This is a genomic window from Siccirubricoccus soli, from assembly GCF_024178315.1.
Taxonomy (GTDB): domain Bacteria; phylum Pseudomonadota; class Alphaproteobacteria; order Acetobacterales; family Acetobacteraceae; genus Siccirubricoccus; species Siccirubricoccus soli.
Genome location: NZ_JAMZIK010000111.1, coordinates 1 through 54703, shown reverse-complemented (window position 1 = coordinate 54703; position 54703 = coordinate 1). Strand labels below are relative to the sequence as shown.

The window sequence follows — 54703 nt, the reverse complement described above, 5'->3', positions numbered from 1 at the left end:
GCCTGCCAACCAAGGCTTTCGGCCAAATTCTTCGTCGGCTGCGTAGCAGAGCGCCCGAGCCCTCGGCAAGCAAGGTACTTAATCAAAAGGTGAAGCATCGGAGGCGACCATCTCGGGACTTTGGTAAAGCGCGAAGGATACGCCGGCGATCAGGCTTGCGTTGAAATTCGACCGGAACAGCGGGCTGCCGGCATTCGTGGCACCCGAGAAATTCTCCAGCCTGCCGCCCGCGGTCAATGTGATGGATTTTGTCACAGGGACGCGGTAGGAGAATTGCAGCCGCATCCCCAGATAGCCGCCCTCGGCGTCATAGGCCGGGCGCCCGGGCCGGGCATCGGATGGCTTCACCCGGTACCAGTAATCCATCAGCCCGCCCGAGGCGAAGACCGGCCCGATGCCGATCCGGGCGCGGGAGCCGGCCAGGCCCCAGCCCAACCCCTCATAGGCAAGCTCCGGCGCGAGGACGATTCCGCGATAGCGGATGCGGCTGAAATCCGTGGAGAAGGCGGCCCGCACCGGCACCTCCAGCACCAGCCGGCCGGTATTCGCCGCCCCTCGCCACGCCACCCAGCGCAGGGCGGGGCCGATCTCGCCGAGCGGGTCGATATCGGGCATGCCGCGGCGGGCGCTGCTGTCATTGGCCCGGCTGCCGAGCGCGCCATTGGCGTTCACCGTCAGCTCCAGGTCGCCCGAGCGGAAGAAGCGCCCGCGCAGGCCGCGGTCATCGGCGCGCAGCACCTCGCCGCGATAGATGAACCAGGGCAGCGCCAGGCCGCGCCACTCTGCATGGCTGGCGGCCGGGTAGTCCGGCAGCAGCCCGCCACCCAGGAAGACCCCGGCTTCCAGCAGCGGCCGCTGGGGATCGCGCGTCTGCTGCTGGGCCCAGGCCGGGCCGGCGAGCGGGAGGAGCAGGGCGGAGACGGCGGCCAGCCGCCTCATGGCGCGCGCTCCGCCACCAGCATGACATTGGGCAGCGGCGTCCAGCCCCAGCAGGGCGAGACCGTCACGGCGAAGCCCGCCACCCGCAGCGGCCCGGCGAGCTCGGCGAGCGGCAGGGGCGCGAAGGACGAGCCGTCACGCCGGACCAGGCACCCCAGCCTTTCCATGACGACGCCGACGCCGCTCCGCCAGCCGCGCTCCGGGTCGAAGGCGCGGATCACGATGCGGCGCCGCGCCGCCGCCGCCATCCGCGCCAGCAGGCTGCGCTGCGCCGCGACGGGAAGCTGCAGCAGCACGTCGAAGATGACCACCGTATCGGCGGCCGGCACCGCGGCTTGGCAGAGATCGGCGACAGCAAAGCCGGCAGGCAGCCCGGCGGCGGCGCGCGCGGCATCGGCGACCTTGCCGGGGTCGAGGTCGAGGCCCTGGACCCGCGTCGCCAGCCCGGCGGTGAGCAGGGACAGCCCGATCTGGCCGCGCCCGCAGCCGAGATCCGTCACCTCGCCGAAGCCGCCGCTGGCCGCGGCCAGCCGCAGGACGAAAGGCGTCGCGGGGTCGGTCAGCAGCTTGCCGCGCACGAAGTGCCGCGAGAACTTCGACGCGTCCCGGTAGCGGGCGACGACCTTCCTCGTCAGCCCGGGAAGGTCGGGGGGCGGAAGCGCCGTGGCGGTTGCGGACAAGGACAGGCTCCGGGGCGGCGGGCAGCGCGAGGCTTACGCCTCTGTTTGGAGAGCAGATTCGCGCCTTCGGGCGGCGATGCCGCCCTACGGCGATCTGCTCTAGGAGAGCGGACGCTGTGCCGAATAGGCGCGCATGATGCCTATTTCAACGCTGCAATGAACGTTGATCAGGCCGGCTTGCTGCAAGTGCCACAGGATGTCGCGCGGCGGCACGCAGCCCTCGATGGTGTCCCAGCAATAGCGCATCAGGGTGTCGCTGCCGCTTCCGGCCAGGCGGCTCAGCAGCGGCACGACGCCGCCCAGATAGGCCTTCGCCAGCTTCTGGCCCAGCCGGCTCGCGGGCGGCGCGATCTCGAGCAGCAGCAGCCGACCGCCGGGCCGCAGCACGCGCCGCTGCTGGGCGAACAGCCGCCCCAAATCGTTCACATGGCGCAGGGCATAGCCCATGCTGATGAAGTCGAAGCTGGCATCGGCGAAGGGAAGTTCCTCCGCCCGGGCCTGCACCATGGGGATCGGCAGCGACTGCCGGGCCACCGCCATCATGCCCTCGCTCAGGTCGAGCCCCGTCATGCCGGAGGTATCGCCGAGGATGGCGGCGGCTTCCCGTGCAACCATGCCAGTGCCAATGGCCATGTCCAGGTAGCGCGCCCCTGGCCGCAACCCGCCGCGTTGCAGCGCCCGCCGCCGGTACCAGCGCCCGGAGCCGAGCGCGAAGACCGCATTGATGCGGTCATAGGATTTGGCGGTGCGGTTGAAGGTGGCGCGAACGAAGCCGGAATGCTCCTCCGGCGTCGCGTAGTAGTCCAGCAGCGGTGCGTGCGGCGGAGCGGGAGCGCGTGGGTCGGTCACCTCCGCCGTGGCGGAACGCCCTGATGTCGACATGCCTGTCCCCTCCCCCCATGAAGGCTGGACCGACCCACTACCATCCGATAGCCTTCCTGCCCAAGGACGGCAGCGTGATGCTGACATGGTCGAACCCCAGGGAATGGCGGACCCGCAGGCAGCACACCGGCCCATCTCACGGCTAAGGTCGGCCTATTTCTGCTTTGCCTTCTACCTGTGCCTGCTGACCTGGGGCGTGAGCTGCTTCGGATGGAGCCTGGTGGCGGCGCTGTTGTACCGCCTCATGCCGCGGCGGCTGGGCGAGCCGCTCGGCCGCTTCGTCATCATGCTCGGCTTCCGCTGGCTCATCGGGGTGATGCGCTTCACCGGCGTATTGCATGTCGATTTGCGTGAGCTGGACCGGCTGCGCGGCGATGCCGGGATCGTGCTCGTGCCCAATCACCCGACCATGCTCGATGCCGTGCTCATCCTGTCGCGGCTGCCGGGCATCGTCTGCATCACCAAGGCGGCGCTCTGGGACAATTGGGCGCTGGGCGGCGGCATCCGGCTGGCCGGCTACATGCCGAACGATGCGCCGCTGCCGATGATGCGCCGGGCGGCGCAGGCCGTGCAGGCCGGCAACCAGCTGCTGATCTTCCCCGAAGGCTCGCGCACCACGACGCCGCCGGTCGGCCATCTCCACCGCAGCTTCGCCGTCATGGCCAAGGCCGCCGGCGCGCCGGTCCAGGCGGTGCTCATCGAGGCCGACAGCCCCTACCTCGCGAAGGGCTGGCCGCTGCTCCGCCGCCCGGTGCTGCCGCTGGTGTTCCGGGTGCGGCTGGGCGAGCGGTTCACCGTCGGCGCCTCGACCGACGATTGCGTCGCCCGGCTGGAGCAGCACTACCGCGCCGAATTGCCCGGCTGCTGGCCGCCGGCCTGGCGGGCCATCCAGCCCGCCGCGGCGCCGCGACGGCAGGCCGCCTGATGGCAGCCGCCGAGATCCGCGGCCTGGTGCTGATCCCCAGCTACAACACCGGCGCCATCCTGCTGGAGACGGTACGCGGCGCGCGCCGCGCCTGGGCGCCGGTCTGGGTGGTGATCGATGGCAGCACCGATGGGAGCGACGCGCTGCTCGCCGAGGCGATGCGGGACGATCCTGAGTTCCGCCTGATCCGCCTGCCGGCCAATGGCGGCAAGGGCGCCGCCGTGCTGGCCGGGCTGCGCGAGGCCGCGGCGGCCGGCTTCACCCATGCGCTGGTCATGGATGCGGACGGCCAGCACCCGGCCGAGGCGATCGGCAGCTTCATGGCCGCCGCGGCCGCCGAGCCGGCGGCGCTCATCCTCGGCCGGCCGGTCTTCGGCCCGGAGGCGCCGCAGCTGCGGGTGCGCGGCCGCCGCATCTCCAATTGGTGGGCCAATCTCGAGACGCTCGGCGCCGGCATCGGGGATTCGCTGTTCGGCTTCCGCGTCTATCCGATCGCCCCGCTGCTGCGGGTCATGCAGCGCGGCCACTGGATGCGCCGCTTCGATTTCGACCCCGAGGCGGCGGTCCGGCTCGCCTGGGCCGGCCTGAAGCTGGTCAACCTTCCCGCGCCTGTCCGCTACCTGCGCGCCGAGGAGGGCGGCGTCTCGCATTTCAACTACGGGCGGGACAACCTCCTGCTGACCTGGATGCATACCCGCCTGGTCCTCGGCATGGTGGCCCGGCTGCCCATGCTCCTGGCTCGGCGGCTCAGGCGCGGGCCGCGGATGCGGGCGGGATCGCGGCTAGGGACTCAACCCTGAGGCCCTCGGCGGCGCAGCGGTCGAGCAGCCTCGGCAGGACCTGCAGGACCGCCGCATCGCGGGACGGCAGGCCCGGCGGCGCGCTGTCATGCAGCAGGAGGATGTCCCCGCCGGCCAGGCGGCGCGTCAGCCTTTCCAGGACCTTGTGCGGGGGATCCGGGCGCCCGTCATAGCCACGCCGCGTCCATGACACCAAGCGCAGGCCTTCCATCGCCAGGACCGGGTCGAGCAGCGGGCTGCGCAGGCCCATCGGCGCCCGGAAGAAGCGGGGCGCGATGCCGATTGCGTCGGCGATGACCTGCTGGGCCCGGCGGATCTCCCGCCGCAGCGCCCATGGGCCAAGGCAGGCGAAGCTGTTCCGATGACCGTAGGTGTGGTTCTCGATGCTGTGCCCGCGCCGCTGCATCTCGCGCAGCAACGCCCCGTGGCGGGCGGCTTTCGCGCCGATGACGAAGAAGCTTGCCGTCGCCCCCTGGGCCTCCAGCATGTCGAGGACGCGCGGCGTGACCTCCGGGTCCGGGCCATCATCGAAGGTGATGGCGACGGACCGGGCCATCGCGGGAGGCAGCCGCACGAGGTTCGGGCCGAGCTGCGCGCTGCAAGGGTGCATGAAGGCCGCGAGCAGCGCATGGTTGCCGGCGAGCAGAGCCAGCCCGAAGGGCCAGAGGTGCGGCTGCACGGCGACGCCGAGCGCGGCCGTGCCATGCAGCCAGAGCGACGCGCGCATGACCGGCGATGGCGACCAGGCTTTCAGGGCCGCGAAGGAGGCGGCCTCCGGCTGCCGATCTTGGTTGCTGCCTCCTGGCATCCTTCCCGTTCCGTCAGCCCAGGCGGCCCGATGCCGGAGGCACCATCGGCACCTGGGACCACCTATCCAGCTTGCTGCCTCAGCGGCCGCGTGACCGCAGGTGGCTTAATCTGCCGCTCGCCTCAAGTCATATCTGTGGCGGTTGGATTGGCAGCGTGGCTCAGTCGCCGCCTTGCCGCAGCCATTCCAGGCCAGCCTGCTCGGCGCCGGATGGCAGTGGGCGATCCGGCGAGAATATCCATTCCACGATGTCGTTGGCCACCACGCTCCGCTGCCGATCGCGCAGCAGGAGGTGATAGCCGGAAGGATAAAATCCAAAGCGCCTGATGCGCGTCGCCGGCAATACCCGCAGGAAGCTGCGCACGGCGGAGGCCGGGACGATCCGGTCATGGCCGCCATACAGGACCAGCACGCGGCCGCGGAAATTGCGCGCCGCTGCGAGCGCGGCATCCATCAGGTTGACCAGCCCATAGACGGCATCGACCCGGAACTCCTTGGTCGTCAGGGGATCCGACGACCATCGGCGCATCGCGTCTTCATTGTCGGTGGGGGAGAAGCCGGGGGCCGAGCCGCGGAAACCGACGATCGGGATGCTGTGGGCGACGACTTCCAGCAGCCACTTGGCAAAGCCGCTCATGGTGGCGCGGCCCCGGATCCCGGGGGCCATCAATATGTAGCCCTGGACGAGCGACGCCCCTGGCTGTTCGGCAGCAAGCAGCGCCACGGCCGCCCCCATGCTTTCGCCCAACAGGAAAATCGGCGTACTGGGGTGGCTTTCCTTGATTATTCTTACGACGTTGATCGCGTCACCCGCAATCGTCTTGCTGTCGTGCCAATACCCACGGTCGGGGCCGGCGCCAAATCCTCTCTGGTCATACGCATAAATCGCAACATCCCTGGACAGGAACAGAGGGGAAGGAATCTCGAAGGCATTCTTCGAATAATCCCCGAATCCGTGAATGGCGACTATGACGGCCTTCGCCTGCTCTTCCGGTATCCACGCCTTGAATGGCAGCCTGGCTCCGTCCGGCATGATGAAGGAGCTGCCATTCAGTTCCGGTATTGCTATATCTGGTCCGGCGGAGATCAATACCGGAGAGCACCCTGAGAGAAAGAGCAACGCGGCGGATAATGCACTTCGCCGGGTCGGCGCCGCCCTGTTCATTGCTGTCTGGTCTCGGAAGGCAGAGGATCTGAACCGCCCGATGCGGCTGGTACTGCGCACGTCATGAATATGGCTTTCATGGGGTGGCGCAACCTGCAGCGATTGCTCTTTCCCATTCCTTGCTTCGTGAGCCCGGAGGAGAGGAGGGGGCCTGGATCAAGGCGGCTCTTCAGGGGTTGGCGGAGGCTCTGGCGGACAATCCTTCTGCATTACCGGGACAGCCGCAAGGCTCGGGCCGACGCCTCCCGCGCGCTCCCGGCCACGGTTGCCTCATGGCAGGGTCAGGCAAGGGCCGCTTCCCCGCACACGGGGGGCAGCGCCGCCCCGATACCCGAGGGGCGGCCGCGGCGCGTCCTTGCCCACGCCCAGCTCCCGCCCCGGGCGGTCCTTGGCGTTATCCTTCTACGGGACCGGGGGCCCGGCCCCTGACGCCTTGCAGGCGGGCTGCCGCCGATGGCGCGTGACGGCATGGTGCGCATCGCGGAGGCCTCATTTCGGCAATGCGGCAATGACCGCCGCGGCCTCGCGCAGCGCACCGTCGGGCAGCACCAGCGTGCCGTGCGGCGCGGCCGCAGCTTCCTCCACCGAGTCCGTCAGCAGGATGCACGTGGCCACGCCGGCGGCCTGCGCGGCCTGCATGTCCGACGCCTTGTCCCCCACCATGACGGAGCGCGCGGGATCGAGGCCATGCGCCGCGCTGGCATCCAGGATCATGCCCGGCCCCGGCTTGCGGCGGGCGCATTCCCGGCGGTAGGCGCCGATGCCGTGCGTCGGGTGATGCGGACAGTGCTCGACGCCCGCGATGTCGATGCCGTGCTCCGCAAACCGGGCGAGCATCCAGGCCGTCAGCTCGCGGAAATCGGCCTCGGTGTAGTAGCCGCGGCCGATGCCGGCCTGGTTGGTCACGACGACCAACGCCATGCCGCGGGCCTGCGCGGTGGCGCAGAGATCGAAGATGCCGTCGCGGAAGACGAAATTGGCGATGCTGTGGGTGTAGCCGGAGTCGTGGTTGACCACCCCGTCACGGTCGAGGAACAGGGCGGGCCTTCCGCTCATAAGGCTGCCCAGGCCGGGATGAGCGCCTGCGCGCGGCCGAAATCCTCAGGCGTGCCGATGTCGAGAAAGGTCGCCTCCGTCCGCTCCGCTCCACGGAGCGAACGATCCGTGCTGCTTTGTCGCGATCTTATCATCGGTACGGCCGGCATGTTGCATCCAGGGCAAGACCTTATGGCAGGCTTTCCCGGAGGTGCAGGGGCCAATAGCCACTCAGGCAGGAACCGGGCCGGCTACTTCGGGGGCAGCCTGGACCGGCCCGCGCCGATGACCTGCCCAGCCTTCGCCTGGCTGCGGCACCGCCATCCCGCCGGCCAGCGCCCGAGGGGGGCGGGGAACAGGCAGGTTGCGACTGAAGCAGCCGCCAGGGATCACGGTGCTGCTTGCCGCCGCAGCCGGGCTTTGTGGTCGTGCCCGGGGCAGGGCACCTCTTCCCGCCTGAAGCGGCTCGGGCCGAGCCGGAGAGTTTCCCGCCCCGGCGTCCGCCCGTGCCGCAACCCCCGGGCGCCCGCCGCGCTTGCTGCTGTCCCGGCCCAGGATATCCGATGCCCCTCCCCCTCGCATGACTCTCGACCAGGCCCTCGCCTTCGGCATCCTGGGCGCCACCGTTGCGCTGTTCCTGTGGGGCCGCCTGCCCTACGACCTGGTGGCCATGCTGGCGCTGCTGGCCGGGCTCCTGGCCGGCATCGTGCCGATGCAGAAGGCCTTCACCGGCTTCAGCGACGACATCGTCGTCATCGTCACCGCCGCGCTGGTGGTCAGCGCCGCCGTCGCCCGTTCCGGCGCGGTGGAGACGGCGATGCGCCCGCTGCTGCCGCATCTCCGCTCGCGCCGCACCCAGGTGCCGGTGCTGGTGGCGGCGGTGATGCTCGCCTCGGTCTTCACGAAGAATATCGGCGCGCTGGCGATCTTCCTGCCGGTGGCGCTGCAGCTCGCCCGCCGCACCGGCACGCCGCCGGGCGTGCTGCTGATGCCGATGGCCTTCGCCTCCCTGCTCGGCGGGCTGGTGACGATGATCGGCACCTCGCCCAACATCATCGTCTCCCGCGTGCGGGAACAGGTCACGGGTCAGCCCTTCGGCATGTTCGACTACACGCCGGTCGGCGCGGCGGTCGCGCTGGCGGGGCTGCTCTTCCTCGGCTTCGGCTGGCGTCTGCTGGCCGCCGGGCGGCGGGGCAAATCCGCCCCGCAGGGCGCCATCGCCATCGAGGCCTATATGACCGAGGCGCGCATCGCCCCGGACAGCCCGCTGGCCGGGGCGACGGTCGGCGCGCTGCAGGCGCTGTGCGAGGACCGGGTCACCGTCGCCACCCTCCTGCGCGAGGGGCTGCGCCGCGACGCGCCGCCCGATGACTGGGCGCTGCGCGAGGGCGACCTGCTGATCCTGGAAGGCGAGCCGGAGGATCTGGAATCCCTGCTGGCCCGCGCCAGGCTCACCCTGGTGGGGGAGAAATCCACGGCCGAGGACGTGCCGGAAGACGAGAAGACGGTGGTCGAGGGCGTGATCACCGCGGAATCGCCGCTGGCCGGCGCCACGCCCTCCGGCGCCGCGCTGGCGGCGCGCTTCGGGATCAGCCTGCTGGCGGTCAGCCGCCGCGGCAAGCGGATACGCGAGCGGCTGAAGGAGTTGCGGCTGCGGCGCGGCGACGTCGTCATCCTGAAGGGCGAGGCCTCCCGGCTGCCGGATACGCTGGCGGCGCTGCGCATCCTGCCCCTGACGGAGCGCGGCATCCCGCTCGGCCGCAGCCGGCGGAGTTGGCTGCCGGCGATCGTGCTCGGCCTGGCGATGGCGGCGGTGGCGCTGCATCTGGCCCCGGTAGGGGTCGTCTTCTTCGCCGCCGCGGTGGCGATGCTGCTGCTGCGCACCCTGACGCCGCAGGAGGCCTACCAGGCCGTGGACTGGCCGGTCGTCATCCTGCTCGGCGCGCTGATCCCGGTCTCGGAAGCGATCCACACCACCGGCGGCACGGAGCTGATCGCCGGCTGGCTGTCCGGCGCGATGGATCACCTGCCGCCGCTCGGGGCGCTCGGCCTGATCATGGTGGTGGCGATGGCGGTGACGCCCTTCCTCAACAACGCCGCCACGGTCCTGATGCTGGGGCCGATCGCCGGCAGCCTGGCGCAGCGGCTGGACCTCAGCCCCGATGCCTTCCTGATGGCGGTGGCGGTAGGGGCGGCCTGCGACTTCCTCACCCCGATCGGGCACCAGTGCAACACCCTGGTGATGGGGCCGGGTGGCTACCGCTTCGGCGATTACTGGCGGCTCGGCCTGCCGCTCTCGGCCATCGTGCTGGCGGTCGGCGTGCCGATGATCGCGCTGGTCTGGCCCCTGGCGAAGTAGGCCGGCCCCGCCGGCATCACGCCGCCCGCTGCCGCCGCGCCGGCGCCAGCGCCGCCAGCAGCGCCTCCGCCGCCGCCAGGCGCTCCGCCGCATCGGCGCTCTCCCGCCGCAGCAGCAGGCGGCCGTTGCGGAGCTCGAGCCCCGGCGGCGGCTCGGCCCATGCCGCATGCGGCGTCGCCGCCGCGGCGCTCGGGCCGACCTCGATCCGGGCGATGCCGAGGCGGCGGCAGCGCGCCGCGATCCGCGCCAGGGCGAGGAGGTTGCGCAGCGGCTCCGGTGCCGGGCCGAAGCGGTCCTCCAGCTCATCCTCCAGCGCCTCCACCCCGGCGAGGTCCCGCGCCCGCAGCAGCGCGCCGAGCCGGGCATGCACCTCCACCCGCTGCGCCTCCTCCGGCACATGCCCGGGCGGGACGAAGGCATCCACGCCCAGGGCAAGGCTCGTGCCGCTGGCCTCGGGCGGGGGCTCGCCGCGCGCCATGGCAAGGGCGCGCTCCATCAGATGACGATAGAGCTCGATGCCGACCAGCTTCAGATGGCCCGCCTGCTCCTCCCCCAGCAGGTCGCCGGCGCCGCGCAGGTCGAGGTCGCGGGCGCTGATGGCGAAGCCGGCGCCGACCCGGTCCAGCGTCTCCAGCGTGCGCAGCCGCCGCTCGGTCGCGGCCGGCAGCCGCACCGCCGGGTCGGTCAGCAGGTAGATCGCGCCGCGCAGCCTGCCGCGCCCGACCCGGCCGCGAAGCTGGTGGAGCTGCGCCAGGCCGAAGCGGTCGGCACGCCAGACCAGCATGGTGTTGGCGCGCGGCACGTCGAGGCCGGATTCGACGATATTGGTCGAAACCAGCACATCGGCCTCGCCCTCGGCGAAGCGCAGCATCGCCTCATCCACCTCCGTGGGCGGCAGGCCGCCATGCGCCTCGATCAGCGAAAGCTCCGGCACCAGGGCGGCGATGCGGTCGCGCATCGGGGCGATGTCCTCGATGCGCGGGCAGACCACGAAGCTCTGCCCGCCGCGCCGCGCCTCCCGCCGCAGGGCCTGGGCCAGCAGCGCATCCTCCAGCGGCGCGCGCATGGTCCGCACCGGCTGGCGCCGCGCCGGCGGGGTGGCGATGACGCTGAGCTCCCGCAGCCCGACCAGCGCCGCCTGCAGGGTGCGCGGGATGGGGGTGGCGGTCAGGGTCAGGACATGCAGCCCCCCACCCGCCCGCAGCCCCTGCAGCTGCGCCTTCTGCCGCGCCCCGAAGCGCTGCTCCTCGTCGATGATGAGCAGGGCGAGGTCCTTGAAGCGCACGGATTTGGCCGCCAGCGCCTGGGTGCCGATGGCGATCCGCACCTCGCCTCTGGCGATCGCGGCGCGGATGGCGCGTGCCTCGGCCGGCGGTGTCAGCCGCGACAGCGCCTCGATGCGGATGCCGAGGCCCTCGAAGCGGCGGCGGAAGCTTTCCAGATGCTGGCGTACCAGCACGGTGGTCGGCGCCAGCAGCGCCACCTGATGCCCGGCCAGCGCCGCCGCGGCGGCGGCGCGCAGCGCCACCTCGGTCTTGCCGAAGCCGACATCGCCGCAGACCAGCCGGTCCATCGGCCGCCCGCTGGCGAGGTCCTGCAGCACCGCGGCGGCGGTTGCCTGATCGTCGGTCAGCTCATGGGGGAAGCGGGCGGCGAAACGGGCGAAGGGACCGGGCGGCGGGATCAGGGCAGGAGCCTGCGCCGCCTCCCGGGCCCGAACCATCTCCAGCAGGGCGCGGGCGCTCTCGGCGACGGCCGCCTCGGCCGCTGCGCGGCGCTTCGGCCAGGCCTCGCCGCCCAGCCGGTCCAGGCTGAGCCCCGCCGCTTCCGCGCCGTAGCGCCACAGCCGGTCCAGCTCGTCGAAGGGGACGAATTGCGTGGCATCGGCATAGCCCAGCCGCAGGCAGTCGAGCTGCCCCGTGCCGGTATCCACCGGCTCCACCCCCCGCAGCGCGCCGAGCCCGTGCTCCTCATGGATCACGGCGTCGCCCGGCTGCAGGATGGCGGCGGCCAGCGGCGTCGCGGCGCCACCCCCGACCGGGCGCGGCAGGCCGCCCGGGCGGATGGCCAAGAGCGGGACCAGCACGGCCTCCGGCGCGGCGAAGCCGGGCAGGTCGGCCGGCGCCTCCAGCCAGGCGAGGCTGCCCGGCGGCAGGCCGCGCAGCGCCGGCCAATCCGCCACCTGCTGCGGCGTATGGCCCAGCGCCGTGCCGAGGCGCCGGACCAGCCGCCGCAGGCCGGGTCCGGCCGGGCCGGCGATGGCCAGCCGGCGCCCCTGGCCAAGCTGCGCCTCGGCATAGTCGCGCAGCGCCGCCTCCGGCTCCTCCAGCGTCGCGAAGCGCGGGGGCGGCGCGACCGCCGCCTCGGCCGCCGCCGCCACCTGCTGCTTCTGCCGCCCGCCGAGCGCGGCCGCCCAGGCCTCGGGGGAGAGGTAGAGGGCCTCCGGCGGCAGGATGGGCAGCGCCTCCGGTGCCGGGGCGGGCGTCTCCGTCTCCTCTGGCGCGGGGCCGGCCTCCGGCGGGGCCGGGCGCAGGGCGAGGCGGGTGCGGAAGGCCTCGCCCAGCTCCGCCCAGCGCCGCTCCAGCGCGGCCTCGGCGCCATCGTCGAGGATCACCGCCGCCTCCGGCATCAGCTCCGGCAGCGTGATCAATGCCTGGTCGAAGGCGGGCAGCGCGTGTTCCAGGCCGGGCGGCCAGGCCGCCACCCGCGCATCCTCCGCCGGCAGCACCAGCTCCGAGGCAGGGCCGACGACCAGCGCCGCAACCTCCTCCTCCAGGCTGCGCTGGCTGCGCGGGTCGAAGCGATGGATGCCGAGGAGGCGGCCTTCCTCATGCCGCAGGCGCCAGGCGGGATCGCCCTCGGTGCCCGGCGGGATGATGTCGATGACGCTGCCATGGAATGCCGCCTCGCCCGGCTCGTCCACCTGGTCGTCCAGCGCGTAGCCGCGGCGGAGCAGTTCGCGGCGCAGCGCCTCCGGGTCCAGCGCGCCGCCAGCCTCGAGCCGCAGCGCGGCCGCGGCATCGGGACGCGGCAGGCGCTGCGCCAGCGCCTCGGCCGAGCCGATCAGCAGGCGCGGCCCGGCGCTGCCGGCGCGCGCCGCCGCCCTCCTGCGCGCGCCCATCGCGGCGCGGGAGGGCGAGACGCGGTCATAGGGCAGGCAGTCCCAGCCGGGCAGCAGCAGCACCTCCAGCCCGGCCGGCGCCAGGGCACGAATGGCGCGGTGCAGGCGCGCGGCACGCCCCTCGCTGCGAGCGACGAACAGCGTGCCGGCCGCGCCCTGGGCCAGGGCGCATTCGACGAGGCGGGCGGCCAGCAGCCCTTCCGGCTCGGCCTCCAGCTTCGGGCGGGGCGCCGCGGAGCGGCCCCGCGCCGGCTCAGCCGAGGCCACGGGCGAGGCCGGCCGGCTGGTGGGCAGGATGGGAGGACGCGATGCCTGGTTGCGACAGCGTCACGCCCGCGGGGCGTCTGGGTCGCGCCTGTCGGGCGATGCCTTGCGGAGCAATTCCGGAAGTGCAGTGGCAGGCAGTGGCGGCGGTGTTGCTGGACATCTGGCTCCGCGCTGGCCGGGGTGGTGACCGAAGCGCCGGGACGCCCCGGCGGTTCAGCGCCGCCGCGACAATGAGAGCCCGGATTGGCGCGGAGATGATACAGCTTGCAGCCGCTGCGCCTGGTGCCCTCGGTTCGTCGGCGCCGGCAACCTCGCGGAAGCTTCCTGGTTGCAGCGCCCTTGCCGCCGGGGGCGTCGCCGCGGGCGCAGGCCCTGCGCGTCCGGTGGCCATGCGGCCAGGATCCCGTCCGCGCTGGCCGGGCGAACGCCGCAGGCATGGCCGCAGGTGGCAACGTGGCCCGGGCGACGGCGTTCGATCGCGCAGCGGCGCCACTGTCTGCCGCAGTCAGCGAGGTCGTTCTAGATGTCACCTTCCGACGACGCCAGGCCCGACACCCCCACCATCGCCATCCATGGCCATCAGATGGATGTCGGCGATGCGCTGCGGCAGCACGTGACCGAAAAGCTGCTTGCCACCACCGCCAAGTATCTGGGTGCGGAGGACATGACCGCCCGCTTTGCCCGCACCGGCCAGGGCGGCTTCTCCTGCTCGGTACGGGTGCATGCCGGGCGCGACCTGTTCTTCGAAGGGTCCGCCGCGGCATCCGAGGCGCCGATCGCCTTCAACCAGGCCTTGGAACATGTCAGCAAGCAGCTTCGCCGGCGCAAGCGTGCGCTGCGCGAGGACAAGCCGGTGAACCCCGACAAGGAGGACCCGCAGTAGCCAGCCCCGCCCCCGGCCGTGCCGTGCCGATGGGGAGGAGCGAGGCGCGCGTCATTCCATCCGCATCCGCGGCGTGAGCGGCGGCCTGACGGGCCTGTTGCCGGTGGCCGCGCCCTGGCTGCTGGGCTTTGCCGATGCCGGCGCATCTGGCGGCGCGAGGGGCTGAAGGTGCCACGACGGCAGCCGAAGCGGGGCCGTCCGTGGCTGGAGGGCGGCTCCTGCCTCCGGGCGGCCGGCCTCGCAGCCGCCCGCAGCCTCTCACAGCGGCCGCGCGAAATGCGGACCGATGCCGGTCTACGGGCGCGCGGCCGGTATGCCCTCGATTTTGGCGCGCAGCCGCCACACCAACCCTGCACGCGATATCCAGCCCGGAAAGTGAGGATTTTCCGAGCCGGCTATCAGTCCGGCTGGATGTTGTTGCGGCGGATGACTTCGCCCCACTTCTCCAATTCGCTGCGCATGAAGGCGCCGAATTCCTCGGGGCTGTTGCCGCCGGGGATGGCGCCCTGCTCATGCAGGCGCCGGCGCACCTCCTCGTCCTGCAGGGCGGCGATGGCGGCCCGGCGGAGGGCGGCGAGCGGCCCGGCGGGCATGCGCGCCGAGGCGACGAGCCCATGCCAATTGCTGGCATCCACCGCCGGCAGGCCGAGCTCGGCGAAGGTCGGCACATCCGGGATCCAGGACAGCCGCTCCTTCGTCCCCACCGCCAGCGCCCGCATGGCGCCGGCCTGGATCTGCGGGATCAGCACCGGCAGGTCGGCGAAGCCGAGCTGCACCTCGTTGCGCAGGATGGCGGTGGCGAGCTGGCCGCCGGAATTGTAGGCGATCTGCACGAGGTCCAGCCCGGCCGCGGCGCGGAACTGCTCGCCCGCCAGATGCGGCATGGAGCCGTTGCCGGTGGTGCCGAAATTCAGCGCCCCGGGCCGCGCCTTCGCATCCGCGATCAGCGCCTGCAGCGTGCGGTAGGGGGAGGTGGCGGGCACCACCAGCGGCTCCGGCACCAGCACGCCGAGGGTGACGGGCACCAGGTCCCGGAGCGGATCATAGGGCGTGCCGCGACCGAGCTTCGGCGCGATGGCCAGCGCCCCGGCGCTGCCGATGCCGAAGGTGTAGCCATCCGGCGCGGCCTTCGCCACCACGTCCACCCCGGTCATGCCACCGCCGCCGGCGCGGTTCTCGATGACCACCGGCTGGCCGAGCGTTGCGCTCATATGCGGGGCCAGGATGCGGGCGACGATGTCGCTCGGCCCGCCGGCGGCGAAGGGCACCACGAAGCGCAGCGGGCGGGTCGGGAAGGCTTCATCGGCACGGGCCGGCAGGATGAAGGGCGCGCCCAGCAGCGCGGTCAGGAATTGGCGCTTTTTCATCGGCATGTTCTCAAGGCTCTTGGGGGTGCAGCTCAGGCGAGGCCGGGCAGGCGGTAGAAACGGGCGGCGCTGCGCCAGAACAGGTCGGTCTTCTCCTCGGCGCTGGCCGAGGCGGCGATGCGCTTCATGGCGTTCCAGCCGACGGCGTAGGCGTAGCCGCCCTTGTCCACCGGGAAGTTGCTCTCGAACATGCAGCGGGCCGCGCCGAAGGTTTCGATGCAGCGCTCCATCCAGGGGCGCCAGGCCTCCGCCAGTTCGAGCGAGGAGGGCGCGCGGTCGCGCGCCTCGAAGCCGAAGCCCGGCAGCCGCATGCCGAGGCCGCCGAGCTTGACCATCACGTTCGGGCAGCCGGCCAATTCCTGCATATTGGCCGACCAGGCGGCGAAGACCTCGTCCCGCTTCCCGGCATAGCGACCGATGCCGAGGATGCCGCCGCAATGGTCGAGCACGATCGGCACCTGCGGGAAGGCGCGGGCCAGCGCCACCAGGCGCGGGATCTGGTGGAAGTAGAGCCAGGCGTCGTAGCTGAGGCCGAGCTCGGCGAGATGGGCGAAGCCGGCGCGGAAGCCCGGGCTGTCCAGCATATCCTCGGCCGGCTGGTAGGCCGGGTTCAGCATCGCCGGGTCGGGGTCCCAGGTGGCGATGTGGCGGATGCCGCGGAAGCGGTCGCCGCCGGCCCGGAGATGCGCCTCCAGCACCGGGCGCACCGCATCCCCCAGCCGGAGGTCGGCGGCGCCGACGATGCCGGCGCAGGCCTGCACCTTGCCGTATTGGCCGCTGGCGCACATCGCCGCGACACCATTGGCGAATTCGGTCTCGCCCACGGCCCGCATCGCCGCCGGCCCCTCGGCGCGCAGCATGGAGCGCGAGGACTGGATGTAGACGGTGGCCCGCACGTCATGGCCGCTGCGCAGATCGGCCAGCAGCTCGTCGAGCAGGTAGCGCCAGCCCGGCTGGTCCCACAGGTGATGATGCGGGTCGATGATCGGCTGGCCCGGCTCCAGCACCTCTTCCCGCGTGGTGGCCAGCCAGTCCTCGCGCACCGGGATCTGGTGCTGATGCGCCGGGGTGCTCATGCGCCGGCCTCCGGATCCTCGAGTTCCGGGGCGAGGCTGCCGGGCAGGCCGAGCTCGAAGGCGTTCAGCGTCAGCGCGACCAGGCAGTAATAGCCGAGGATGCCCACCAGCTCGACCATGCCGCGCTCGCCCAGCGCGGCGAGGCCCTGCTCGTAGAGCGGCCGCTGCACGCGGCCGCTGGCCAGCAGGGTGCTGGCGACGTCGTACACCGCCTGCTCCCGCGCATCGCCCAGCGCCGGCCTCCGGCGCGCGGCGATGGCGGCGATGATCTCGGGATCGAGGCCGGCCTTCAGCGCCTCGCGCTTGTGCGCCGTCCATTCATGGTGCGAGGTCCAGTGCCGGGCGCAGACCAGGATGGCGAGTTCCGACAGGCGCGGCTCCAGCGAGGTCTGGTAGCGCAGCAACTCACCCAGCTTCTGCGCCCGGGTGGCCAGCTCGGGGTTCCGGATCCAGGCGATCATCGGCGCCGGCACGCGGCCCCGGATGCCGGCGACCGCCTCGGCGCAGGCGGCCCGCTGCTCCGGCGTCATCGCCGCCTCGGGCGGCAGGTCAAGGCGAGGCATGGGGAGGTCCTCCTCGGTTCAGGCCAGGGCCAGGATCGGGCTGGGGTCGCCGCCAAGGGCGCGGGTCAGGGCGGCGGCCTCGCGCAGGACGAGCGGCAGGCAGCGCGCCTCGGCCGCCGGGTCGAAGCGATAGCGCGGCATGGTGATGCCGATGGCTCCCGCGACGGCGCCGCGCCCGTTCAGCACCGGGGCGGCGATGGCCACGACTTCCGGCAGGCGCTCGCCATGGCTGACGATGGGCAGGCGCGGGCGCGGCTCGGCCTCCAGAGCGACCAGCGCGCGGCCATAGGCGCCGATGCCGAGCGGCGCCACATCCCCCACCTGCGCCACGGTGCGCACCGGCTGCGGGCTTTCCTGGCGGAACAGGCAGCGGCGCTGCTCGCCCTCGCGCACGAAGAAGGCGGCGCTTTCCCGGCTCTCGCTGCGCAGCCGGTCCAGCGCCGGCATCACCTGGTCCTCCAGCCGCAGGCTGCGGCGGAAACGCTCGCCCAGTGCCAGCAATTGCGGCCCGAGAGCATAGCCGCCGGCCGCGCCGCGCTGCACGAAGCCGTGGCTTTCCAGCGTGCCGAGCAGCCGGAGCGCGGTGGTCAGGTGCAGCCCGGCGCGACGGGCGATCTCGACCAGCGGCAGGGCCGCGTCGCCCTCCTCGAAGGACTGCAGGATGGCCAACGCCCGATCCACGGCGCGCACATTGCCCTCGGCGTCCGCGGCCTCGCGCCGCGGGCCGGCTGCCGGCCTCGTCGGATCGGTCGGTTTCCTCGTCACGCCGCCGTTATAGCCTTCTCTTCCGTAGGATGGAAGTCACTTGCACAGGATGGATATCGGGTGATACCCGCTGACTGGGCAGAAGGGCCGGGAGCGTCGTCATGCATCACGTCACGCGTCGCCATGCGCTGGGCCTGGCGGCCGGGTTCGGGCTGGCCGCGCCGGCCCTGGCGCAGCCGGCTTGGCCCGCTCGCCCGGTGACGCTGCTGGTCCCCTTCGCGCCCGGCGGTGCCTCGGACATCGCGGCGCGGGCCTTCAGCACCAGGCTGTCGGAACGCAGCGGGCAGCCCGTGGTGGTGGAGAACGGCCCCGGCGCGAACGGGCAGCTCGCGGCGCGGCTGCTGGCGCGCGCCACGCCCGACGGCCATACGATGCTGGTCGGCTCGATCGGCGTCTTCGCGCTGAATCCCGTGCTGTACCGCAACCCGGGCTACGACCCGCTGACCGACTTCGCGCCGGTGACGCTGGCCGTCACCACGCCGAACGTCCTGGTGGTGAACCCGGGGGTCGCGCCGGTGCGCGACCTGGCGGAACTGGTCGCCTGGATGAAGGCGCGGCCGCGCGGCGTCTTCCACGCCACCAGCGGCATCGGCTCCTCGCCGCATCTGACGATGGAGCTTTTCACCCAGATGACGGGAACCGAGGCGACGCATCTGCCCTCGCGCGGCGGCGCCACGGCGGTGATGGACCAGTTGGCCGGAACGGTGCAGATCTCCTTCCAGGGGCTCGGCTCCGTCATCGGCCCGGTGCGCGATGGCCGGCTGCGCGCGCTGCTGGTGACCGCTGCCCACCGCAGCCCGCTGCTGCCGGAGGTGCCGACGGCGGCCGAGGCCGGACTGCCCAACTTCGAGGTGAGTTCCTGGCAGGCGGTGATGGCGCCAGCCGCAACCCCGCCCGCGCTCTGCGAGCGGATCGCCGCCGAGATCACCGCCATCCTGCGCGAACCCGCCGTGGCCGATTCCCTCCAGGCGGGCGGCTACACCATCGCCGGCGGCACACCTGAGGAGTACGCCGCCTTCCAGCGGGCCGAGATCGCGCGCTGGCGGCGCGTGGCGCAGGCCGCGGGCATCGTCCTCGACTGACGGCGCGGCCGAGCGCCAGGCATCGACATCCATGGAGAGCAGAAGCATGCCGCAGCGCTTTGCAGGCAGGATCGCCATCGTCAGCGGCGCCGGTTGCGTCGGCCCCGGCTGGGGCAATGGCCGCGCCATCGCCGTCGGGCTGGCGCGCGAAGGGGCGACGGTGATCGGCGTGGACCGCGTGCCGGAAAGCATGGCGGAGACGGCCGAGCGGATCGCCGCCGAGGGCGGCCGCTTCGAGACGGCGGTGCTCGACGTGACCGACAGCGCCGCCATCGCCCGGCTGGTCGCCGACGTCGTCGCACGCCATGGCCGGATCGACGTGCTGGTGAACAATGTCGGCGGCTCGGCCGCCGGCGGTCCGGTGGAAATGGCCGAGGAGGTCTGGGACCTGCAGATCGACACCAACCTCAAGAGCGTCTTCCTCGCCCTCAAGCACGTGTTGCCGGTGATGGAGAGGCAGGGGAGCGGCGCAGTGGTGAACCTCGCCTCGACCTCCGGCATCCGCGGGACCGGCGCGGCGCAGGTGGCCTATGCGGCGTCCAAGGCCGGGGTGATCCAGCTCTCGCGCGTCGTCGCGGTGCAATACGCGCCGAAGGGCATCCGGGTGAACCCGGTGGTGCCAGGGCAGATGCACACCCCGATGGTCGAGGTCCGCCTGGCCGGCCAGCGCGCCGGCGGCGATGTGGAAGCGCTGGTGAAGCAGCGCCTGTCGCGCATTCCGCTGGGCTTCGCGGGCGACGGGCGAGACACCGCCAATGCCGTGCTGTTCCTCGCCTCCGACGAGGCGCGCTTCGTCACCGGCACGGAGCTGGTGGTGGATGGCGGCATGTCCGTCCGCTGCGGGTAGGCCGCCACGGCGTAGGGGCAGATCAGCGCGGTTGGCCCTGGCTGCACCTGGCGCATACCCGCGCGCCGAGAGCGACGGCATCCTGGCCTATCTGTTCGAGCACATGGCGAACCCGCCCTTCCAGAGCCGCTCCCGCTGGCGCGAGACCTCCATCGCCTTCCGGGACGATCGCTGCGTCCAGCACCGCGCCATGTGGGATTGCTGGCCGCACACCCGCTACGGCAACCGCGTCACCGGCAAGGGCGACCGGCTCGCCGGTCTAGAGCGTTTTCGGTTCACATGCGTTCACCGAAAACGCTCTACGCCTTTGTTTGCAGACCAGATTCACGCCTTCGGGCGATGCCGCCCTACGGCGCTCTGCTCTAGGGCAGCCTCCGACTTGACGGATCACGGCGTGAGCCATCAAGTGATCGGGTATTGCTCTAGCCGGGCATGGCGCCGGGCCATGGCGCACTGCCCCATCCTCCGGCGCGGCCCGATCGGCCGCGTCCCCACGGAGCAGGGAGGCAGGCATGCGGAGCGCGCCGGGCGTACTGGCCGCCGCCTTGTCCAGACCGGCCGTGACCGCCGCGGCCGACCGCCTGCGCAGCCTTGCGCCGGGCTTGGCCGCCGCCTGCGCCATCGCCCTGGCCTCGGTCATGCTGCGCAAGGCCACCGGGATCGCCGCCCTCAACCCGGTGGTGCTGGCGCTGGTCATCGGGATCGGCGTCCGCACGGCGATGGGGGCGCCGGCGGCCCTCAAGCCCGGCCTTGCCTTCGCCGTCCGGCCGCTCCTGCGCGCGGCCATCGTGCTGCTCGGCCTCGGCGTGACGCTGGGGCAGCTTCTCGGGCTCGGCCCCGGGGCCCTGGTGCTGGCCGTCATCGTGGTGGCGGCGACGCTGCCCTTCACGGTCTGGCTCGGCGGGCGCCTCGGCGTCGAGCGATCGCTGGCCCGGCTGATCGGCGCCGGCACGGCGATCTGCGGCGCCTCCGCCATCGTCGCGGCCAACCAGGTCGCCCAGGGCCGGGACGAGGATGTGAGCTACGCCCTGGCCGTCATCACGCTCTGCGGGACGGCGGCGATGCTGGTCTGTCCCGCGCTCGCGGAACCGCTCGGCCTCGAGGCGCGCACCTATGGGCTGTGGGCCGGGGCCTCGGTGCATGAGGTGGTGCAGGCGGTGGGCGCCGCGGCCGCGGGGGGGCCGGAGGCGGCGCAGTCGGGCACGGTGATGAAGCTCGCGCGCGTGTTCCTGCTGGCGCCCGCCGTGGCCGCGCTTGGTCTTCTGGCCGGCAGGGGGGACAAGGCCAGGGCGCCGGTGCCCTGGTTCGCCCTGGGCTTCCTCGGCCTGGTGGCGCTCGGCAGCACCGGGCTCGTGCCGGGCCCGCTGGTGGAGGCGTCCCGCGCGCTGGTGCCACTGCTGCTGGCGACTGCGGTCGCGGCGCTCGGCCTTTCCACCGACCTCAGGGCGCTGCGCGCGCGCGGCGGCGCGCCCCTGCTCCTTGGGGCCGCCAGCAGCCTTTTCATCGCCCTGCTCGGGCTGGCCGGCGTCGCCCTGCTGGAGGTGATCTGACGCCGGCCCCGGCCATGGCGGGGCAGACGGATACGGGAGGAACAGCCATGAACATGATGCCAGCGCCGGCCGAGCTCCGGCCCGTCTCGGGGCCCTTCGTCTGGTACGGCCCGGAGATGGCGAGACGGACGGACTGGATCCGCCCCCTGTCGCCCGCCGAGGTCGATGAGCTGGAGACCGCGGTGCGGCGGCTCGACGCCACCGGCATCGACATCGCCGCGATCGGCCCGGAGGATCTGCGGGTGCCTGGCCTTGCCCCGCTGGTCGAGCACATCAGGCGGGCCGTGCTGCACGGGACCGGCTTCATCCTGGTGCGCGGCGTGCCGGTGGACCGCTGGAGCGTGCGGCAATGCGCCATCGCCTATTTCGGTCTCGGCACCATGCTCGGGGAGCCGGTGTCGCAGAACGCCAAGGGCCACATCCTCGGCCATGTGAAGGATATCGGCGCGGATTACGCGCAGCCGACCGCCCGCGGCTACCAGACAGCGGCGCGCCTGCCCTACCACACCGACAGCTCCGACATCGTCGCGCTGCTTTGCCTGAAGCCGTCCAAGGCGGGCGGGCTGTCCAGCATCGCCAGCTCGGCCGCGATCTACAACGAGATGCTGAAGCAGCGCCCCGACCTGGCAGCCGAACTCGCGAAGCCCCTCTACCGCGACCGCCGGGGCGAGGTGCCGGAGGGCGGGGAGGAGTGGTACGCGGTGCCGGCCTTCAACCCGATGCCGGGCGGCGGGCTGATCACCACCTATGTCCGCAGCGCGATGCGAAAGGCGCAGCGCTTCCCCGCGGTGCCGCGCATCACGCCCCAGCTCGACGCCGCCTGCGACCTCTTCGACCAGCTCGCCGAGAGTCCCGGGATCCATCTCGACATGGAGTTCCGCCCGGGCGACATCCAATTCCTGAACAACCATTGGATCGCCCACTCGCGCACCGCCTATGAGGACTTCCCGGAGCCCGGGCGGCGCCGGCACCTGCTGCGGCTCTGGCTCGCCTGCGAGGACGGCCCGCCGCTGCCGGAGGTCTATCTGCGCACCTGGCAGGGCGCGACGAGGAAGGGGCGGCCAGCCGGCATCCGCGTGCCTGGCGTGAGGCTCAACGCCCCGCTCGATGCCGAGTAGGGCGGTATCCTCAACCGCCCGCCGGGCAACCCTTGCCCGGCGGGCCGAGGCGGCCGGCGCCGATGCAGGGGCCGAGGGTGGCGCTGAAGCGAGCGGCAAAGGCCGAGCGCGGCTGGCCTCTACCGAAAATCCCTAGCGCGCCAGCAATCGGTCCAGCACTCCGCGCAATTCCGCAGCGGCATTTGCCGAGCCGCCAGGGCTTCGCCACCCGACATAGCCGTCTGGCCTGACCAGGACGGCGCCGTCTGCGCTCACGCCAAAGCCCTGCTGCCAGGCGCCCTCGGGATCGAGGATCTCCCGGCCCACGATATGGGCCTCCACTTCTGGGCGCAGTCCTTGCGCTGCCTCGGCCCAAGGGCCACCGTCCGGACCGGCCAGCAGCACGAAGCGGTTGCCGAACAGGTCGATGGTTGAAATCCGCGCGCCATTCCGTTGCAGCCATACATGTGGCGCGCGGGATCCGGGCCGGGCATTCGGCAGGTATTCCGTCACCGGGTCGGCCGCCTGGATGGGCGGGGTTCCATCCGGCAGCACCGCCCCGCTCTCATAGGGCACGCCGAAGATCAGGCCCTGCTCGTTCAGGAATTCCCGGCGCGGCAATACCGCGCTGCTCTGCCGTGCCGTCCGCCCCATGGAAAGGGCGTTGGCGAGGCTGGTCCGCGTCGTCAGCTCCGCCAGCGGCCGACGCTCGGCGTCATAGCTGTCGAGCAGCGCCTCCCCCGCCTCGCCCTTCAGGACGGCGGCCAGCTTCCAGCACAGGTTCAGCGCATCCTGCACGCCGGTGTTCATCCCGAAGCCGCCGGTCGGCGGCATTTCATGCGCGGCGTCGCCGGCCAGGAAGATGCGCCCCACCCGGTAGCGCTCGGCCACCGTCGCCGAGGCTTCCCAGGCGCTGGTCCCCAGCACCTCCACCGGAAGCTCCGGCAGGCCGGCCGCCTGGCGGACCAGCGCAACGCAGAGCTCCGGCGTGAAGTCCGCGGGGCGGAAGCCGTAATGGCTGAGGCTGTGGATCAGGAAGCCCCAACGATCCGTGGCGTTGATGGTCAGGAAGGTGCCGCGCAGGCTGGGCTGCTCCACGAAGTAGAGCGCCGCCGGCCGGTCCTTCACCCAGGGCGAGAGATCGGCGCGGAACAGGATGTTGACGCTGTCATAGACCTTCTCCTCGCCGAGCATCTTCAGGCCGAGCTGGCGGCGCACCGGGCTTTGCGCGCCATCCGCGGCGATCAGCCAGCCTGCCCGCACCTCGGTGGCGGCCCCGCTGGCGCGGTCGAGGATCGTGGCGCCGATGCCATCCGCATCCGGGCGCAGCGCGGTCAGCTCGGTCGAGAAGCGGAGCTCGCCGGGACCGGCCGCCTCGGCATGGCGCCGCAGCACCGGCTCCAGATCGTCCTGGGCGCAGAGGCAATTGCTGGTCGGCGTCATCGCCAAGTTCTTCGCCAGCGCCCGGCCCGGGACGCGGCGCTCGATCTCACGGCCGGCCAGGCTCTCGGTCCAGACGATCAGCCCGGTGCTCTGCGCCGAGAGGCCGGCGGCACGGATATCCGCCTCGATGCCGAGCTGGCGGTACATCTCCATGGTGCGGGCGTTGATGCCGCGGGCCTTCGGCACCCGGGCCGTGCCGGCATGCCGCTCCACCAGCAGGGAGCGGATGCCGTAGCGTGACAGCAGCAGCGAGGCGGTGAGACCGACCGGGCCGCCGCCGACGATGAGGACGGGCGTTTCGAGCATCGGTCGGTCCCCTATTGCCGGCCCATGCCGATGCGCCGGGCGATCCCGCGCTGCATGGCCAATTCCTTCGACAGGTGCATGGCGAATTCCTCCGGCGTGGCGCCGGAGGGCTCGGCCTCGCTCTCCCGCATCAGCCGTTGCAGCAGGGGCGTCTGCAGCGCCTCGGCGGCGGCACGCTGCACCGCGAGGATGCGTTCGCGCGGCACGCCGGCGGTGGTCCAGATGCCGGCCATGCCGATCAGCTCCCAATCCTTGTAGCCGGCCTCCTGCATGGTCGGCACCTCGGGGAAGGAATAGGCGCGGTGGGTGGCGGTATAGCCGAAGGCGCGCAGCCGCCCGGCGCGCAGATGCGGGTCGGCCGGCGGCAGGGTGGAGAAGGTGAGGTCCACCTGGTCCGCCAGCATGGCGGTGATGGAGGGGCCGGTGCCCTGCAGCACCAGGGTCAGCAGCTCCGCCCCGGTGTATTCGCGGAATTGCTCGGCGCCGAGATGGGTGATGTTGCCGATGCCGGTCATGGCGCAGGTCAGCCCGCCAGGCTTGCTCTTCGCCAGCGCCACCAGCTCCGCCATGTTCTGCGCCGGCAGGGTGGCGCGGCCCACCAGCATCATCCCATTCCCCTTGTTCACCAGGGTGACGGGCGCCAGGTCGCGCTCCGGGTCGTAGGGCAGCGGCACCGTGCTGAACACGATGTTCCCGATGAAGCTGCCGGTGGTGTAGAGCAGCGTGTAGCCATCCGGCCGTGCCGTCGCCACCGCCTGGGCGGCGACGATGCCGTTCGCCCCCGGCCGGTTCTCGAACACCACCGTCTGGCCGAGGATGCGGGACATCTCCTCGGCCAGCGGCCTGCCGTTCAGGTCCAGCGGGCCGCCCGGCGCGAAGGGCACCAGCAGGCGGAGAGGACGGTCGGGGAAGCGCTCCGCTTGCGCCAGGGCCGGCGTGGCAAGGGTGGAGAGCAGGAAGGCACGGCGCTTCATCCGGTTGACTCCCGGCTTGTGTCCAGCAGGAAGGGGGTGATGGCGGTGGCGATGCGCTCCGGTGCCTGGATGGTGCCGACATGGCCGAGCCCCTCCAGCAGCAGGGTGCGCGCGCCCGGGATTTCCCGCGCGATCGCCAGCGTGTGCGCGGGCGGCACCAGCCGATCCTCCGCCTGCGCCAGCACCAGGGTGGGCGCGGTGATGCCGCCGAGTGCAAGGCGCGGCGCCTCCGGGATCAGCGCGTTGCGCCGGGCCCGCTGTGCCGGGGTGCGGGTGCCGCCGGCGAAGCGGCGGGCCAGCTCGGGATGGGCGGCGAGATGCGCCTCCGGGTAGAAGAAGCGTGCGATCTCCGCCGCATTCGCCGCCGGGTCCGTGCGCAGCCGGCCGAGCGTCGCGGCCGCTTCCGGGTTGATCTCGGCGATGCCCTGGCCGATGCGGATGGCTGCCGAGAGCACCAGCCTGTCGACCCTCTCCGGATGCCGCACCGCCAGCGCCTGGGCGATGACGCTGCCGAGGGAGCTGCCGAAGACATGCGCCCGCCGGTGGCCGAGTGCCGCGACCAGCGCCGCTGCGTCATCCGCCAGCGCCTCGATGCCGTAGGGCGCCTCGGGGTTGCTGGTCCGGCCGGAATCCCGCTGGTCATAGGCGATGCAGGTGAAGCGGCCGGCGAGATGGGCGGTCAGCGCGGCATACTGCGTATGGTCCGCCTCCGCGCCATGCAGCAGGAGGAGCGGCGGCCCCTCGCCGGTGACGGCGCAGGCGATCTCCACGCCGCCGCCGATCGGGATGCGGCGGATCCTGCCAGGGGCCGCTTCGGGGAGGGCCATCTCAGCCGACCTCCACCGGCGCGACCTCACGCAACCGCGGCAGCACCTCCTTGCTGAAGAGGCGGATGCCCTTCTTCGACTCCTCATGGGTCATGTAGCCGCTGCGGCCGATCAGGCAGAGATGCCCGAAGCCGCCGACCTTGTCGTAGAACTCCATGATCTGGCGGTGGACGCTGTCCGGCGTGCCGGCGAACAGGATGCCCTGCTGCATCGCCTCCTGCGCCGTCAGCCCCATCAGCTTCTGCGCATTCTGGCTGGCCGGGGCGACGCCCTTCTCGGCATCCGTCAGGGCAAGGCCGGCCTCGGCGCGCGGCATCGTCCGGTAGAGGCCGGGCGCCGCCTGGGGCGGCGCCGCGCCGGGCAGGAATTTGTTGTATTGCGGCGCGGATTTCAGGCTGGTGTTGAGGAACCAGAGCAGCTTGGTCCCGCCCTCGATCCCCTCCTCCTCCGTCTCGCCGACATAGACCATGGCGGCATAGGCGAAATTGTCGGTCGTCACCTTCGGCAGCCCGGCCTCGCGCCGCGCCGTGCGATGCGCCTCGTAGGCCTTCTTCGTGCCCTCCGGCCCGCGCAGCACCAGCACATGCGTCATGCCGCGGCGGCCGACCTCGGCGGCGCTGCGCGGGTCGCCGGTCGCCGCCCACATGCGCGGATGCGGCTGCTGGTAGGGGCCGGGCCAGATGTTCACATGCCGGTGGGTGTAGTGCTTGCCCTCCCAGCTGAAGGGGCCGTCATGGCTGGTCAGGGTCTTCTTGATGAGGTCGATCGCCTCCCAGAACCGCTCCTCGTTGTTCACCGGCTGCATGTTGGAGCTGGCGACCTCGGTCCCGCCCGATTTGACGAAGCCGATCTCGAACCGGCCGCGCAGCAGGCAATCCGCGGTCGCGTATTCCTCCGCCACCCGCACCGGGTCCGGCCGCAGCGAGATCAGCGTGCCGAGGCTGAGGACGCGGACATTCCTCGTCTGCCGCGCCAGGATGCCGGTGATCATCGGGTTGGAGCCGATGAGGGAGTTGATCCCGGCATGGTGCTCGATGCAGAGGACATTCATGCCGAGCTCGTCGCACAGCGCGAATTCGTCCAGCACCTCATGGAACAGATTGGCCGCGATCCTCGGGTCGCAGAGCCGGTTGGGCAGGCTGGCGCGGACCGAATCCGCGGCATCGGTGATGCGCTTGTCCACATAGGGATAGGGGATTTCGCATTGCCACCAGGCGTCCATGGTCGTCTCTCCGGAAGCGTTGCTCAGCGGGCCAGGAAGCCGATGACGTGGTCGGCGAAGGCGTCGGGCTGCTCGATTTCGGGGTGGTGGCCGGCGGCGGCGATCTCGGCGTAGCGGGCGCCGAGGATCAGCCGCGCCATGGCCTGGCCGTAGCCGGGCTTCACGATGCCGTCGGAGGCGCCCCACAGCACCTGGGTCGGCGCCTTGATGGCCGGCAGCCAGTAGGCCAGGCGCGGATGGTGCATGTAGGGGTGCCAGCCATAGAGCGAGAGCGCTTCCCGGCTGCGGTGCAGCGCGATCAGCTCGGCATCCTCCATGGCGTCGTAATCCGGCGCGTTCCGCGGATCATGCCAGGTGGCGGCGCGGACCGTGTCGGGATGGACATTGAAGATGTCGAGGATGTCCGGCGTTTCCCGGTCGCTCACCTTGATGCCGAGGGCATCGACCAGCACCAGCCGCCCGATGCGCGACGGCATCCGCAGCGCCAGCTCGGCGGCGAGCCAGCCGCCGAAGGAAGCGCCGATGAGCGAGATCCTGGGGTGGCCCAGCGCCTCGATGAGCTGGGTATAGAGGTGCAGCAGGTCGTAGACGCTCTCGAAATCCTTCGGCCGGGGCGTGTTGCCGAAGCCGGGATGGGAAGGGGCGATGACCTGCAGCCGCCGCCCCAGCAGCTCGAGGAACCGGGCATCGGGCGCCGCCGGCTGGAAGCCGTGCAGGAACAGCACCGGCGCGCCGGCGCCGCAGCGCAGCACCTCCACCTCGATGCCATGGACGGCGATGCGGTCGGGGGTCGTCTCGGTCGGCATGGCGCCTCGCTTCGCTCGGGGGTTCGGGGGATCAGCGCGGCAGCGCCTCATCACGGGTTTCTCGCCCCAGCAGCATGGCGAGGATGCTGAGCACGGCGAGGCAGGTCATGACCGCCGCCGCCTTGTTGAAGCTGCCGCCGAAGGGCACCACCAGCAGGCCGGCGACCAGCGGGCCGAAGCTGGTGATGATGCGGGCGGTGCCGTTGCAGAAGGAGATGGCGGTCGCCCGCGCATGGGTCGGGAACAGCTCCGGCAGATAGACCGCATGGCCGGAGAACACGCCGATGACCAGGAAGCCGAAGACCGGCAGCAGCACCGGGTAGTACTGCCAGCCCTCCAGGCCGAGATAGAGGGTGAGGCCGGAGGCGATGGCGCCGAGATTGTAGAAGATGACGGTCGGCCGCCGGCCGAACCAGTCGGCGAGGAAGCCGAAGGCGGCGTAGCCGGCGATGCCGCCAAGGCCGAACAGCATCATGCCGTTGCCGATGTGGTGAATCGCCGCGGTGCCGGTGATGCCGTCCTTTTCCAGCATCAGGCCCTGGATGGTCGGCAGCCAGATCTGGGTGGTCCAGATCGAGAGCAGCGTGCCGAGGCAGAACAGCATCCCGATGAAGGTGCTGAAGCGCAGGCCCGGGCTGAGGAGCTGGCGCAGCGGCGCCTGCATGAAGGCTTGGTCCTCGGCGCTCGCTGCCTCGCCACGGGCGCGGATGCTGGCGCGCCGCGCCTGGACGGCGGCGAAATGCGTCGGCTCCTGCGTGCTGCGGCGGAGCAGCAGCAGCAGGATGGCGGGCAGGATGCCGGCGAAGAAGACGTAGCGCCAGCCATAGGGGCCGAGCAGGTTGTACACCTGCCCGCCGATCAGCGGGCCGAAGGCGCCGCCGGTCATCATGATGCCGAGCACCTTGGCGCGGTGCGCGCCGTGGAAGGCCTCGGCCACCAGCGCGATGCCCACCACCGCCTCCGCCCCGGTGCCGAGGCCGGCGAGGAAACGGAAGAGGCCGAGCTGGAAGGGCGTCTGCGCCACGCCCTGCAGCGCGGTGCAGAGGCTGAACAGGATGATGCTGATGGCCAGCGTCCGAACCCGGCCGAGATAGTCCGCGACCATGCCGAAGAGCATGCCGCCGATCGCCCAGCCGAGCAGCCCGACCATGGCCAGGGTGCCGCCGACGCGGCCGATCTCCGCCGTGCTCGGGGCGCCGCCCAGCAGCTCGGTCAGCGCCGGCCGCAGGACGATGGCGAAGAGGCCGAAATCGGCGGAATCGAGCGCCCAGCCGAGCCAGGTGACCCAGAAGATGCGCCATTGGTAGCGGGTGAAGCCGGCGAAGCCGGTGGCCCGGCCCGCTTCCAGCCCTGCGATGCTCATGGGGTTTCCTCCCGGGGTGCGTTCGTCGCGCCCTCTCCGTGCCGGCACGCTGCCTGTGCCCGTGTCATGGCGCCGCCGGCCGGGTGAGCGGGCGGGAGGGGTTCAGCCCTGGCGGGACGATCCGCGCCGGCGGCAAGGCAAGCGCCGGCCATCAGCACCCGGTACGGGGTCTGCATGGACACTCCTCCCTCGGGCCAAGTGCGGTTTGTCCGCCTTCGCCTCTTGCCGCCGGGTGCCGTCCATCCGCGTGACGCGGGGTGGCGCTCGGGTCCTCTGATCTGCCGGCAGGCCGCGTGTCCGGTGATCGCTCCAAGGAGTGTCACGCCGAACGGCTTTGTCGTGGTCGAACGATTGTTTTATACGATCGTCACAGAGTCAAGCACGCCGGGACGGGCCATGGACCACAGCTTTGCCGAGGCGGACCGGCGGGACGCCGCTCCGGATATGCCGGCCCGCACCATCGACCGGATCCTGAGCGCCGCGGCTCGGCTCTTTGCCGCCCGCGGCATGGCCGGCGTCGGCCTGCGGGAGATCACCGCCGAGGCCGGGGTCAACCTGGCCGCGGTGAACTATCATTTCGGCTCCAAGGAGAAGCTGCTGGAGGCGCTGTTCCTGCGCCGGGCGCAGCCGATCACCGCGGAACGCATGCGGCTGCTCGCGCTCTGCGCCGAAGGGCCCGGCCGGCCGCCGATGCTGGAGCAATTGCTGGAGGCCTTCCTGCGCCCCGCCTTCTCGCTCGGCCTCGAGGCCGGCGTGGACGGCGCCACCTTCGGCCGGCTGCGGGCGCGGCTTGCGGTGGAAAGCGAGGAACTCTACCGCCGCATCCTGGCGCAGGCCTTCAACCCCAGCACCCGCGCCTTCCTGGAGGCCATCGTGCAGACCCTGCCGGAGGTGCCGCGGGCCGAAGTGGAATGGCGCTTCCACTTCATGCTGGGCACCATGATCTACACCATGGCCGATAGCGGCCGGATCCAGTCCATCACCGATGGCCGCTTCGGCACCTGCGATGTCGAGACCGCGCTGGCCAAGCTCCTGCGCTTCCTCGGCGCCGGCTTCCGGGCGGCGACGCCGGACGGCTGAACCCCGACCAGCCGCCGGAGCATCCTCCCAAGAGGCAGCGCAATCAATCGAGCCGCCCGCGCCCGGCAGAGGCTGCGTTAGAGCGTTTTCGGTTTACATGCGTTCACCGAAAGCGCTCTACGCCTTTGTTTGCAGAGCAGATTCGCGCCTTCGGGCGATGCCGCCCTACGGCGATCTGCTCTAGAGCAGCCTCCGACCTGATGGATCACCGCGTGATCCATCAGGTCGGAGATAAGCTGCTCTAGATGTCGTACTTTCTAGAGCAAGAGATCCGATCAGGTGATTCCACCTGATCGGATATTGCTCTAGGCGCTTTGAAGCGCGATAGCAGTGGTGGCGCGGCCGCGGCCGAGCAGGCGCGCTGGCAAACCCTTGTCCTGACCTTGAGACGGGCCAGGGCAGCCGGGCCAGCGCCCCGGCCGCCCCTGCCCCGCCGATTCAGGCGCCGAAGCCGCCGTCGATCGTGTGCATCGCCCCGGTCACGAAGCTGGCCTCCGGCCCTGCCAGCCAGGCCACCATCCCCGCCACCTCCTCCGGCCGGCCGTGACGCTTGATGGCCATGACGGCGTGCATGGTGTCCTTCATCGGCCCGTCCGCCGGATTCAGGTCGGTGTCGATGGGCCCGGGCTGCACGACGTTCACCGTGATCCCGCGCGGCCCGAAATCCCGCGCCAGCCCGCGCGCCATGCCCTGCAGCGCCGACTTGCTCATCGCGTAGGCCGACAGGCCCGGGAAGGGAATCCGGTCGCCGTTGACGGAGCCGATGACGATGATCCGCCCCCCCTCCGGCATCCGCCGTGCCGCCTCGACCGAAGCGTGGTAGGGCGCGGCCACGTTGATGCGGATCATCCGGTCCACCGCGTCCGGATCCTGCTCCAGCGGGTCGCCGAAGGCGCCAACCCCCGCATTCACCACCAGCACGTCCAGCGGCCCGCTCTCCCGCACCCGGGCGATCACCGCATCCCGATCCGCGCTGTCCGTCATCACCGCCGTGGCGCCCGTCTCCGCTGCCAGCCGCTCCGCCGCCTCACGCGAGCCGGCATAGGTGAAGGTCACCGCCGCGCCTTCGCCTGCGAAGCGCCGGACGATCGCTGCCCCGATCCCCCGGCTGCCGCCGAGCACGAGAACGGATTTACCCTGGAAACCGGCCATCGGGCCCTCCTTGAGGATTAACCTAGTGGTCGCTACATAAAATCTCGGATGCTCCCGTCAAGGCATTTTGTAGGAATGACTACAGATAAACCGCGCCCCCGTGGCCGCCCCCGCCGCTTCGACCCGGAACAGGCCATCGCCACCGCCCAGCGCCTCTTCCATGCCCGCGGCTACGACGCCGTCAGCGTCGCCGACCTCACCGAGGCGCTGGGCATCAACCCGCCCAGCTTCTACGCCGCCTTCGGCAGCAAGGCTGGCCTCTATGCCTGCACCCTCGGCCGCTACACCGCCGCCGAGGGCGTCCCCCTGGCCGAGATCCTCCGCCCCGGGCGCCCCGTTGCCGAAGCCCTCGCCGAGGTGCTCGAGGACTCCGCCCGCCGCTACGCCGCCGATCCTGCCGCCGCCGGCTGCCTCGCCATCGAAGGCGCCCGCTGCAACGATCCCGAGGCGCGGCAGGCTGCCCGTGCCCTGGCCGCCGCCGCCGAGGACACCATCCGCCGCTTCGTCGCCGCCACCCACCCGGAGGCGGCCGGGCGCCTCACCGACTATGTGGTTACCGTCATGACCGGCCTCTCTGGCATGGCCCGCCAGGGCTACGGCCAGGACCGCCTCCTCGCCACCGCCCGCCTTGCCGGCCTGGCCCTTGCGCAGGTGCTCCGCGCCTGAGCGGCGCCCTGTCTGTCGTATTACGGTGGATGCCGGGCTGCTCCGCTTCGCGGCGGGCGAGGTGGAGGAGGCGGAGACGGCGCCACCCGCCGCGCCCGGACGGCTGGAGGAAGCCATTGCGGCGCTGGAGGCGCGGATGCTGCGCGAGGCGCTGGCCGAGACCGGCGGCAACCAGTCGGAGGCGGCGCGGCGTCTTGGCATCTCCCGCCCCGGCCTGATCAAGAAGATGGCGCGGCTCGGCTTGCGGTGAGCGGCTGCCGAAGCCGGTGGACCAGCGAATGCGTACCGCTGCCGTCGGTGCGTGACCTTCGAGGCGGCCGAGCGCCAGCCTCCCCGTGACAGCAAAGGAAAGGTGGGCTGCAGGCTGCGACCTCAGCGTTCCTGAGCCCCCGCAACGACGGCGTCCGGGGGGTGAAGGCGTAGCGGCCGCCCCACCGGCGCCGCCGCTGATCCGTTACAGCAACCATCGGTTCCCGCCTCCGTTGACCGGCCAGGCGCCTATGCCGGGCAGGCGCGCACCTGCTTGGAGGAGGACCGCCACCGATGTCGATCTCGAAAGCATTCACGGCGTGCGCGAACGCTGTCGCCCATGCCACCGGTCGGCCGCTGACCTTCGTAATCTGCGTCCTGGTGGTTTTGGCCTGGGCCATCACCGGCCCCCTCTTTGGCTTCTCCGACACGTGGCAGCTCATCATCAACACCGGCACTACCATCGTGACCTTCCTGATGGTGTTCCTGATCCAGAACACCCAGAACCGCGACAGCGCCGCCATCCAGGCCAAGCTGGACGAGCTGATCCGCACGAGCGCAGCGCAGAACGCCTTCATCGGCATTGAACGCCTGACGGAAGAGGAGCTGGCCGAGATCAGGGAGAAGTGCGAGGCGCGCGCAAAGGTCGCCGCTGCAGCCGACAGGGCGGAGGACAAGGCGAACCGCCGAGCCGCCCAGGCGGCGGAGCGGGCGATAAGCTAGAGCAGAGCGCTGTAGGACGGCATCGCCCGAGGGCGTGAATCCGCTCTGCAAACAAGGGCCTAGAGCGTTTTCGGTGCACGCATGTGAACCGAAAATGCTCTATTGTCCTGAGAACGAGGTCCGCAGGACTTCGGAACCAGCCAGCCGAAGACCGCGCCAACATCAACGCGCTGTTGTAGATGTGGAGGATCCAGCAGGGCATCATCCAGGGCTCGGCCAAGCGGTTGGCGACCGTGCCGGAACGGCCGGAGCGGTTCTCAAGCCCGGCCGCGCCCTCGGCCGCCAGCGGACCGGCCACGTCCGCACCGTCCGTTCGCTGCTGCCAAAGGCCTCGGCTATCCGTGCGACCGTTCAGCCCTCTGGCTCAATGTGCCGCACCATCAGGGCTCGCCCATGCGGCGTCATGCGTGCCCGCTTGTGCGCGTTGTTCATCCGGGCTCCGGGCCATGGGGTCGGTAGGGTGCCACCAACCAGCCTCCCAGACCCGTACCCGAAAGAACAACGCCTTGGAAAGCGACAGCTCAATGGGCTTCGTGCACGCCCCGCGCATTGGCCCGAGCCGCTTGGGCCTTCAGAAAGACCTCTGACCTCGCCCTCGGCATAAATCGTCATCCGCGGTAGGGCGATGTTCGGCTGCAGCGAACCCAAGCCACAATGTGATCCCGTCAATTGCCGGCCGCGATGAGCAAACCCGCAGCTGGCACAGGCGTTCGCTGCTCCGCAGGCCTGCGGGAGTGGAGCGGATGAGCGGTGCGCGATGACCTCGACGCCTCTGCACCCAAGGACGCGGTCGCCGCACAACTCTTCCCGCCCTGGGCGACGCTGGCGGCGCGCATCGCCCTGGTCTCGCTGGTCGTCCTGCCGCTCGGCCTGCTGGGCCTGCTGATGACGCTGCAATACACACCCTACATCACCGGCCAGAGCATCACCCCCGACCAGCCGGTGCCCTTCAGCCACGAGCACCATGTCGGCGGCCTCGGCATCGAATGCCGCTACTGCCACAGCTCGGTCGAGACCTCGCGCTTCGCCGGCCTGCCGCCGACCCATACCTGCATGACCTGCCACTCCCAGCTCTGGACCAATGCGGCGATGCTGGAGCCGGTGCGGCGCAGCCTGGCCGAAGGCAGGCCGATCCGCTGGCGCCGGGTGAACGAGCTGCCCGACTACGCGTATTTCGACCACAGCGTGCATGTGCGGAACGGCGTCGGCTGCACCAGCTGCCACGGGCCGGTGGACACCATGCCGCTCATGCGCCAGGCGGCGCCGCTGACCATGGGCTGGTGCCTGGACTGCCATCGCAACCCCGCGCCGCATCTGCGGCCGGAAAGCGAGATCTTCGCGGGCCACTGGGCGCCGCCGCCGGGCCAGGAGGCACGCGGTGCCGAGCTGGTCCGCCACTACGGCATCCGGACGGAGCATCTCGCCGATTGCTCGGTCTGCCATCGATGAGCGGCGCGGCGCTCAGCCGCCGGCAGGCGGCCCTCGGATTGCTCGCCGCCGCGATGTCCGGCTCGCTCGTCGCCTGCTCGGAGCCGGAGGAGGAGATCCTCCCCTATGTGAACCAGCCCGAGGGCCTCATCCCCGGCGTGCCGCAGCGCTACGCCACCGCCCTGCCGCTGAACGGCTATGGCCGCGGCGTGGTCTGCACCGCCTTCGAGGGACGGCCGGTGAAGATCGAGGGCAATGCGCTGCACCCGGCGAGCCTTGGCGCGACCGATGCCTTCGCCGAGGCCGAGCTGATGCAGCTCTATGACCCGGACCGCCTGCGCAGCCCGCGGCGCGACGGCCGCCCCGCAAGCTGGGAGGTGTTCCTGGCCGAGCTGCTGCCGCGGCTCGACCCCGCACGCGGGGGGGAAGGGCTGCGCCTGCTGACCGGCCCCCTCACCTCCCCGACGCTGCTGCGCCTGATCGGCGCGCTGCGGGAGCGCTTCCCGCGCATGGGCTGGCACACCCATGCGCCGATCGATGAGGAGAATGCCCGGCGAGGCGCCGAGCTCGCCTTCGGCCGGCCGCTGGATCTGCTGCCCGTCCTCGACCGAGCCGAAGTGGTGCTGTGCCTCGACGCCGATCCGCTCGGGCCCGGCCCGGACCAGATCCGCCACGGCCGCGGCTTCGCGGCGCAGCGCCAGGCCCGGGCGGGGGCGGCCCGCTTCGGCCGGCTTTATGCGCTGGAGCCCGCGATCAGCCTCACCGGCGCCAATGCGGATCACCACCTGCTGGCCCGGCCGGAGGAGTTCCGCGACCTCGCCGCCTGGCTGGCGGCGGAGCTGGGCGCCCCGCTGCCGCGGCCGGAGCTGCCGGAGGACCGCCGGCGCATCCTGCGCGCCGTCGCCGCGGACCTCGCCGCCCATGCGGGCGCCGCGCTGGTGCTGGCCGGCGAGGCGCTGGCACCGGAGCTGCACGCCCTGGCGCATTGGCTGAACGCCCGCCTGGCGGCGCCGGTGGAGGCGGTGGCGCCGGTGCAGGGCGCGGCGGCGCCGCTGCGCGAGCTGGTGGCGGCGATGCGCGCCGGCCAGGTGGAGACGCTGCTGATCCTCGGCGCCAATCCGGCCTATGACGCGCCGGCCGATCTCGGCTTCGCCGAGGCGCTGCGCCAGGTGCCCTTCGCCGCCTGCCATGGCCTGCACCTGGACGAGACCGCGGCGGCCTGTCGTTGGGCCCTGCCGGCGCCGCACGCGCTGGAGGAATGGGGCGATCTCCGGGCGCGGGACGGCAGCGCCGCCATCGTGCAGCCGCTGATCCGGCCGCTCTACGGCACGCGGTCGGCACCGGCGCTGCTCGGGCTGCTGCTCGGGCAGCTCGACCTTTCGGCCCATGAGGCGGTGCGTGCCACCTGGCGCGGCGACCGGACGCCGGAGGAATTCGAAGCCTGGTGGCGCCGCGCCGTGCATGACGGGCTGGTGCCGGAGAGCGCCGCGCCACGCCTTGCCCTGCCCGTGCCGCGCCTGCCGGAGCTGCCGCCCGCCCCGCGGCAGGAGGGCATGGTGCTGCTGCTGCGGCCGGATGCCTCGACCTGGGATGGCAGCTTCGCCAACAATGCCTGGCTGCAGGAATGCCCGCAGCCGCTGACCCGGCAGGTCTGGGGCCATGCCGCCCGCCTGGCGCCGGAGGAAGCGGCGCGGCACGGCCTGACGGCCGGCCAGGTGGTGCGGCTGGAGATCGATGGGCGCAGCCTGGAGGTGACCACCCTCCTCGATCCCGGCGTCGCGCCGGGGGTGGTCGCCCTCACCCTCGGCCACGGGCGGTCACGCGCCGGGGCACTGGGCACCGGGCTCGGCGCGGATGCCTATCGCCTGCGCCGCTCGGACGCGCTGTGGGTGCTGCCGGGGCTGCGCCTGGCACCCACCGGCCGCCACGAACCGCCCATCCTGGCGCAGCAGGAGCAGCAGCTGGAGGGTGAGGCGCGGGACCTCCTGCCGCTGGTGACGCTGGACGCGGCGCTGCGCGACCACGAGCCTTCGCCGCAGCACAGGATCGATCAGCCGAGCCTCTACCCCGATTTCCGCTACGACGCGCAGGCCTGGGCGATGGTGATCGACACCACGCTGTGCATCGGCTGCAACGCCTGCGTCATCGCCTGCCAGGCGGAGAACAACATCCCGGTCATCGGCCCGGAGGAAGTGGCGCGCGGCCGCGACATGCACTGGCTGCGCATCGACACCTATGTGCAGGAGGCGGGCGGTACGCTGCGGCCCGGCTTCCAGCCGGTGCCCTGCATGCATTGCGAGCAGGCGCCCTGCGAGCCGGTCTGCCCCGTCGCCGCCTCGGTCCACGACCATGAGGGGCTGAACGTCCAGGTGTACAACCGCTGCATCGGCACGCGCTTCTGCCAGAGCAACTGCCCCTACAAGGTGCGGCGCTTCAACTTCTACGGCTACGCCGATGGGCAGGAATACGGGAACCGCGGCGCACCGGTGGTCGCCGCGCAGCACAATCCGGAGGTGACGGTCCGCGCCCGCGGCGTGATGGAGAAATGCACCTACTGCGTGCAGCGCATCAGCGCCGCGCGCCGGCAGGCGGAGAAGGAGGACCGCCCGATCGGGCCAGAGGAGGTGGTGACCGCCTGCCAGGCCGCCTGCCCGACCCGGGCCATCCGCTTCGGCGACCTCAGTCGACCGGAATCGGACCCCGCGCGCCTGCGGCGCGAGCCGCACCACTACGCCCTGCTCGGTGAGCTCGGGACACGGCCGCGCACCACCTATCTGCAGCGCGTCCGCAACCCGAATCCGGCGCTGGAAGGCGGCGGCGCATGAGCGCGGCGGCGCCCCCTTCGCTCCCGCCGCAGGCAAGCTATGCCGAGATGGTCGGCCTGGTGGCCGACCCGGTTCTGGAACGCCGCCCCGGGCGTCTCTGGTGGATCGCCTTCGGCGTCACGCTGCTGCTCACCCTCGGCTTCGCCGCCTGCCTTGCCTGGCTGTTCATCCAGGGGGTGGGGATCTGGGGGGTCAACACCCCTGTCGTCTGGGGCTTCGCCATCGCCAATTTCGTCTGGTGGCTCGGCATCGGCCATGCCGGCACGCTCATCTCGGCGCTGCTGCTGCTCACCCGGCAGGGCTGGCGCGCCTCCATCAACCGCTTCGCCGAGGCGATGACGCTGTTCGCCGCGACCATCGCCGGCCTCTTCCCCATCATGCATCTGGGGCGGCCCTACCGCTTCTACTGGCTGCTGCCCTACCCGAACACCATGGAGCTCTGGCCGCAATGGCGCAGCGCCCTGGTCTGGGATTTCGCGGCCATCTCCACCTACATCATCTTCTCCATCCTGTTCTGGTACTGGGGGCTGATCCCGGACCTCGCCACCATGCGCGACCGGGCGCACAGCCGGCTGGCACGGCGGCTCTACGGCATCTTCGCCCTTGGCTGGCGCGGCTCCGCCCGGCACTGGCACCGGCATGACGTCCTCTACCGCGCCATGGCCGCGCTCGCCGTGCCGCTGGTCGTCTCGGTCCACAGCGTCGTCGGGATGGATTTCGCCGCCAGCCTGATGCCGGGCTGGCAGGAGACGATCTTCCCGCCCTATTTCGTCGTCGGCGCCATGTTCTCCGGCTTCGCCATGGTATTGACCCTGGCCGTGCTGCTGCGCTGGGGCCTCGGGCTGCAGGAGATCATCACCGCACGGCATTTCGATGCCATGGGGAAGATCGTCCTCGCCGGCTCCGTCGCCATGGGCCTGTCCTATCTGACGGAGTGGTTCAACGCCTGGTATGGCGGCGCCTGGATCGAGCGCGGCCATCTGCGCTTCCTGTTCACGGGCGACTACGCGCCGCTCTACTTCGCCATGCTGGTCTGCAACGTGCTGGTGCCCCAGCTTCTCTGGTCGGGCCGGTTGCGGCGGAACCTCGTTGTCGCCTTCACCGTCAGCATCGTCGTCAATATCGGCATGTGGCTGGAGCGGATCCTGATCATCTGGAACACCCTCTCCCACACCCACCTGCCGGCCATGCGGCACCTGTTCCACCCGACCTTCTGGGACTGGGCGACGCTCGGCTGCTCCATCGGCGTCTTCGGCTGCCTGTTCCTCTGCTTCGCGCGCCTGCTCCCCGCCGTCGCCATGCACGACCTCAACAAGCAGTTGCATGGGGAGAAGGAGGCGCGGGCATGAGCGGGGGCCGGGTGCTGCTCGCGGAGTTCGCCGACCCCGAGACGCTGCTCGACGCGGCGCGGCGGGCGCGGGAGGCGGGCTGGCGCGGGCTCGACGCCCATGTCCCCTTCGCCATCGAGGGGCTGGCGGACGCGCTCGGCCTCGGCGGCACCCGCATCCGCCCGGCCATGCTCCTCGGCGGCGCACTGAGCGGCGCCTTCGTCTACGCATTGCAATGGTACAGCGCCGTGCTGGACTACCCGGTCAATTCCGGCGGGCGGCCATTGCACAGTTGGCCGGTCTTCCTCATCCCGGCCTTCGAAGCGGTGATCCTCGGCGCGACCCTCACTGGCATCCTCGCCTTCCTGGTCTCCACCGGCCTGCCGCGGCTGCATCACCCGGCCTTCGCCGCGCATGGCTTCGCGCGGGCCAGCCAGGACCGCTTCTTCCTCGCCGTCGCCGATCCGGCGGTGGATGCGGCGCGGCTCGCCGCGGCGCTGGACGGGCTGGCGCCGCTCTCGATCCGGGAGGTGGGCTGATGCGCGCCGCCCTGCTGCTCCTGCCGCTGGTCCTCACTGCCTGCAAGCAGGAGATGGCGCAGCAGCGGAAGCTTGGCACCCATGCCGCCGCGCCGTTCTGGCCGGATGGCACATCGGCCCGGCCGCTGCCCGTGGGCGTCGTCGCCCGCGGGGCGCTGGAGCATGACCGGGCGCTGGCCGAACCGCCCCCGGTGACGCCGGCGCTGCTGCAGCGCGGGCAGGAGCGCTACGGCATCTACTGCGCGCCCTGCCACGGGCTGGTCGGGGATGGCGATGGCATGATCCCGCGCCGCGGCTTCCCGCGGCCGCCGAGCTACCACACGCCCCGTCTGCGCGCCGCGCCGGCCAGCCATTTCCTCGAGGTCATCACCCATGGCTATGGCGTGATGTATGGCTATGCGGCGCGGGTGGAGCCGGCGGATCGCTGGGCCATCATCGCCTATATCCGGGCGCTGCAGCTCTCCCAGGGCGCGGAGCTGGCGGCGGTGCCGGAAGCCCGCGAGAAGCTGCCATGAGCAGCCCCCCTGCCCTGCCCGGCGCGGCCGCCTGGCTGCGGGCCCATGCCGCCTGGCTATGCCTTGGCGGGATCGCGGCGGCGGGGCTGCTGGTCCTCTGGGGGCTGGCGGCGCCGCGCGTCGCGCTCGGCGGGCTGCTGGCGGGGCTGCTGTTCTGGCTTGGCATTGCGCTCGGCGCCTATGCGCTGCTGGCGGTGCATGCGCTGACCGGCGGGCGCTGGCTCGCCGCCTTCTTCCCGGTGCTGGCGGCGGCGGTGGTGACCTTGCCGGTCTTCGCCCTGTTCGCCCTGCCGCTGCTGCTGCAGGCCGACGCCGTCTGGCCCTGGGTCGGGGATCCCGGCGCCGCCCGTCACCCGGATGTGGCGCGCTGGTACCTCAACCTGCCCGGCTTCCTCACCCGCGGCGCGGTGGCCCTGGCGGGGTGGAGCCTGCTCGGGCTGCTGCTGGTCGGCAGCGGGGCCAGGCGGCCCGGCCTGGGCGCGGCGGCACTCGTCTTCCATGCGGTCGCGCTTTCCGCCCTCGGGCTAGACTGGGTGCTCTCGCTGGAGCCGGCATTCCACTCCACGGCCTTCGGCATGTGGCTCGGCGTGCTGCAATTGCTCGCGGCGCTGGCCTGGTGCGCGTTGCTGGAGACGGAGCCGGCCGGCACCCGGGGAAAGGCAGGCGACCTGGCGCAGATGCTCATGGCCGCGGCGCTCGGCGCGGCCTATCTCGGTTTCGTCCAGTACCTCGTCGTCTGGTACGGCAATCTGCCGCACAAGACCGAATGGTACCTTGAGCGCATGGCGCTGCCATGGTTGCCGATGGAAGTCGCCTCCCTCGGCCTCGCGGCCATCCTGCCGGTCCTGGCCCTGCTGCCGGCCGTGACGCGACGCAGCCCGCGTGCCCTCGCCTGGGTCGGTGCCGGCGTGCTCGTTGGAGTGCTGCTGCGCCTGCTCTGGCTGGTGGGTCCCGGTTTCGGGCCGCTTGCAGTGCTCTCCGGCCTGCTCGGCACCGTGGCGGTGGGCGGCATCTGGCTCGGCCTTGCCGGCGGGCCCATCGCCGCCCGGCTGACGCAGGAGATGCGCCATGGCACGTGACACGGCGCTGGCGGAGCGCCGGCAGGGGGAGGATCTGAACCCCCGCGCCATCCTCCTCGTCGCCCTCGGTACGCTGGGGCTGCTCTTCGCCGCCGTCACGCTGTGCTGGCTGTTCGAGCGGCTCTCTGGCCTCCACGGGCCGAGCGGTCACACGCCCGGCAGCTTCGTGCCCCCCCGGTTGCAGAGCGACCCGGCCGGCGAGCTGCGCGACTACCAGGCCGCCGGGCGCGCCCGGCTGGCGGGCTATGGCTGGGCCGACCGCGAACGGGGGCTGGTGCGCATCCCCATCGCGCGGGCGATGGATCTGGTCGCGGCCCGCGGCGCCGAGGCCTATGCGCCCCTCGACCCGCCGCGCGTGCCGGATCCGCGCCGATGACACGCCGCTTCCTGCTCGCCCTCGCGGCTGCCTTTCCCGCCCTGTCGGCATGGGCGGCAGCGCCGGGCGTTGCGCCGCCGCCCCAAGCGGCGCTGCCACTGGACCTGGCGCTGCGCGACGCGACGGGCCAGCCACTCCGCCTTGGCGAAGCGCTGGATGGCCAGCCCGCGATCTTCGCCTTCGCCGATTACGATTGCGTCACGCTCTGCGGCACCGCGCTCGGCCTTGCGGCGGCAACGCTGCCGGGGACCGGCCTCCGGCCCGGCCGGGACTACCGGCTGCTTGTCCTCGGCCTGGATCCCGCCGATGGCCCGGCCAAGGCCGCGGCCATGCAGCGCGCCTGGCTGGGAGAGGGCACCGCGCTGGCCGGGGCCGCCCGCTTCCTGGTCGGCACGGCCCCGGCCTTGGCCTCGGCGCAAGCGGCGCTGGGCTACTCGGCGGCACGGCAGGGGGAAGGCTTCCTCCACCCGCTCGCCCTCTTCGCCCTGCGCCCCGATGGCAGGCTGGCGGCGGTCCTGCCCGCGCTCGGCGCGGCGCCGGAGGAGCTGCGGGACGCGCTGCGGGAGGCGGCGCGGCCGGAAGCGCCCGGCCTCTTCGCCAGCATCCGGCTGGTCTGCCAGGGCAGCGGCTCCGGCCGCAGCGCCGCGCTGCTCGGCGTTCTGGCGGCAGCCGCGGCGGCCACGGTCGCGGCGCTCGGCGGCAGCCTGATGCTGCTGCGGCGGCGGGAGCGGCGGGTATGAGCCTCGCCCTCTGGCCGGCGACGGCATCCGAACAGGCGGCGCACATCGATGGGCTCTTCACGGGGCTGCTCGTCGTCACCGGGCTGATCCTGCTGCTGGTCGCCGGCCTGCTGCTGCTGTTCTGCATCCGCTACCGCCGCGGAACCCAGGCGAAGCGCGGCGACCTGCCCGAATTCCTGCGCCGTGACGTCGAACTCGGCTGGACCGCGGCAACGCTCTTCCTCGCGCTCTTCCTCTTCTGGTGGGCCGGCACCCTGGAGCTACGCGCCAGCATGGCGCCGCCCGAGGCGCTGGAGATCCATGTCGTTGCCAAGCAATGGATGTGGAAGGCCCGGCATCCGAACGGGGCGCGGGAGATCGATGCACTGCATGTGCCGCGCGGAGAGGCGGTGCGGCTGGTGATGACCTCGCAGGACGTGATCCACAGCTTCTACGTGCCCGCCTTCCGGGTGAAGCAGGACGTGCTGCCCGGCCGCTTTACGGAGATGTGGTTCCGCCCGACCCGGACCGGCGAGTACCGCCTGTTCTGCGCCGAATTCTGCGGCACCCAGCATTCCCGGATGGGCGGCATGGTGACGGTGATGGAGCCGGAGGACTATGCAAGCTGGGCGGCCGCCCAGCCGCAGGAGCAGGACCTGCCCGGCGAGGGCGAGGCGCTCTTCACCGCGCTCGGCTGCGCCGGCTGCCATGCCCCGGCCTCCGCGGTGCATGCGCCGGTGCTGCAGGGCGTCTATGGCCGCATGGTGCATCTCGCGGATGGCCGCACGGTGCGGGCCGATCAGGCCTATCTGCGCGATTCGATCCTGCAGCCGCAGCGCGACGTGGTGGCGGGCTATGCGCCCATCATGCCCTCCTTCGCCGGGCTGGTGGACGAGGCCGATCTGCAGCGCCTGGTGGCCTATCTCCAATCCCTGCGCGGGGAGGCAGCGCGATGAGCGATGTCACGGCGGAACGCGCCATCCCCGACACGCCGCCGGCGGAGGAGAATTACCTGACCGCCGGCACCAGCCTCGCCTCCTGGCTGCTGACCACGGACCACAAGCGCGTCGCCCTGCTCTACATGGCGACGATCACGGTCTTCTTCTTCCTCGGCGGCGCCGCCGCGGTGATGATGCGGATCGAGCTCGTCACGCCGCAAGGCGACCTGCTCTCGGACGATGCCTATAACCGCGCCTTCACCTTCCATGGCGTGGTGATGGTGTGGTTCTTCCTCATCCCCTCCATCCCCAACATCCTCGGCAACTTCCTGCTGCCGCTGATGATCGGCGCGAAGGACCTCGCCTTTCCCCGCCTCAACCTGCTGAGTTGGTACATCTTCGTCATCGCCGGCATCCTGGCCATCTACACGCTGCTGGCGGGCGGGGTGGACACCGGCTGGACCTTCTACACCCCGCTCTCCACCGCCTTCGCCAACGGCCAGGTACTCGCCGCGGCGGCCGCGGTGTTCGTCGCCGGCTTCTCGACCATCGCCACCTCGGTGAATTTCATCGCCACCGTGCACCTGCTGCGCGCGCCGGGGCTGACCTGGCTCCGCCTGCCGCTCTTCGTCTGGGCGATCTACGCCACCAGCATCGTCATGGTGCTGGCGACGCCCGTGCTGGCCATGGTGCTGCTGCTGATCTTCGCCGAGCGCGCCTTCGGCATTCCCATCTTCGACCCGCTGCGCGGCGGCGACCCCATCCTCTTCCAGCACCTCTTCTGGTTCTACAGCCACCCGGCCGTGTACATCATGATCCTGCCCTCCTTCGGCGTGATCTCGGAGCTGGTCACCTGCTTCGCGCGGCGGCGGGTCTTCGGCTATAATTTCATGGTCTATGCGATCCTCTGGATCGCACTGGTCGGCTTCCTGGTCTGGGGCCACCACATGTTCGTCTCCGGCCAATCCATGCTGGCCAATCTCGTCTTCTCCTTCCTCTCCTTCGTCGTCGCCGTGCCCTCGGCCATCAAGGTCTTCAACTGGACCTCGACGCTCTATCGCGGTCAGATCGTCTTCGACGCGGCCATGATCTACGCCCTCGGCTTCATCGGGCTCTTCACCATCGGGGGGCTGACCGGGCTGTTCCTCGCCTCCGTCCCGGTGGATGTGCACGTGACCGACACCTACTTCGTCGTCGCGCATTTCCACTACATCATGGTGGGCGGGGCGGTCTCCGCGCTCTATGGCGGGCTGACCTTCTGGTGGCCGAAGATCACCGGCCGGATGCACCCGGAAAGCTGGGCGCGCTTCGCCGCCATCCTGATGTTCTTCGGCTTCGGTTTCACCTTCTTCCCCATGTTCATCATGGGCTTCCTCGGCATGCCGCGGCGCTACCATATCTATGCGCCGGAGTACCAGATCTGGCACGTCCTCGCCTCGGCCGGTGCGGTCCTCCTCGCCGTCGCCTACCTGTTGCCCATGGGATATTTCGGCTGGTCGCTGTTCCGGGGCAGGCGCGCCACGGCGAATCCCTGGGGCGCCACCGGCCTCGAATGGCAGACCTCCTCCCCGCCGCCGAAGGAGAATTTCTTCGCGCCGCCGGTCGTCCTGCAGGGACCGTACAATTACCACCCCGAGCATGCCGGCCCGCCCTCGCTCGAGCGCGAGCCTCATGAGCCGCAAGGTGGACCGACGGAGCGTGCGCCATGAGCGGCGCCGCCGCGCTGCGCAAGCCCTATCGCAGCCTGCGCCGGCAGCGTGAGGCGGCAGAGTTCGGCCTTTGGGTGTTCCTCGGCAGCGAGGTCATGTTCTTCGCCGGCGCGCTGACCGCCTACGCCGTCTATCGCGCGCTCTGGGCGGAGGCCTTCACCGCCGCCGCGCGGGAGACCAGCATCTTCTACGGTACGCTCAACACCGCCATCCTGCTGACCAGCAGCCTGGCCATGGCCGCGGCAGCGGAAGCGGCACGTGCCGGGCTGCGGCGGATGACCCTGCGCTGCCTCGGCCTCACCATTGCCCTTGGCTTGGCCTTCCTCGCCGTCAAGGGCCTCGAGTACCGCGAGGACATCCAGAAGCACCTCGTTCCAGGCAATGGCTTCGCGCTGGCGGAGCCGAAGGCACAGATCTTCTTCGCCTTCTACTGGCTGCTGACCGGCGTGCACGCGCTGCACATGGTCATCGGCCTCGGTGTTGTCGCCACGCTGCTGGTCCAGGCCTGGCGCCGCCGCCGCCCGCTGGCGAGCCCGGCCTTCGAGGCTGCCGGCCTGTACTGGCATTTCGTCGACATCGTCTGGATTGTCCTCTACCCGCTGCTCTACCTGGCGGGGCGGGCATGACCGGTCTCGAGGAGAATGCGCCGCGGACCGCGGGCGCCATCTGGTGGCAGGTGATCCCGGTCTGGGCCGGCCTGGCCGTGCTGCTCGCGCTGACGCTCCTGCTCGCCTATGTGCCGATGGGACGGTTGAACCTCGTCGTCTCGCTCGGCATTGCGGCGGCCAAGGCGGGGCTGGTGATGGCGTTCTTCATGCAGCTCCGTCGGCCGGACCCCCTCCTTCGCCTCGCCGCCTTTGTCGCCCTCGTCTTCGTCGCCTTCATGTTGACCCTGACCTTTACCGATCTGCTGAGCCGCGCAACGCTGACGCAGCCCGGCACAGTGACGCCGCGCAGCCTCCCGGACATGCCGGTCACTGGGCAGCGGGCCTTCTGATGACAGCCGCGGGCGCAGCGCCGCGGCCACCGCCCATCGGCCGCACGCTGGACTTGGCCGGCGGCCCGGCGCTGGCCGAGGCATTCGGGCGCGGCCTGGCGAAGGCCGCGCTGCGGGCGGCCGCCGCGTCGAGCGCCGGCGACGACACCGAAACGCCGCGCGGCGCCGCTCCTGGCTGGACCGGCATATGCATGGCCCGCAGTGGGTCCTCAACCTCACTGGAACCGTGCTGCACACCCATCTCGGGCACGCTCCCCCGCCAGAGGTGGCGCTGGCCGCGATGGCAGAGGCTGCCGGCGCCACCGACCCGGAATTCGATCTGCGGAATGGGCAGCGCGGCGAGCGGGATGCGCATCTGGAGGCGCTGCTGTGCCTCCTCAGCCTGCCGAGCTACAGGGCGCGCAACGTCATCGAACGCGCCATCGGCCGGCTGAAGGACTGGCGCCGCATCCACACCCGCTACGACAAGCTCGCCAGCACCTTCGCCCCCGCCATCGCCGCCATCATCACCGGATGGTGCTGATTGAGTCCGGAGCCTAGAGCAAACTCCGATCAGATGGAATCATCTGATCGGAGGTATTTGCTCGCTATAGCAACAACCTAGAGCGGGCTCCGTGAGCCAGCGCGAACGGAAACCGCTCTAGGTCGCGGTTTAGCCCTGTGCCGCTATACCGAGCACGCTAGAGCGTTTTCGGTTTACATGCGTTCACCGAAAACGCTCTACGCCTTTGTTTGCAGAGCAGATTCACGCCTTCGGGCGATGCCGCCCTACAGCGATCTGCTCTAAGCCGGCGAATGATCTGAACCCTCTTATAGGACGAAGGCTTGGATCAGCCGCGGTAAGTCCTGCTTACCGCGGGTGATCCAAGCCTTGCCCCAATCCCTGTCAGCCGCCAGACTCCGCCTGGGGCCACCACAGGGGAGCGGGGATTTGGCCGCAGACCGGACAGGCGCCGTCACGCCCACCCAGCCGTCCCCCATCCTGCCCGCCGCGGCCGAGGCCCTCGCCGCCGCCCGCGCCTATGCCGGCGACGCCCTGGCCCCCGAAACCCGCCGCGCCTATGCCGCCGACTGGGCGCATTTCACCGCCTGGTGCCAGCAGGCCGGCTGCGCCCCGCTCCCCGCCGAGCCCGCGGCGGTGGCCGCCTATCTCGCCGCCCTCGCCCCGCTCTACAGCCGTGCCGCGCTGGAACGCCGCCTCGCCGCCATCGGCCAGGCCCATCGGCTGCGCGAGCTGCCCTGGTCCGCCGGCCATCCCGCCATCCGCAGCACCCTGCGCGGCATCCATCGCACCCATCGCCGCCGCCCCCGCCAGGCCGCCGCCCTCACCTCGGCCGAGCTCCGGCGCCTCGTCGCCGCCTGCGGCCATGACCTCACCGGCCTCCGCGACCGCGCCCTGCTGCTGCTCGGCTTCGCCGGGGCGCTCCGCCGCTCGGAGCTGGTGGGCATCGCGCGCGAGCATCTGCGCTTCACCGAGAGCGGCCTCCGCCTGCTGCTGCCGCAGTCCAAGACCGACCAGGAGGGCCAGGGGGTCGAGCTCGGCATCACCCGCGGCAGGCGGGCCGAGACCTGCCCGATCCGCGCCCTGGAAGCCTGGCTCGAGGCCTCCGCCTGCCGCTTCGGCCCGGTCTTCCGCAAGGTCGATCGCTGGGGGAACATCGAGCACCGCGCCCTCGGCGGCGATGCGGTGCGCGACATCCTCCGCCGCCGCGCCGCCGTCGCCGGCATCACGGTGCCGAGCGGCGAGCGCCTTTCCCCGCACGGGCTGCGGGCCGGCTTCGTCACGGAAGCCTACATGGCCGGCGCCCGCGACGAGCAGGTGATGGACCACACCCGCCACCGCGACCTGAAGACCATGCGCGGCTATGTCCGCCGCGCCAAGCTGGTGACGGAGAGCGCCACCAAGCTGCTGGACCTGTGAGCGCCGCCGACATCCTGGCCCTGCCGCATCCGGACTGGCTCTACCACCACCTCCGCGTCACCGGCGCGCCGGAGGCCGTCGCCGCCTTCCGCCAGGCCGCCAGCGGCGCCGGCATCATCCCCTGGGCGGAGGATCAGGGCGAAGCGGCGGAAGCGTGGTTCCACCTGCTCGCCGCCCCGCCCCCGCCGCAGCGGCGCAGCCTCAGCCTGGAGGGCGCCCGCATCCTCGCCACCCAGCTCCGCGACGCCGTCGAGGCCCGCGCCCGCCTGGCTGCCGAGCGCGCCGCGGCCAGCCGCGCCTGCCCCTTCGACCTGCATCGGCTGCTGCCGGTGCCCGCGCGCCTCCTCCGCCTCGGCCCGGCGCATCCGGAGGCGCGGGACTGGCTCTGGACGCACTGGGGCACCACTGCCGAGCTGCGCGGCGTCGTCCCCCTGCCGGTGCCCCGCCGCGGCCAGCCGCACCGCCCCGACCCCGCCCTGTTCTGGGTCGGCTTTTGGTCCGCCGACTGGACCCCCTGGCGCGCCATCGCGCGGCTGCGCGCCCAATGGCCGGCGCTCGCCTTCGCGGTGCGGCCGCTCTACGACGATGCCTGAGCCCGTCCCCCCGGAAGCGGCGCCGCTGCTCCGGCTCGGCGCCTATGAGGGCCCGCTCGACCTGCTGCTGGAGCTGGCCAAGGCACAGCAGATGGACCTCGCCCGGCTTTCCATGCTGGCCCTGGCGGAGGCCTTCCTCGCCAGCCTGAACGCCGCCATCGCCGCCCGCCGCCTGCCGCTCGCCACGCTCGGCGACTGGCTGGTCATGGCGGCGACCCTGCTGGCGCTGCGCACCCGCCTGCTGCTGCCGCCCGGGACGGCCGAGCACCGCGCGGCAACGGAGGAAGCCGCCGCCCTGCGCCGCCGCCTCGCCGAGCGCGAGCATATCCGCCGCCTCGCCGCCTGGCTGGAGCAGCGGCCGCAGCTCGGCCAGGAGGTCTTTGCCCGCGGCACCCCCGCGCCCGACGCCGCCGCCCCTCCGGCCGCGGATGTGACGGAGCTGCTGCGCGCCTGCCTGAAGCTGCTCGAACTCCCCGCCCGCGAGCTTGTCTACCGCCCGGCCCTGCCGCCCCTCTGGCGCGTGCCCCAGGCCCTGGCGCATCTGGCGGCGCGGCTGCCGGCGCTGCCGCCGGAGGGGCTGGGGCTGGCGGCGCTGCTGCCGCCGGCGCCGGACCTCACCGCCACGCAGCTGCAGCGCCGCGCCGCCCTGGCCAGCACCCTGCTCGCCAGCCTGGAACTCGCCCGCGAAGGCGCCCTCGGCCTCCACCAGCAGGCGCCTTTCGGGGAGATCCGCCTCGCCCCGCCGCCCGGCGCCGCGCCCCGCGGCATGACCGCCGCCTGATCCGGGGCGTTCCGGGCCAGGCATCGCATGCAGGGCCGGGATGGCGACTGCCGCGCCTGCCGGGCCGCGCGGCGCGAAACCGCCCTACCGCCCGCCCCCCATGGCCACCACGGCGCGGTTCTTGCCCGCCGCCTTGGCCTCGTACAGCGCCTTGTCCGCGGCATCGATGAGCAGCAGCGGCGAACTGCCCGCGGCCGGGAAGGCCAGGGCGCCGCCGATGCTGACGGTGACATGCTCGCTCACCCGGGACGCGCGATGCGGGATCCGCTGCTCCTCCATGCCATGGCACAGCGTCCAGGCAAGCTGCTCCACCCGCTCCCGCGGCACGTCCGTCAGCACGACGGCGAATTCCTCCCCGCCGAAGCGGGCCGCCAGGTCGGTGGATTGCCGGCAATGCCGCTGCAGGGTCTGGGCCACGAGCTTCAGCACCTCGTCCCCCGCCAGATGCCCGTGGCTGTCGTTGTAGCGCTTGAACTCGTCCACATCGATCATCAGCACGGCGATGGAGCTGCCGAGCCGCGCCGCGCGGAACCATTCGGCGGCCAGGTACTCGTCGAAGTAGCGGCGGTTGCTGAGGCCGGTCAGGCCATCCACCCGCGTCAGCCGCTGCAGCTCCAGATTCGCCTTCAGCAGGTCCTGCTGGCTCTGGCGCAGCGCGGCATAGGCCTCGTCCCGCTGCAGCTGATTCAGATAGGCGCGGGAATGGTAGCGGAGGCGCGCGACGAGCTCGAGCCGGTCGGGCAGCTTCACCAGGTAGTCATTCGCCCCGGCGGTGAAGGCATCGCTCTTGGTCGCCGCCTCCTCCCGCATGGACAGCATGATGACCGGGATGTCGCGCGTCGCCGGATCGGCCCGGTACTCCCGCACCAGGTCCAGCCCGGTGACACCCGGCATGACGAGGTCCTGCAGGATGACGGTGGGCCGGACACTCTTCGCCACCTCCACCGCCTTCGCCGGATCCGGGCAGAAGTGGAAATCGAGGTTGGGCTCGCCCGCCAGCAGGCGGCGCACCGCCTCGCCGACCATCACCTGGTCATCCACCAGCAGGACCATCATCGCATAGTCGTCCTGCCTCGGCGCGTTCGGCACGGTGCCCAGGAATTCGTTCTTCATGCGCGGAATCCTTCCTGGGCTCCACGGGTGACGAGGGCGAGGAGGCGGGGGGCGATGTTGGGCAGCGGCAGGATCTCCGCCGCCGCGTCGAGCTCCGCGGCCGCCTTCGGCATGCCATAGACGGCGCTGGTCGCGCGGTCCTGCGCGATGGTGTGCCAGCCCCGGGCGCGCAGCGCCTTCAGCCCCTGCGCGCCGTCCCGCCCCATCCCGGTGAGCAGCACGCCGACGGCCTCGCCCTTCCACAGCCGGGCCACGCTGCGGAAGAAGACATCGACGGAGGGGCGATAGACGTAGTCGCGCGGCTCCGCCGTGTAGCCAAGCTGCGAGTCCGAGGCGAGGCGCAGATGATGGTCGCTCGCCGCCAGCAGCACGGTGCCGGGCCGCGGCGTATCGCCCTCCCGCGCCGGCAGCACCGGCATGGCGGAGTGGCCGTTCAGCCAGGCCGCCATGCCCTCGGCGAAGCGGCGATCGACATGCTGCACCACCACGACCGCCGCGGGGAAACCCTGCGGCAGGCCGCCCAGCAGCACCGCCAGCGCCGCCGGCCCGCCCGCGGAGGCGCCGATCGCCACCAGGGTCGGGCTGGCGCCGCGCAGCCGGCCCGGCCGCGGCGCGGCGGGCCGGTTGCCCATGAGGCGCGCAATGGCCGCGACCTTGCGCAGCAGCTGCGCCGCCCCCTGGCCGCCGACGCCGCCCTCCAGCGGCGGCGCGTCCACCGCATCCAGCGCGCCATGCCCCATCGCCTCGAAGACGCGCGGGGCGTTGGCGTCCACGCTCCCGGTGACGAGCAGGATGGCGCAGGGCGTCTCGGCCATGATCCGCCGCGTCGCCTCCACCCCGTCCATCCCCGGCATCATGAGGTCCATCATCACCAGGTCCGGCGGGTCGCTGCGGCAGAACTGCACCGCCTGCTCCCCGGTGGCGGCAAGCCAGGCGACCCGGTGCTCCGGCGCCGAGGCGACGATCCGGCGCAGCAGCTCGGCCATCGGCGGCATGTCGTTGACGATTCCAATCCGCATCGCTCGGCCCTTGCTGCCTGCGGCGCCCCCTGCCGGGGTCATGGCGTCTCCGCCTCGCCGATCAGGTCGATGACGGCCTGGACCAGCGCCTGGTCCTGGAAGCTGCCCTTGGTCAGATAGTAGTCCGCGCCGGCCTCCAGCCCGCGCCTGCGGTCCTCCTCGCGGTCCTTGTAGGACACGATCATCACCGGCATCCCGCGCAGATGCGGGTCCTTGCGGATGAACGTGACAAGCTCGATCCCGTCCATCCGCGGCATGTCGATATCCGTCACCACCAGGTCGAAATGCCCGGCGCGGACGGCGTTCCAGCCATCCATGCCGTCCACCGCCACCTCCACCTCGTAGCCGTGCTGGCCCAGCAGCTTGCGCTCCAGCTCGCGGATGGTGAGCGAATCATCCACCACCAGCACCCGCCGCCGCCGCCTGCCGCCGCCCGGGCCGGCCGCCGTCACCTGTCCCAGCCGGCCGGTGGCGGTCAGCTTCTCCACCGCGCGCAGCAGGTCGTCCACGTCGAGGATCAGCACCGGCGAGCCATCCTCCATCACCGCCGCGGCGCTGACCCCGGTGACCTTGCCGAGCCGGACGTCGAGCGGCTGCACCACCAGCTCCCGCTGCGCCAGCAGCCGCTCCACCGCCAGCCCGTAGCTGTTCCGCTGGTCGCCGATGATGACGACGGGGATCTCCTCCCCCGCCACCGCGCTCTCCCCGCCGCCGAGGAGCTGCTGCGCCCCGACCAGGCCGATCTGCCGCCCGGCGAAGCTGAAATGCTGCTGGCCCTCCAGGGTCTCGATCGCCGCCCGGGGCAGCTTCAGCGTGCCCTCCAGGCTGGCGAGCGGCAGGGCGTAGGGCTCGCCGCCGATCTCCACCACCAGGGTGCGGACGACGGAGAGGCTGAGCGGCAGTTCGAACTGGAAGCGCGCGCCGCGCCCAGCCTCGCTCGCCGCCCGCACCACGCCCCGCACCCGCCGGGCGGCCGCCTGCACGGCATCCAGCCCCACCCCGCGGCCGGAGATCTCGGTGACCGCGGCGCTCATGGTGAAGCCGGGCAGGAAGAGGAATTCCAGCAGCTCGGCCGGGCTGAGCTGCCCCGCCGTCTCCGCGCCGGCCAGGCCGCGGGCGAGCACGGTGGCGCGCAGCCGCTCCAGGTCGATCCCCCGCCCGTCATCGGCGATGATGATCCGCAGCATGCCGCCATGATGGCGGGCCTCCAGCCGGATGGTGCCCTCCGCCGGCTTGCCGGCGGCCAGCCGCGCCGCCGGCGGCTCGATGCCGTGGTCGATGGCGTTGCGCAGCAGGTGGCCGAGCGGCGCATCGAGATGCTCGAGGATGTCGCGGTCGACCGGGGTGTTGCCGCCCAGGATCTCCAGCCGGACCTGCTTGCCGAGCTCCCGCCCGAGATCCCTGACCGTCCGGGCGTAGCGGCGCACGCCATCCTCGAAGGGACGCATGCGGCTGGCCAGGGTCTCGTCGTAGAGGCGGTGGGCCAGCCGCACCACGCGGCGGTCGAAGGCGTCCAGCTCCACCAGCCGCTCGCTCAAATAGTCCTGGCATTCCATCAGGCGCCGGCGCGCCTCGGCCAGGGCGGCCTGCGCCTCGCCGCCGGCGGCCTCCGGCGGCAGCGCGTCGCGCGCCATGTCGAAGGCGCGGAGGGCATCGAATTGCAGCCGCCGCAGCCGGGTCAGCCGGTCGCTGAAGGGCCGCAGCCGGCGGGCCTCCACCAGGGTCTCGCCGGAAAGGCCGAGCAGGCGGCTGAGGCTGTCGGCGGTGACGCGGAGGATCCGCTCGGCCGCCTCGCCGGCCTCCTGGGTGGCGGGGCGGGGCGGGGCGGCGGGTCTGGACAGGGGCGAGGGCGGCTCCGGCGGCAGGGCAGGCCCGACCGCGGGCAGTGGCGAGGCCGACGGGAGGGCGGACCCGGCCAGGGGCGATGGCGGTTCCGGCGACAAGACAGACCCGGCCAGGGGCGAAAGCGGTTCCGGCGGCAGGGCGGCCCCGGCCAGGGGCGAGGGCGGGTCCGGCGGCAGGGCGGCTCCGGCCAGGGGCAAGAGCGGCTCCGGCGGCAGGGCGGGCCCGACCGCGGGCAGTGGCGAGAGCGGATCCGGCGGCAGGGCGGCTCCGGCCAGGGGCAAGAGCGGCTCCGGCGGCAGGGCGGGCCCGACCGCGGGCAGTGGCGAGGCCGACGGGAGGGCGGACCCGGCCAGGGGCGAGAGCGGTCCCGGCGGCGGGCCGGCCCGGGTCAGCAGCAGCGGTGGCTCCGGCGGCGGGGCATCCTCGGCCAGGGGCGCCGGCGGCGCCCCCGCCCCGGCACTGGCCTGCCGGATCGCCGCCCGCAGGGCCGCCACCTCGGCCCGCATCGCGTCGTCCGGCATGCCCGGCGCGCCCGCCGCCCGGGCGATCGCCCCCAGCATGTCCACGCCGCGCAGCAGCAGGTCGATCTGCCCGCGCCCCAGCACCAGCCGGCCCCGCTGCGCCGCGACGAAGAGATCCTCCATCGCATGGCCGAGCTCGACGGCCGGCATCAGCCCGATGAGCCGGGCCGCGCCCTTCAGCGAATGCGCCGCCCGCATGCAGGCTTCGAGCTGCGGCGCGGCCGCCGCCTCCTGCTCCAGCGCCAGCAGCCCGGCGGTCAGCGCCTGGGTATGGGTCTCGGCCTCGAGCCGGAACAGGTCGAGCAGCGAGAATTGGCTGTAATCGGTCTCCTGCCCGCTCATGCGATGCTGCGATTCAGCCCGTCGAGCAGCAGCTCGGCATCCAGATGGCCGACGCTGCGCCCCTGCCAGGGCAGCACATGGCGGGTGTAGCTGGAGGCGGCGCGGGCCACGGTGGCCGGCGCCGGGCGCAGGCTGTCGGCCGGGACGCGCTGGATGCCGTGCACCTCCTCGGCCGGGAAGACGAAGCGGCCGGAGTCACGGCCGATCACCAGCATCCGCCGCTGCAGCTCCGCCCGCCGGTCGGTGGGCGGCGGCCCCGGCGCCAGGCCGAGCAGGATGGCGAGGGAGACGCAGATCAGCAGCCCGCCATGAATGTTGACCACGCCGAGCACGACATTGCTCCGCCGCCGCGGCAGGGAATGCACCCGGCGCATTTCCGTGACCTCCTCCAGCAGGCGGCTCGGCAGGGCCAGCCATTCCGTGCCGAGGCGGAAGATCACCACCGACAGCGCCGCCGCGCCCTCCGCACCGGCACCGGCCTCGGCGGAGAGGCCGGAGAAGGCGCCGCGCCGGGCGACATGGCCGGTCCATTCCTCGAGATAGCCGGCCGGGGCCGGGCGGTTCAGCAGCACCGAGGCCGCCGCCGCATGCTTCGGGCAGTTGTGGCAATGTCCATGCGCCGGAAGCTGTGGGCAGGAGGCATCGCCGCCGAGGCCGACGGTCTGCCAGCAGGGATCGAGGGGGGAGTCCGGGGCCATGGTCAGCTGCCGCTGCGCCGGCTGAGGCGCTGCAGCCGGTCACGCAGCATCCGCGCCCCGGCCGCGTCGCCCTGCTGCTCGAGCAGCAGGGCGAGATGGGCCAGCGCCTCGTGGTGCTGCGGGTCGAGGTAGAGCGCCTTGCGGTAATTCGCGATCGCCTCCGGCCGGCTACCCGCCGCGTCGCGCAGCAGGCCGAGCAGGTGGAAGGCATCGGCTGAGGGGCCGCTATCGCGGATCTGCGCCTCGCATTGCTGCACCGCCTCGGCCAGGTGGCCGGCATCGGCCAGGCGCTGCGCCGCCTCCAGCCGGGCGACGGGGGCGGGCGGCGCCGGCACGGCAGGCCGGGGCGGCGGGACGACGGGCGGCGCAGCCACGGGCGGCGATGGCGGCCAGGC

52 protein-coding genes are annotated in these 54703 nt (G+C 72.0%); 29 read left to right on the top strand and 23 right to left on the bottom strand.

Annotation, left to right across the window (positions count from 1 at the left end):
• Window positions 1-78: 78 nt before the first annotated feature.
• The 3 genes from NJ376_RS17805 to NJ376_RS17795 form a co-directional block, all read right to left on the bottom strand.
• Window positions 79-939: a MipA/OmpV family protein gene (locus NJ376_RS17805; RefSeq protein ID WP_252954629.1), complete on the bottom strand. Its 861-nt coding sequence runs from the start codon at window positions 937-939 to the stop codon at window positions 79-81.
• On the bottom strand, window positions 936-1619 hold the full coding sequence (locus tag NJ376_RS17800; RefSeq protein WP_252954628.1) for a methyltransferase domain-containing protein: 684 nt from the start codon (window positions 1617-1619) through the stop codon (window positions 936-938). The genes NJ376_RS17805 and NJ376_RS17800 overlap by 4 nt, the downstream gene beginning before the upstream one ends.
• 99 nt (window positions 1620-1718) lie before the next feature.
• Window positions 1719-2501, bottom strand: a complete 783-nt coding sequence (locus NJ376_RS17795) for a class I SAM-dependent methyltransferase (RefSeq protein WP_252954627.1) — start codon at window positions 2499-2501, stop codon at window positions 1719-1721.
• A gap of 85 nt (window positions 2502-2586) precedes the next feature.
• On the opposite strand from NJ376_RS17795, the gene NJ376_RS17790 reads away from it, so the two are divergent.
• Window positions 2587-3426, top strand: a complete 840-nt coding sequence (locus NJ376_RS17790) for a lysophospholipid acyltransferase family protein (protein WP_252954626.1) — start codon at window positions 2587-2589, stop codon at window positions 3424-3426.
• On the top strand, window positions 3426-4226 hold the full coding sequence (locus tag NJ376_RS17785; RefSeq protein WP_252954625.1) for a glycosyltransferase family 2 protein: 801 nt from the start codon (window positions 3426-3428) through the stop codon (window positions 4224-4226). The genes NJ376_RS17790 and NJ376_RS17785 overlap by 1 nt, the downstream gene beginning before the upstream one ends.
• Here NJ376_RS17785 and NJ376_RS17780 read toward each other — a convergent pair.
• Window positions 4174-4953 carry a polysaccharide deacetylase family protein gene (locus NJ376_RS17780; RefSeq protein WP_252954624.1) on the bottom strand — a complete coding sequence of 260 codons (780 nt, stop codon included), beginning with the start codon at window positions 4951-4953 and terminating at the stop codon, window positions 4174-4176. The two genes, NJ376_RS17785 and NJ376_RS17780, sit on opposite strands and share 53 nt — an antisense overlap.
• A gap of 241 nt (window positions 4954-5194) precedes the next feature.
• Window positions 5195-6067 (bottom strand): alpha/beta fold hydrolase, encoded by an 873-nt coding sequence (locus NJ376_RS17775; RefSeq protein ID WP_252954623.1) that lies wholly within the window; start codon window positions 6065-6067, stop codon window positions 5195-5197.
• Between NJ376_RS17775 and NJ376_RS17770 the strand changes: the two genes are divergently transcribed.
• Window positions 6066-6266: a hypothetical protein gene (locus tag NJ376_RS17770; RefSeq protein WP_252954622.1), complete on the top strand. Its 201-nt coding sequence runs from the start codon at window positions 6066-6068 to the stop codon at window positions 6264-6266. The two genes, NJ376_RS17775 and NJ376_RS17770, sit on opposite strands and share 2 nt — an antisense overlap.
• Before the next feature lie 422 nt (window positions 6267-6688).
• Here NJ376_RS17770 and NJ376_RS17765 read toward each other — a convergent pair whose 3' ends face one another.
• Complete coding sequence (locus tag NJ376_RS17765; protein ID WP_252954621.1) at window positions 6689-7255, bottom strand: D-glycero-alpha-D-manno-heptose-1,7-bisphosphate 7-phosphatase; 567 nt, start codon at window positions 7253-7255, stop codon at window positions 6689-6691.
• A 559-nt stretch (window positions 7256-7814) separates the two neighbouring features.
• Between NJ376_RS17765 and NJ376_RS17760 the strand changes: the two genes are divergently transcribed.
• Window positions 7815-9593, top strand: a complete 1779-nt coding sequence (locus NJ376_RS17760; protein WP_252954620.1) for an SLC13 family permease — start codon at window positions 7815-7817, stop codon at window positions 9591-9593.
• Between the two features lie 16 nt (window positions 9594-9609).
• On the opposite strand, the gene NJ376_RS17755 is transcribed toward NJ376_RS17760, so the two are convergent.
• Window positions 9610-12981 carry a DEAD/DEAH box helicase gene (locus NJ376_RS17755; RefSeq protein ID WP_252954619.1) on the bottom strand — a complete coding sequence of 1124 codons (3372 nt, stop codon included), beginning with the start codon at window positions 12979-12981 and terminating at the stop codon, window positions 9610-9612.
• A 523-nt stretch (window positions 12982-13504) separates the two neighbouring features.
• Between NJ376_RS17755 and NJ376_RS17750 the strand changes: the two genes are divergently transcribed.
• Window positions 13505-13864 carry an HPF/RaiA family ribosome-associated protein gene (locus tag NJ376_RS17750; RefSeq protein WP_252954618.1) on the top strand — a complete coding sequence of 120 codons (360 nt, stop codon included), beginning with the start codon at window positions 13505-13507 and terminating at the stop codon, window positions 13862-13864.
• Between the two features lie 398 nt (window positions 13865-14262).
• Here the strand turns inward: NJ376_RS17750 and NJ376_RS17745 are convergent, their stop codons facing one another.
• From NJ376_RS17745 to NJ376_RS29385, 4 genes are read right to left on the bottom strand one after another with little or no spacing between them, the layout of a single operon-like run.
• Complete coding sequence (locus NJ376_RS17745) at window positions 14263-15231, bottom strand: Bug family tripartite tricarboxylate transporter substrate binding protein (protein WP_252954617.1); 969 nt, start codon at window positions 15229-15231, stop codon at window positions 14263-14265.
• A 32-nt stretch (window positions 15232-15263) separates the two neighbouring features.
• On the bottom strand, window positions 15264-16307 hold the full coding sequence (locus tag NJ376_RS17740; protein WP_252954616.1) for an amidohydrolase family protein: 1044 nt from the start codon (window positions 16305-16307) through the stop codon (window positions 15264-15266).
• Entirely contained in the window at window positions 16304-16870 is a 567-nt protein-coding gene (locus NJ376_RS17735; RefSeq protein WP_252954615.1) for a carboxymuconolactone decarboxylase family protein, read from the bottom strand. Before NJ376_RS17735 ends, NJ376_RS17740 begins: the two co-directional genes overlap by 4 nt.
• An 18-nt stretch (window positions 16871-16888) precedes the next feature.
• A complete protein-coding gene (locus NJ376_RS29385; protein ID WP_370288402.1) occupies window positions 16889-17551 on the bottom strand; it encodes an IclR family transcriptional regulator in 663 nt (220 codons plus the stop codon).
• Between the two features lie 185 nt (window positions 17552-17736).
• Here NJ376_RS29385 and NJ376_RS17725 point away from each other — a divergent pair, with 185 nt between their 5' ends.
• The 4 genes from NJ376_RS17725 (at window position 17737) to NJ376_RS17710 (ending at window position 22232) form a co-directional block, all read left to right on the top strand.
• Window positions 17737-18717 carry a Bug family tripartite tricarboxylate transporter substrate binding protein gene (locus NJ376_RS17725; RefSeq protein WP_252954613.1) on the top strand — a complete coding sequence of 327 codons (981 nt, stop codon included), beginning with the start codon at window positions 17737-17739 and terminating at the stop codon, window positions 18715-18717.
• Between the two features lie 46 nt (window positions 18718-18763).
• Window positions 18764-19564, top strand: coding sequence for an SDR family NAD(P)-dependent oxidoreductase (locus tag NJ376_RS17720; protein WP_252954612.1), 801 nt, complete (start codon window positions 18764-18766; stop codon window positions 19562-19564).
• A gap of 512 nt (window positions 19565-20076) precedes the next feature.
• On the top strand, window positions 20077-21114 hold the full coding sequence (locus NJ376_RS17715; RefSeq protein WP_252954611.1) for a YeiH family protein: 1038 nt from the start codon (window positions 20077-20079) through the stop codon (window positions 21112-21114).
• Window positions 21115-21161: 47 nt separating this feature from the next.
• Window positions 21162-22232 (top strand): TauD/TfdA family dioxygenase, encoded by a 1071-nt coding sequence (locus tag NJ376_RS17710; RefSeq protein WP_252954610.1) that lies wholly within the window; start codon window positions 21162-21164, stop codon window positions 22230-22232.
• A 132-nt stretch (window positions 22233-22364) separates the two neighbouring features.
• Here NJ376_RS17710 and NJ376_RS17705 read toward each other — a convergent pair whose 3' ends face one another.
• The 6 genes from NJ376_RS17705 to NJ376_RS17680 are packed head-to-tail and all read right to left on the bottom strand — an operon-like array spanning window position 22365 to window position 29152.
• On the bottom strand, window positions 22365-23960 hold the full coding sequence (locus NJ376_RS17705; RefSeq protein ID WP_252954609.1) for an FAD-dependent monooxygenase: 1596 nt from the start codon (window positions 23958-23960) through the stop codon (window positions 22365-22367).
• 11 nt (window positions 23961-23971) lie between these two features.
• On the bottom strand, window positions 23972-24934 hold the full coding sequence (locus NJ376_RS17700; RefSeq protein WP_252954608.1) for a Bug family tripartite tricarboxylate transporter substrate binding protein: 963 nt from the start codon (window positions 24932-24934) through the stop codon (window positions 23972-23974).
• On the bottom strand, window positions 24931-25761 hold the full coding sequence (locus NJ376_RS17695; protein WP_252954607.1) for an alpha/beta fold hydrolase: 831 nt from the start codon (window positions 25759-25761) through the stop codon (window positions 24931-24933). Before NJ376_RS17695 ends, NJ376_RS17700 begins: the two co-directional genes overlap by 4 nt.
• 1 nt (window position 25762) lies before the next feature.
• Complete coding sequence (locus NJ376_RS17690) at window positions 25763-26983, bottom strand: LLM class flavin-dependent oxidoreductase (RefSeq protein WP_252954606.1); 1221 nt, start codon at window positions 26981-26983, stop codon at window positions 25763-25765.
• Between the two features lie 23 nt (window positions 26984-27006).
• Window positions 27007-27789: an alpha/beta fold hydrolase gene (locus tag NJ376_RS17685; RefSeq protein ID WP_252954605.1), complete on the bottom strand. Its 783-nt coding sequence runs from the start codon at window positions 27787-27789 to the stop codon at window positions 27007-27009.
• A gap of 31 nt (window positions 27790-27820) precedes the next feature.
• A complete protein-coding gene (locus NJ376_RS17680; protein WP_252954604.1) occupies window positions 27821-29152 on the bottom strand; it encodes an MFS transporter in 1332 nt (443 codons plus the stop codon).
• Between the two features lie 396 nt (window positions 29153-29548).
• Here NJ376_RS17680 and NJ376_RS17675 point away from each other — a divergent pair, with 396 nt between their 5' ends.
• The gene (locus NJ376_RS17675; RefSeq protein ID WP_252954603.1) at window positions 29549-30232 is read left to right on the top strand and encodes a TetR/AcrR family transcriptional regulator; all 684 of its coding nucleotides are present in this window, start codon (window positions 29549-29551) and stop codon (window positions 30230-30232) included.
• Between the two features lie 438 nt (window positions 30233-30670).
• On the opposite strand, the gene bdcA is transcribed toward NJ376_RS17675, so the two are convergent.
• Window positions 30671-31384 carry an SDR family oxidoreductase gene (bdcA, locus tag NJ376_RS17670; protein WP_252954602.1) on the bottom strand — a complete coding sequence of 238 codons (714 nt, stop codon included), beginning with the start codon at window positions 31382-31384 and terminating at the stop codon, window positions 30671-30673.
• A gap of 75 nt (window positions 31385-31459) precedes the next feature.
• On the opposite strand from bdcA, the gene NJ376_RS17665 reads away from it, so the two are divergent.
• The 19 genes from NJ376_RS17665 (at window position 31460) to NJ376_RS17570 (ending at window position 48770) form a co-directional block, all read left to right on the top strand.
• Window positions 31460-32050 (top strand): TetR/AcrR family transcriptional regulator, encoded by a 591-nt coding sequence (locus tag NJ376_RS17665; RefSeq protein ID WP_252954601.1) that lies wholly within the window; start codon window positions 31460-31462, stop codon window positions 32048-32050.
• 25 nt (window positions 32051-32075) lie between these two features.
• Window positions 32076-32300: a helix-turn-helix domain-containing protein gene (locus NJ376_RS17660; RefSeq protein WP_252954600.1), complete on the top strand. Its 225-nt coding sequence runs from the start codon at window positions 32076-32078 to the stop codon at window positions 32298-32300.
• 293 nt (window positions 32301-32593) lie between these two features.
• Window positions 32594-33022 (top strand): low affinity iron permease family protein, encoded by a 429-nt coding sequence (locus tag NJ376_RS17655; protein ID WP_252954599.1) that lies wholly within the window; start codon window positions 32594-32596, stop codon window positions 33020-33022.
• A gap of 750 nt (window positions 33023-33772) precedes the next feature.
• Window positions 33773-34471, top strand: coding sequence for a cytochrome c family protein (locus NJ376_RS17650; RefSeq protein WP_252954598.1), 699 nt, complete (start codon window positions 33773-33775; stop codon window positions 34469-34471).
• Complete coding sequence (locus NJ376_RS17645) at window positions 34450-37275, top strand: 4Fe-4S dicluster domain-containing protein (protein WP_252954597.1); 2826 nt, start codon at window positions 34450-34452, stop codon at window positions 37273-37275. The genes NJ376_RS17650 and NJ376_RS17645 overlap by 22 nt, the downstream gene beginning before the upstream one ends.
• Window positions 37272-38624: an NrfD/PsrC family molybdoenzyme membrane anchor subunit gene (gene nrfD, locus NJ376_RS17640; RefSeq protein WP_252954596.1), complete on the top strand. Its 1353-nt coding sequence runs from the start codon at window positions 37272-37274 to the stop codon at window positions 38622-38624. Before NJ376_RS17645 ends, nrfD begins: the two co-directional genes overlap by 4 nt.
• A complete protein-coding gene (locus NJ376_RS17635) occupies window positions 38621-39142 on the top strand; it encodes a DUF3341 domain-containing protein (protein WP_252954595.1) in 522 nt (173 codons plus the stop codon). The genes nrfD and NJ376_RS17635 overlap by 4 nt, the downstream gene beginning before the upstream one ends.
• The gene (locus NJ376_RS17630) at window positions 39142-39657 is read left to right on the top strand and encodes a c-type cytochrome (protein ID WP_252954594.1); all 516 of its coding nucleotides are present in this window, start codon (window positions 39142-39144) and stop codon (window positions 39655-39657) included. The genes NJ376_RS17635 and NJ376_RS17630 overlap by 1 nt, the downstream gene beginning before the upstream one ends.
• A complete protein-coding gene (locus NJ376_RS17625; protein WP_252954593.1) occupies window positions 39654-40736 on the top strand; it encodes a hypothetical protein in 1083 nt (360 codons plus the stop codon). The genes NJ376_RS17630 and NJ376_RS17625 overlap by 4 nt, the downstream gene beginning before the upstream one ends.
• Window positions 40726-41112, top strand: a complete 387-nt coding sequence (locus tag NJ376_RS17620; RefSeq protein ID WP_252954592.1) for a hypothetical protein — start codon at window positions 40726-40728, stop codon at window positions 41110-41112. Before NJ376_RS17625 ends, NJ376_RS17620 begins: the two co-directional genes overlap by 11 nt.
• Window positions 41109-41852 carry a thioredoxin domain-containing protein gene (locus tag NJ376_RS17615; RefSeq protein WP_252954591.1) on the top strand — a complete coding sequence of 248 codons (744 nt, stop codon included), beginning with the start codon at window positions 41109-41111 and terminating at the stop codon, window positions 41850-41852. Before NJ376_RS17620 ends, NJ376_RS17615 begins: the two co-directional genes overlap by 4 nt.
• The gene (coxB, locus tag NJ376_RS17610; RefSeq protein ID WP_252954590.1) at window positions 41849-42787 is read left to right on the top strand and encodes a cytochrome c oxidase subunit II; all 939 of its coding nucleotides are present in this window, start codon (window positions 41849-41851) and stop codon (window positions 42785-42787) included. The genes NJ376_RS17615 and coxB overlap by 4 nt, the downstream gene beginning before the upstream one ends.
• Window positions 42784-44478 carry a cytochrome c oxidase subunit I gene (locus NJ376_RS17605; RefSeq protein WP_252954589.1) on the top strand — a complete coding sequence of 565 codons (1695 nt, stop codon included), beginning with the start codon at window positions 42784-42786 and terminating at the stop codon, window positions 44476-44478. Before coxB ends, NJ376_RS17605 begins: the two co-directional genes overlap by 4 nt.
• Entirely contained in the window at window positions 44475-45104 is a 630-nt protein-coding gene (locus NJ376_RS17600) for a cytochrome c oxidase subunit 3 (protein ID WP_252954588.1), read from the top strand. Before NJ376_RS17605 ends, NJ376_RS17600 begins: the two co-directional genes overlap by 4 nt.
• Entirely contained in the window at window positions 45101-45475 is a 375-nt protein-coding gene (locus NJ376_RS17595; RefSeq protein WP_252954587.1) for a cytochrome C oxidase subunit IV family protein, read from the top strand. Before NJ376_RS17600 ends, NJ376_RS17595 begins: the two co-directional genes overlap by 4 nt.
• A gap of 187 nt (window positions 45476-45662) precedes the next feature.
• Entirely contained in the window at window positions 45663-45998 is a 336-nt protein-coding gene (locus NJ376_RS29380) for a transposase (protein WP_370288385.1), read from the top strand.
• Between the two features lie 408 nt (window positions 45999-46406).
• Complete coding sequence (locus NJ376_RS17580; RefSeq protein ID WP_252954586.1) at window positions 46407-47396, top strand: site-specific integrase; 990 nt, start codon at window positions 46407-46409, stop codon at window positions 47394-47396.
• A complete protein-coding gene (locus NJ376_RS17575) occupies window positions 47393-47989 on the top strand; it encodes a hypothetical protein (RefSeq protein ID WP_252954585.1) in 597 nt (198 codons plus the stop codon). The genes NJ376_RS17580 and NJ376_RS17575 overlap by 4 nt, the downstream gene beginning before the upstream one ends.
• Window positions 47982-48770: a segregation and condensation protein A gene (locus NJ376_RS17570; protein ID WP_252954584.1), complete on the top strand. Its 789-nt coding sequence runs from the start codon at window positions 47982-47984 to the stop codon at window positions 48768-48770. The genes NJ376_RS17575 and NJ376_RS17570 overlap by 8 nt, the downstream gene beginning before the upstream one ends.
• Window positions 48771-48854: 84 nt before the next feature.
• On the opposite strand, the gene NJ376_RS17565 is transcribed toward NJ376_RS17570, so the two are convergent.
• The 5 genes from NJ376_RS17565 to NJ376_RS17545 form a co-directional block, all read right to left on the bottom strand.
• Window positions 48855-49883 carry a GGDEF domain-containing response regulator gene (locus tag NJ376_RS17565; RefSeq protein ID WP_252954583.1) on the bottom strand — a complete coding sequence of 343 codons (1029 nt, stop codon included), beginning with the start codon at window positions 49881-49883 and terminating at the stop codon, window positions 48855-48857.
• Entirely contained in the window at window positions 49880-50902 is a 1023-nt protein-coding gene (gene cheB, locus NJ376_RS17560) for a chemotaxis response regulator protein-glutamate methylesterase (protein ID WP_252954582.1), read from the bottom strand. Before cheB ends, NJ376_RS17565 begins: the two co-directional genes overlap by 4 nt.
• A gap of 38 nt (window positions 50903-50940) precedes the next feature.
• Entirely contained in the window at window positions 50941-53610 is a 2670-nt protein-coding gene (locus NJ376_RS17555; RefSeq protein WP_252954581.1) for a hybrid sensor histidine kinase/response regulator, read from the bottom strand.
• Window positions 53607-54308, bottom strand: coding sequence for a chemotaxis protein CheW (locus tag NJ376_RS17550; protein ID WP_252954580.1), 702 nt, complete (start codon window positions 54306-54308; stop codon window positions 53607-53609). The genes NJ376_RS17555 and NJ376_RS17550 overlap by 4 nt, the downstream gene beginning before the upstream one ends.
• Before the next feature lie 2 nt (window positions 54309-54310).
• Window positions 54311-54703, bottom strand: a 393-nt coding sequence (locus NJ376_RS17545; protein WP_456309506.1) for a hypothetical protein, incomplete at its 5' end; no start/stop codon positions are given.

What these genes read in the sequence shown, in the direction of transcription:
- NJ376_RS17715 (WP_252954611.1), top strand. Translation starts at nt 20,077, where the DNA reads ATGCGGAGCGCGCCGGGCGTACTGGCCGCCGCCTTGTCCAGACCGGCC.
- NJ376_RS17745 (WP_252954617.1), bottom strand. Translation starts at nt 15,231, where the DNA reads ATGAAAAAGCGCCAATTCCTGACCGCGCTGCTGGGCGCGCCCTTCATC.
- NJ376_RS17685 (WP_252954605.1), bottom strand. Translation starts at nt 27,789, where the DNA reads ATGCCGACCGAGACGACCCCCGACCGCATCGCCGTCCATGGCATCGAG.
- NJ376_RS17775 (WP_252954623.1), bottom strand. Translation starts at nt 6,067, where the DNA reads ATGCCGGACGGAGCCAGGCTGCCATTCAAGGCGTGGATACCGGAAGAG.
- NJ376_RS17600 (WP_252954588.1), top strand. Translation starts at nt 44,475, where the DNA reads ATGAGCGGCGCCGCCGCGCTGCGCAAGCCCTATCGCAGCCTGCGCCGG.
- NJ376_RS17680 (WP_252954604.1), bottom strand. Translation starts at nt 29,152, where the DNA reads ATGAGCATCGCAGGGCTGGAAGCGGGCCGGGCCACCGGCTTCGCCGGC.
- NJ376_RS17595 (WP_252954587.1), top strand. Translation starts at nt 45,101, where the DNA reads ATGACCGGTCTCGAGGAGAATGCGCCGCGGACCGCGGGCGCCATCTGG.
- NJ376_RS17655 (WP_252954599.1), top strand. Translation starts at nt 32,594, where the DNA reads ATGTCGATCTCGAAAGCATTCACGGCGTGCGCGAACGCTGTCGCCCAT.
- NJ376_RS17705 (WP_252954609.1), bottom strand. Translation starts at nt 23,960, where the DNA reads ATGCTCGAAACGCCCGTCCTCATCGTCGGCGGCGGCCCGGTCGGTCTC.
- NJ376_RS17785 (WP_252954625.1), top strand. Translation starts at nt 3,426, where the DNA reads ATGGCAGCCGCCGAGATCCGCGGCCTGGTGCTGATCCCCAGCTACAAC.
- NJ376_RS17620 (WP_252954592.1), top strand. Translation starts at nt 40,726, where the DNA reads ATGGCACGTGACACGGCGCTGGCGGAGCGCCGGCAGGGGGAGGATCTG.
- NJ376_RS17765 (WP_252954621.1), bottom strand. Translation starts at nt 7,255, where the DNA reads ATGAGCGGAAGGCCCGCCCTGTTCCTCGACCGTGACGGGGTGGTCAAC.
- NJ376_RS17570 (WP_252954584.1), top strand. Translation starts at nt 47,982, where the DNA reads ATGCCTGAGCCCGTCCCCCCGGAAGCGGCGCCGCTGCTCCGGCTCGGC.
- NJ376_RS17675 (WP_252954603.1), top strand. Translation starts at nt 29,549, where the DNA reads ATGGACCACAGCTTTGCCGAGGCGGACCGGCGGGACGCCGCTCCGGAT.
- NJ376_RS17630 (WP_252954594.1), top strand. Translation starts at nt 39,142, where the DNA reads ATGCGCGCCGCCCTGCTGCTCCTGCCGCTGGTCCTCACTGCCTGCAAG.
- NJ376_RS17725 (WP_252954613.1), top strand. Translation starts at nt 17,737, where the DNA reads ATGCATCACGTCACGCGTCGCCATGCGCTGGGCCTGGCGGCCGGGTTC.
- NJ376_RS17625 (WP_252954593.1), top strand. Translation starts at nt 39,654, where the DNA reads ATGAGCAGCCCCCCTGCCCTGCCCGGCGCGGCCGCCTGGCTGCGGGCC.
- NJ376_RS17555 (WP_252954581.1), bottom strand. Translation starts at nt 53,610, where the DNA reads ATGAGCGGGCAGGAGACCGATTACAGCCAATTCTCGCTGCTCGACCTG.
- NJ376_RS17550 (WP_252954580.1), bottom strand. Translation starts at nt 54,308, where the DNA reads ATGGCCCCGGACTCCCCCCTCGATCCCTGCTGGCAGACCGTCGGCCTC.
- NJ376_RS17635 (WP_252954595.1), top strand. Translation starts at nt 38,621, where the DNA reads ATGAGCGGGGGCCGGGTGCTGCTCGCGGAGTTCGCCGACCCCGAGACG.
- NJ376_RS17805 (WP_252954629.1), bottom strand. Translation starts at nt 939, where the DNA reads ATGAGGCGGCTGGCCGCCGTCTCCGCCCTGCTCCTCCCGCTCGCCGGC.
- NJ376_RS17760 (WP_252954620.1), top strand. Translation starts at nt 7,815, where the DNA reads ATGACTCTCGACCAGGCCCTCGCCTTCGGCATCCTGGGCGCCACCGTT.
- NJ376_RS17700 (WP_252954608.1), bottom strand. Translation starts at nt 24,934, where the DNA reads ATGAAGCGCCGTGCCTTCCTGCTCTCCACCCTTGCCACGCCGGCCCTG.
- nrfD (WP_252954596.1), top strand. Translation starts at nt 37,272, where the DNA reads ATGAGCGCGGCGGCGCCCCCTTCGCTCCCGCCGCAGGCAAGCTATGCC.
- NJ376_RS17795 (WP_252954627.1), bottom strand. Translation starts at nt 2,501, where the DNA reads ATGTCGACATCAGGGCGTTCCGCCACGGCGGAGGTGACCGACCCACGC.
- NJ376_RS17790 (WP_252954626.1), top strand. Translation starts at nt 2,587, where the DNA reads ATGGTCGAACCCCAGGGAATGGCGGACCCGCAGGCAGCACACCGGCCC.
- NJ376_RS17665 (WP_252954601.1), top strand. Translation starts at nt 31,460, where the DNA reads ATGACTACAGATAAACCGCGCCCCCGTGGCCGCCCCCGCCGCTTCGAC.
- NJ376_RS17750 (WP_252954618.1), top strand. Translation starts at nt 13,505, where the DNA reads ATGTCACCTTCCGACGACGCCAGGCCCGACACCCCCACCATCGCCATC.
- NJ376_RS17735 (WP_252954615.1), bottom strand. Translation starts at nt 16,870, where the DNA reads ATGCCTCGCCTTGACCTGCCGCCCGAGGCGGCGATGACGCCGGAGCAG.
- NJ376_RS17710 (WP_252954610.1), top strand. Translation starts at nt 21,162, where the DNA reads ATGAACATGATGCCAGCGCCGGCCGAGCTCCGGCCCGTCTCGGGGCCC.
- NJ376_RS17615 (WP_252954591.1), top strand. Translation starts at nt 41,109, where the DNA reads ATGACACGCCGCTTCCTGCTCGCCCTCGCGGCTGCCTTTCCCGCCCTG.
- NJ376_RS17565 (WP_252954583.1), bottom strand. Translation starts at nt 49,883, where the DNA reads ATGAAGAACGAATTCCTGGGCACCGTGCCGAACGCGCCGAGGCAGGAC.
- bdcA (WP_252954602.1), bottom strand. Translation starts at nt 31,384, where the DNA reads ATGGCCGGTTTCCAGGGTAAATCCGTTCTCGTGCTCGGCGGCAGCCGG.
- NJ376_RS17695 (WP_252954607.1), bottom strand. Translation starts at nt 25,761, where the DNA reads ATGGCCCTCCCCGAAGCGGCCCCTGGCAGGATCCGCCGCATCCCGATC.
- cheB (WP_252954582.1), bottom strand. Translation starts at nt 50,902, where the DNA reads ATGCGGATTGGAATCGTCAACGACATGCCGCCGATGGCCGAGCTGCTG.
- NJ376_RS17780 (WP_252954624.1), bottom strand. Translation starts at nt 4,953, where the DNA reads ATGCGCGCGTCGCTCTGGCTGCATGGCACGGCCGCGCTCGGCGTCGCC.
- NJ376_RS17605 (WP_252954589.1), top strand. Translation starts at nt 42,784, where the DNA reads ATGAGCGATGTCACGGCGGAACGCGCCATCCCCGACACGCCGCCGGCG.
- coxB (WP_252954590.1), top strand. Translation starts at nt 41,849, where the DNA reads ATGAGCCTCGCCCTCTGGCCGGCGACGGCATCCGAACAGGCGGCGCAC.
- NJ376_RS17770 (WP_252954622.1), top strand. Translation starts at nt 6,066, where the DNA reads ATGATGAAGGAGCTGCCATTCAGTTCCGGTATTGCTATATCTGGTCCG.
- NJ376_RS17740 (WP_252954616.1), bottom strand. Translation starts at nt 16,307, where the DNA reads ATGAGCACCCCGGCGCATCAGCACCAGATCCCGGTGCGCGAGGACTGG.
- NJ376_RS29380 (WP_370288385.1), top strand. Translation starts at nt 45,663, where the DNA reads ATGCATGGCCCGCAGTGGGTCCTCAACCTCACTGGAACCGTGCTGCAC.
- NJ376_RS17690 (WP_252954606.1), bottom strand. Translation starts at nt 26,983, where the DNA reads ATGGACGCCTGGTGGCAATGCGAAATCCCCTATCCCTATGTGGACAAG.
- NJ376_RS17720 (WP_252954612.1), top strand. Translation starts at nt 18,764, where the DNA reads ATGCCGCAGCGCTTTGCAGGCAGGATCGCCATCGTCAGCGGCGCCGGT.